General features: G+C 64.0%; 49 protein-coding genes and 2 pseudogenes (1 of these 51 only partly in view). 25 read left to right on the top strand and 26 right to left on the bottom strand.

Features of this window, described 5'->3' with window-relative positions:
* From ACF1AJ_RS11120 to ACF1AJ_RS11150, 7 genes are all read right to left on the bottom strand, one after another.
* Positions 1-3730: the 5' portion of a discoidin domain-containing protein gene (locus ACF1AJ_RS11120; protein ID WP_391507367.1), read on the bottom strand. Its footprint begins 248 nt before the window's first position; the window shows 3730 of its 3978 coding nt (coding positions 1-3730); its start codon is at positions 3728-3730; its stop codon lies beyond the left edge, outside the window.
* A gap of 419 nt (positions 3731-4149) precedes the next feature.
* The gene (locus ACF1AJ_RS11125; RefSeq protein WP_391507368.1) at positions 4150-6027 is read right to left on the bottom strand and encodes a glycoside hydrolase family 36 protein; all 1878 of its coding nucleotides are present in this window, start codon (positions 6025-6027) and stop codon (positions 4150-4152) included.
* 257 nt (positions 6028-6284) lie between these two features.
* Positions 6285-7328, bottom strand: coding sequence for a LacI family DNA-binding transcriptional regulator (locus ACF1AJ_RS11130; RefSeq protein WP_391507369.1), 1044 nt, complete (start codon positions 7326-7328; stop codon positions 6285-6287).
* A 74-nt stretch (positions 7329-7402) separates the two neighbouring features.
* The gene (locus ACF1AJ_RS11135) at positions 7403-8956 is read right to left on the bottom strand and encodes a family 43 glycosylhydrolase (RefSeq protein ID WP_391507370.1); all 1554 of its coding nucleotides are present in this window, start codon (positions 8954-8956) and stop codon (positions 7403-7405) included.
* Between the two features lie 83 nt (positions 8957-9039).
* Positions 9040-10602, bottom strand: a complete 1563-nt coding sequence (locus ACF1AJ_RS11140; RefSeq protein WP_391507371.1) for an ABC transporter substrate-binding protein — start codon at positions 10600-10602, stop codon at positions 9040-9042.
* Between the two features lie 53 nt (positions 10603-10655).
* On the bottom strand, positions 10656-11645 hold the full coding sequence (locus tag ACF1AJ_RS11145) for a carbohydrate ABC transporter permease (RefSeq protein ID WP_391507372.1): 990 nt from the start codon (positions 11643-11645) through the stop codon (positions 10656-10658).
* On the bottom strand, positions 11642-12592 hold the full coding sequence (locus tag ACF1AJ_RS11150) for an ABC transporter permease subunit (protein ID WP_391507373.1): 951 nt from the start codon (positions 12590-12592) through the stop codon (positions 11642-11644). The genes ACF1AJ_RS11145 and ACF1AJ_RS11150 overlap by 4 nt, the downstream gene beginning before the upstream one ends.
* Before the next feature lie 105 nt (positions 12593-12697).
* Between ACF1AJ_RS11150 and ACF1AJ_RS11155 the strand changes: the two genes are divergently transcribed.
* From ACF1AJ_RS11155 to ACF1AJ_RS11180, 6 genes are all read left to right on the top strand, one after another.
* Positions 12698-13789 (top strand): LacI family DNA-binding transcriptional regulator, encoded by a 1092-nt coding sequence (locus ACF1AJ_RS11155; protein ID WP_391507374.1) that lies wholly within the window; start codon positions 12698-12700, stop codon positions 13787-13789.
* Positions 13790-13876: 87 nt separating this feature from the next.
* Positions 13877-14932: a hydroxyacid dehydrogenase gene (locus tag ACF1AJ_RS11160; RefSeq protein WP_391507375.1), complete on the top strand. Its 1056-nt coding sequence runs from the start codon at positions 13877-13879 to the stop codon at positions 14930-14932.
* Entirely contained in the window at positions 14929-15735 is an 807-nt protein-coding gene (locus ACF1AJ_RS11165) for an alpha/beta hydrolase (protein ID WP_391507376.1), read from the top strand. Before ACF1AJ_RS11160 ends, ACF1AJ_RS11165 begins: the two co-directional genes overlap by 4 nt.
* A gap of 106 nt (positions 15736-15841) precedes the next feature.
* Positions 15842-16078 carry a twin-arginine translocase TatA/TatE family subunit gene (gene tatA, locus ACF1AJ_RS11170; RefSeq protein ID WP_391507377.1) on the top strand — a complete coding sequence of 79 codons (237 nt, stop codon included), beginning with the start codon at positions 15842-15844 and terminating at the stop codon, positions 16076-16078.
* Positions 16079-16120: 42 nt separating this feature from the next.
* Positions 16121-16882: a twin-arginine translocase subunit TatC gene (gene tatC / locus ACF1AJ_RS11175; protein ID WP_391507378.1), complete on the top strand. Its 762-nt coding sequence runs from the start codon at positions 16121-16123 to the stop codon at positions 16880-16882.
* Positions 16883-16887: 5 nt separating this feature from the next.
* On the top strand, positions 16888-17253 hold the full coding sequence (locus ACF1AJ_RS11180; protein ID WP_391507379.1) for a twin-arginine translocase TatA/TatE family subunit: 366 nt from the start codon (positions 16888-16890) through the stop codon (positions 17251-17253).
* A 904-nt stretch (positions 17254-18157) separates the two neighbouring features.
* On the opposite strand, the gene ACF1AJ_RS11185 is transcribed toward ACF1AJ_RS11180, so the two are convergent.
* Positions 18158-18448: a hypothetical protein gene (locus tag ACF1AJ_RS11185; RefSeq protein ID WP_391507380.1), complete on the bottom strand. Its 291-nt coding sequence runs from the start codon at positions 18446-18448 to the stop codon at positions 18158-18160.
* A gap of 61 nt (positions 18449-18509) precedes the next feature.
* Complete coding sequence (locus tag ACF1AJ_RS11190) at positions 18510-19568, bottom strand: fatty acid desaturase family protein (RefSeq protein WP_391507469.1); 1059 nt, start codon at positions 19566-19568, stop codon at positions 18510-18512.
* 213 nt (positions 19569-19781) lie between these two features.
* Here ACF1AJ_RS11190 and ACF1AJ_RS11195 point away from each other — a divergent pair, with 213 nt between their 5' ends.
* From ACF1AJ_RS11195 to ACF1AJ_RS11220, 6 genes are all read left to right on the top strand, one after another.
* A complete protein-coding gene (locus tag ACF1AJ_RS11195) occupies positions 19782-20726 on the top strand; it encodes a diacylglycerol/lipid kinase family protein (protein ID WP_391507470.1) in 945 nt (314 codons plus the stop codon).
* A 55-nt stretch (positions 20727-20781) separates the two neighbouring features.
* Positions 20782-20949, top strand: a complete 168-nt coding sequence (locus ACF1AJ_RS11200; RefSeq protein WP_391507381.1) for a hypothetical protein — start codon at positions 20782-20784, stop codon at positions 20947-20949.
* 145 nt (positions 20950-21094) lie between these two features.
* Complete coding sequence (locus tag ACF1AJ_RS11205) at positions 21095-21805, top strand: GAF and ANTAR domain-containing protein (RefSeq protein WP_391507382.1); 711 nt, start codon at positions 21095-21097, stop codon at positions 21803-21805.
* Positions 21806-21814: 9 nt separating this feature from the next.
* Positions 21815-22555 carry a GAF and ANTAR domain-containing protein gene (locus ACF1AJ_RS11210; RefSeq protein WP_391507383.1) on the top strand — a complete coding sequence of 247 codons (741 nt, stop codon included), beginning with the start codon at positions 21815-21817 and terminating at the stop codon, positions 22553-22555.
* Between the two features lie 415 nt (positions 22556-22970).
* Positions 22971-23216, top strand: a complete 246-nt coding sequence (locus tag ACF1AJ_RS11215) for a hypothetical protein (protein WP_391507384.1) — start codon at positions 22971-22973, stop codon at positions 23214-23216.
* A 96-nt stretch (positions 23217-23312) separates the two neighbouring features.
* Positions 23313-24026 carry a DUF1345 domain-containing protein gene (locus ACF1AJ_RS11220; RefSeq protein WP_391507385.1) on the top strand — a complete coding sequence of 238 codons (714 nt, stop codon included), beginning with the start codon at positions 23313-23315 and terminating at the stop codon, positions 24024-24026.
* A 378-nt stretch (positions 24027-24404) separates the two neighbouring features.
* On the opposite strand, the gene ACF1AJ_RS11225 is transcribed toward ACF1AJ_RS11220, so the two are convergent.
* Complete coding sequence (locus ACF1AJ_RS11225; RefSeq protein WP_391507386.1) at positions 24405-24695, bottom strand: hypothetical protein; 291 nt, start codon at positions 24693-24695, stop codon at positions 24405-24407.
* Between the two features lie 530 nt (positions 24696-25225).
* Between ACF1AJ_RS11225 and ACF1AJ_RS11230 the strand changes: the two genes are divergently transcribed.
* Entirely contained in the window at positions 25226-25558 is a 333-nt protein-coding gene (locus ACF1AJ_RS11230; RefSeq protein ID WP_391507387.1) for an ATP-dependent DNA ligase, read from the top strand.
* Between the two features lie 199 nt (positions 25559-25757).
* On the opposite strand, the gene ACF1AJ_RS11235 is transcribed toward ACF1AJ_RS11230, so the two are convergent.
* Entirely contained in the window at positions 25758-25961 is a 204-nt protein-coding gene (locus tag ACF1AJ_RS11235) for a hypothetical protein (protein ID WP_391507388.1), read from the bottom strand.
* 609 nt (positions 25962-26570) lie between these two features.
* On the opposite strand from ACF1AJ_RS11235, the gene ACF1AJ_RS11240 reads away from it, so the two are divergent.
* Positions 26571-27617, top strand: a complete 1047-nt coding sequence (locus tag ACF1AJ_RS11240; protein WP_313541149.1) for an IS110 family transposase — start codon at positions 26571-26573, stop codon at positions 27615-27617.
* Positions 27618-28700: 1083 nt separating this feature from the next.
* A complete protein-coding gene (locus ACF1AJ_RS11245; protein WP_391507389.1) occupies positions 28701-30095 on the top strand; it encodes a ParB/RepB/Spo0J family partition protein in 1395 nt (464 codons plus the stop codon).
* Positions 30096-30153: 58 nt separating this feature from the next.
* Here ACF1AJ_RS11245 and ACF1AJ_RS11250 read toward each other — a convergent pair whose 3' ends face one another.
* Positions 30154-30456 carry a hypothetical protein gene (locus tag ACF1AJ_RS11250; protein WP_391507390.1) on the bottom strand — a complete coding sequence of 101 codons (303 nt, stop codon included), beginning with the start codon at positions 30454-30456 and terminating at the stop codon, positions 30154-30156.
* A gap of 515 nt (positions 30457-30971) precedes the next feature.
* Between ACF1AJ_RS11250 and ACF1AJ_RS11255 the strand changes: the two genes are divergently transcribed.
* From ACF1AJ_RS11255 to ACF1AJ_RS11265, 3 genes are all read left to right on the top strand, one after another.
* A complete protein-coding gene (locus ACF1AJ_RS11255; protein ID WP_391507391.1) occupies positions 30972-31826 on the top strand; it encodes an ArdC-like ssDNA-binding domain-containing protein in 855 nt (284 codons plus the stop codon).
* 690 nt (positions 31827-32516) lie between these two features.
* Positions 32517-32693, top strand: a complete 177-nt coding sequence (locus ACF1AJ_RS11260; protein ID WP_391507392.1) for a hypothetical protein — start codon at positions 32517-32519, stop codon at positions 32691-32693.
* Between the two features lie 263 nt (positions 32694-32956).
* On the top strand, positions 32957-33430 hold the full coding sequence (locus tag ACF1AJ_RS11265; RefSeq protein ID WP_391507393.1) for a hypothetical protein: 474 nt from the start codon (positions 32957-32959) through the stop codon (positions 33428-33430).
* Between the two features lie 463 nt (positions 33431-33893).
* Here ACF1AJ_RS11265 and ACF1AJ_RS11270 read toward each other — a convergent pair whose 3' ends face one another.
* The 5 genes from ACF1AJ_RS11270 to ACF1AJ_RS11290 form a co-directional block, all read right to left on the bottom strand.
* Positions 33894-34163, bottom strand: a complete 270-nt coding sequence (locus tag ACF1AJ_RS11270; RefSeq protein ID WP_391507394.1) for a hypothetical protein — start codon at positions 34161-34163, stop codon at positions 33894-33896.
* 68 nt (positions 34164-34231) lie between these two features.
* A complete protein-coding gene (locus ACF1AJ_RS11275) occupies positions 34232-34516 on the bottom strand; it encodes a hypothetical protein (RefSeq protein ID WP_391507395.1) in 285 nt (94 codons plus the stop codon).
* Positions 34517-35547: 1031 nt separating this feature from the next.
* Positions 35548-35787 carry a hypothetical protein gene (locus ACF1AJ_RS11280; RefSeq protein WP_391507396.1) on the bottom strand — a complete coding sequence of 80 codons (240 nt, stop codon included), beginning with the start codon at positions 35785-35787 and terminating at the stop codon, positions 35548-35550.
* Between the two features lie 285 nt (positions 35788-36072).
* On the bottom strand, positions 36073-36933 hold the full coding sequence (locus ACF1AJ_RS11285; protein ID WP_391507397.1) for a PIN domain-containing protein: 861 nt from the start codon (positions 36931-36933) through the stop codon (positions 36073-36075).
* A complete protein-coding gene (locus tag ACF1AJ_RS11290) occupies positions 36930-37526 on the bottom strand; it encodes a recombinase family protein (RefSeq protein WP_391507398.1) in 597 nt (198 codons plus the stop codon). Before ACF1AJ_RS11290 ends, ACF1AJ_RS11285 begins: the two co-directional genes overlap by 4 nt.
* 2106 nt (positions 37527-39632) lie before the next feature.
* On the opposite strand from ACF1AJ_RS11290, the gene ACF1AJ_RS11295 reads away from it, so the two are divergent.
* Entirely contained in the window at positions 39633-40391 is a 759-nt protein-coding gene (locus ACF1AJ_RS11295) for a glucose 1-dehydrogenase (protein ID WP_391507399.1), read from the top strand.
* 33 nt (positions 40392-40424) lie between these two features.
* Here ACF1AJ_RS11295 and ACF1AJ_RS11300 read toward each other — a convergent pair whose 3' ends face one another.
* A complete protein-coding gene (locus ACF1AJ_RS11300; protein ID WP_391507471.1) occupies positions 40425-41180 on the bottom strand; it encodes an SDR family NAD(P)-dependent oxidoreductase in 756 nt (251 codons plus the stop codon).
* Here ACF1AJ_RS11300 and ACF1AJ_RS11305 point away from each other — a divergent pair.
* From ACF1AJ_RS11305 to ACF1AJ_RS11315, 3 genes are read left to right on the top strand one after another with little or no spacing between them, the layout of a single operon-like run.
* Positions 41179-41304: a transposase gene (locus tag ACF1AJ_RS11305; RefSeq protein WP_167255858.1), complete on the top strand. Its 126-nt coding sequence runs from the start codon at positions 41179-41181 to the stop codon at positions 41302-41304. The genes ACF1AJ_RS11300 and ACF1AJ_RS11305 overlap by 2 nt on opposite strands.
* On the top strand, positions 41301-42416 hold the full coding sequence (locus ACF1AJ_RS11310) for an IS3 family transposase (RefSeq protein ID WP_391507472.1): 1116 nt from the start codon (positions 41301-41303) through the stop codon (positions 42414-42416). The genes ACF1AJ_RS11305 and ACF1AJ_RS11310 overlap by 4 nt, the downstream gene beginning before the upstream one ends.
* Positions 42311-42679: a uracil-DNA glycosylase family protein gene (locus tag ACF1AJ_RS11315; RefSeq protein ID WP_391507400.1), complete on the top strand. Its 369-nt coding sequence runs from the start codon at positions 42311-42313 to the stop codon at positions 42677-42679. Before ACF1AJ_RS11310 ends, ACF1AJ_RS11315 begins: the two co-directional genes overlap by 106 nt.
* Before the next feature lie 274 nt (positions 42680-42953).
* Here ACF1AJ_RS11315 and ACF1AJ_RS11320 read toward each other — a convergent pair whose 3' ends face one another.
* The 4 genes from ACF1AJ_RS11320 to ACF1AJ_RS11335 form a co-directional block, all read right to left on the bottom strand.
* Positions 42954-43268 (bottom strand): hypothetical protein, encoded by a 315-nt coding sequence (locus tag ACF1AJ_RS11320; protein WP_391507401.1) that lies wholly within the window; start codon positions 43266-43268, stop codon positions 42954-42956.
* 61 nt (positions 43269-43329) lie between these two features.
* Positions 43330-43863, bottom strand: a complete 534-nt coding sequence (locus ACF1AJ_RS11325; protein WP_391507402.1) for a DUF488 family protein — start codon at positions 43861-43863, stop codon at positions 43330-43332.
* A gap of 343 nt (positions 43864-44206) precedes the next feature.
* The gene (locus tag ACF1AJ_RS11330; protein ID WP_391507403.1) at positions 44207-44599 is read right to left on the bottom strand and encodes a hypothetical protein; all 393 of its coding nucleotides are present in this window, start codon (positions 44597-44599) and stop codon (positions 44207-44209) included.
* A 104-nt stretch (positions 44600-44703) separates the two neighbouring features.
* Entirely contained in the window at positions 44704-44859 is a 156-nt protein-coding gene (locus ACF1AJ_RS11335) for a hypothetical protein (RefSeq protein WP_153244300.1), read from the bottom strand.
* Positions 44860-45080: 221 nt separating this feature from the next.
* On the opposite strand from ACF1AJ_RS11335, the gene ACF1AJ_RS11340 reads away from it, so the two are divergent.
* Positions 45081-45368, top strand: coding sequence for an HAD hydrolase family protein (locus tag ACF1AJ_RS11340; RefSeq protein WP_391507404.1), 288 nt, complete (start codon positions 45081-45083; stop codon positions 45366-45368).
* Positions 45369-45510: 142 nt separating this feature from the next.
* Here the strand turns inward: ACF1AJ_RS11340 and ACF1AJ_RS11345 are convergent, their stop codons facing one another.
* Both ACF1AJ_RS11345 and ACF1AJ_RS11350 read right to left on the bottom strand, forming a co-directional pair.
* Positions 45511-48165, bottom strand: a complete 2655-nt coding sequence (locus ACF1AJ_RS11345) for an excinuclease ABC subunit A (RefSeq protein ID WP_391507405.1) — start codon at positions 48163-48165, stop codon at positions 45511-45513.
* Between the two features lie 96 nt (positions 48166-48261).
* Positions 48262-49086: a LuxR C-terminal-related transcriptional regulator gene (locus ACF1AJ_RS11350; protein ID WP_391507406.1), complete on the bottom strand. Its 825-nt coding sequence runs from the start codon at positions 49084-49086 to the stop codon at positions 48262-48264.
* A gap of 100 nt (positions 49087-49186) precedes the next feature.
* On the opposite strand from ACF1AJ_RS11350, the gene hxlB reads away from it, so the two are divergent.
* Together hxlB and hxlA are read left to right on the top strand one after the other, a co-directional pair.
* On the top strand, positions 49187-49765 hold the full coding sequence (gene hxlB / locus ACF1AJ_RS11355; RefSeq protein ID WP_391507407.1) for a 6-phospho-3-hexuloisomerase: 579 nt from the start codon (positions 49187-49189) through the stop codon (positions 49763-49765).
* A 28-nt stretch (positions 49766-49793) separates the two neighbouring features.
* Positions 49794-50417 (top strand): 3-hexulose-6-phosphate synthase, encoded by a 624-nt coding sequence (gene hxlA, locus ACF1AJ_RS11360; protein WP_314424845.1) that lies wholly within the window; start codon positions 49794-49796, stop codon positions 50415-50417.
* Positions 50418-50436: 19 nt separating this feature from the next.
* Here hxlA and ACF1AJ_RS11365 read toward each other — a convergent pair.
* Both ACF1AJ_RS11365 and ACF1AJ_RS11370 read right to left on the bottom strand, forming a co-directional pair.
* Positions 50437-51129 (bottom strand): annotated as a pseudogene (locus tag ACF1AJ_RS11365) (transposase); the annotation flags it as partial.
* A gap of 631 nt (positions 51130-51760) precedes the next feature.
* A pseudogene (locus tag ACF1AJ_RS11370) lies at positions 51761-51906 on the bottom strand (antibiotic biosynthesis monooxygenase); the annotation flags it as partial.

The following is a 51906-nucleotide window of genomic DNA, read 5'->3' on the forward strand; positions in this document are numbered from 1 at the left end:
GCATGACTGCGTGGCCGGCGCCGAAGTCAAAGATCACGTAGTACTGCCCGTTGACCGGTCCGATGTCGGAGAACGTCGTCGAGTTGTTGTCGAACATCTTGTTGACGTACGCCTGCTTCGCCGGCTCAGCTGCGCCGGTCGGCGAGATGACCGGGGCGGTGGCGGCGTTCTGGATGAGGTTCACGTCCGAGGATAGGAACACAGTCGAGCCGTCGGTGCTTCGCACGAGGGCTTGGCGCGCCTCCCGTGCCGTACCGGTGTACTGGATGCGGAACGGGAGTTTCCGCCCGGGCTGTGAGTCGTACGCGAGCGCTAACGACGCGTGCCAGCTTGTTCTCGAACCGGTGATCGTCGCTGTTTTGCCGTCGATCGTTCCGGACACGTTCGTGATCGCCTCGGACGTGGTGAAGTCCACGTTGACGGTGTCTCCCTTCACCGCGCGGCCGGCTACCGGGCCGGTCGAGCCGATGTGCGCGGCGACGACCGAACTCGCCAGCGGCGGAACCCGGGTGCCGAACAGGCGGAGCTCCGCGATATTGATCCAGTTGGTATTGACAATCCGGAGGTAACGGTACGCCGTTGGCGTCGTGCCGGGCCGGAGGCCCCAAGCCTGCCAGTCGAGGGTGCTCTTGGCATTGTTGGTCACGACAGCCCACGTCGACTGGTCGTTGGACCCTTCGATGTGGAGGTTCGGTGCGCGGCTGGTGCCGTTGTTGTCCTGGCGGACGAGCAGGTCCGCGTGGTCGAGCGCGAGGGAACCACCCTCACCGAAGTCGAGCGTGATGTAGTACTGCCCGTTGACCGGTCCGACGTCGGAGAAGGTGGTCGCGTTGTTGTCGAACATCTTGGCCACGAACGGCACCTTGGACGCTTCGACCTCACCGTCGGGACCCACGGTGGTGGTGGTCCCGGGAACATTGGTGACGAGACCGGCGGAGTTGGACAGAAACAGCTTCGAACCGTCGGTACTCACGACCAGCGGGTCAGCGGTTCGCCCGTCGGCAGTGGTGTAGCCGATGGAGAACGCCGCGTACTGACCGGACGGGATGGTGTCGGGCAGGACCGCACTGGCGGTCCACGAGGTACCGCCTCCGCTGACCGTCGCCTGCGCACCCTCGATCGTTCCGGACACGTTGGTGACGGGCTCGGTGGTGGTGAAGGCAACCGTCACGATGTCGCCATTGGTCGCGATCCCGGGCACCGGGTCGTTCGCAGTGATGGTGGCGGTCGCGATCCGGTCGACAGCTTCGACCCGGTCACCGTGGATGTGGAACTCCGCGACACTGAAGATGCCAGGGAAGTTCGGGTCCGTCGGCGCACCCGGTTGGTCGACCTGCACCTTGAAGAAGCGGAAGTTCTTCCCGGCCAGAGATGGGTCCACCGGGAGGGTCTCCATATCGTTCGTGTTCGTCGTCATCGTGGTGGTGAGCTTGGTCCACGTGACGTTGTCGTTCGAGCCGTACACGTTGCTGCCCTGTGACCGGTTACCGAATGTCTGTCGTGCCTGGATACCGAACGCGCTCGCCTCCACCCGATACCCGGAGCCGAAGTCGACGGTGAACGAGGTGACCGACAGGTCGCCGGAGAAGGTGTAGCTGTCGTTGTCGACCAGGTTCGCCAGCGTTTGGGATCCCAGAGACGACGTCGCGATCGCTCGATAGTCGAGCGTCCCGTCCGAGAGTCGCGGGTTCAGCAACTGCAGCTGCGTGACTGCGGTCTGAACCTTCGCCACTGCTGCGAGGAATGCCGCGTCGCTCCCGGAGGCGGCGACCGACTTCGCGTCGGCGACGGCAGCGTCGAACGGTGCCTTACTGACCGTCGTGTACGTGGTCGACGAATCGTATCCGTCTTGGGCCAGCGCGATGGCACCGTTCCGGTCGGCGGCGATCCGCGCACGAACGTTCAGTGCAGTGTCCGTGCTTCCATCGTCCGCTTGAACGACGACGGTGTTGTCACCGACCTGCTTTGCTGTCGGTGTCCAGAGGAATGCACCAGTGGCTTGGTTCACCACCGCCCCCTTCGGCGCCTCGGACAGTGAGTACCCGACGGTGTCGGTCGCGGATGAGTCCTTGGCGGAGTAGTCCACGGACAACTGCGCGCCCTGTACCCCTACGAGAGTGGTGCTGTACCCCTGCGGGAACACCGGCGGAGTCACCGTACTCGCCGCATTCGGGATGACGTAGTCGAGGTCGACGGTACCTTTGGCCCCGGTGAAGGAGTAGTAGACGATGTTGTTGTCGCCCATCGCCGCCAGTGGAACCACACTGGTGTTCAGATCGTATGTGATCGTCCTCCACTTTCCGTTGGTGTTGGGGACCGTGATGGTGGTGTAAGGAGCCGATTCCGCGGTCCGCCGGACGTCAAGCGTCGACAGCGAGTTTGTACGCACTTCGATCGCGACCGGGCTGTAGCCGGTACGGGCGCCATACTGCATGGTTCGCACGGCGATCACGGCCGGCTTTGCTTTCACCTGCGTGCTCAGGAAGGTTCGGTCGCCTTCGGTGACCGTCGTCGCCTTCCCGCTGATTACGGATGCCTTCTGCACGAAGGACACGTTCTTCTGCGGCGCTGGCTCGCTCTCACCCTTGGCGGCGTTGGGCAGAGAAAGCCAGTAGTCATCGCCGGTGAGCGTGCCTCCCCAGAAGCTCTGGAGCCCGTCGGTGCCGACCGCCGTACCGACTTCGTTGACGTTGAAGTTGTAGTAAAGGGGGCCGTCGCGCTGCTCGTACTGTTGGGCGATGTATGGCGCGACCTTGGCGACGTCGACATGCTCGACGTCTTGGTAGATGTGGTAGAGCTCGTTGAGCGAGTTGTTCCACCGGCCTCGGTACGACTGGGCGAGCGAACCGCCCTGCTGCGTGATGTCGATCCACGGAACGCTGTAGCCCATCATGAAGCCGACGAACGCGTTCGATCCGGCCAGGAGCCGATTCCCCATGAACGTGTAGGGGTCGACGGCGTTCTTCTTGGTGGAGACCGTTCCCGTACTCGGGTCGAGCAACGTCTTCTGCGTGTTCACGATCCGTGCGAGGGTGGTGAGGGTGAGCACGTCGTCGCCGGCGTGGGCCTGGTCTCTGCCCATCTCGATATGGTTGATGAACGTCTTGCCATAGGGGTTGCGTGGGTCGCTCTTGTCGATGAGGCGGTACATGGATGACAGAGCCCCGTTGACGTCCTGGTCCGGTGCGGTCGAGTTCACCGTGAACCATTCCACGCCTTCGTTGTAGCGAGCACGATTGTCGGCGAAGATGTAGCTCGCCATCGCCCCGAGCAACGGCAGCGTTCCCTGGTTCATGTACCAGGCGTTGCCATAGTTGAATGTCTGCACGGCGGGGACGGCGAAGTTCGCGCTGAAGTCGGCCGTGTCTTGGTCCGTCCAGGCGGTGTTGTAACCGTCGGCGGTGGGCAGCGCGGAGGTATAACGCAGGAGTTCAGCGGCGGCGATGAGCCGGTACACGAACGGGCCCGTCTTGATCTGCGCGTCGGCGAAGAACTTGTACTTGGTCGGATCCATGTGGCTCCAGATCCGGATGATCTTCATCGCGTTCTCGCGGTAGACGGGGTTTCCGGTGAGGTAGTAAAGCACCGACTGTGTGTAAGCGCCACTGGAGTCGGCGAAGAGCCTGTCGCTGACGCCGACGTTGTCGAAGGAGTTGGTGGCTGGCACGCCGTCGCCAGCGCCCTGGTTTGCAGAGCCGAGAGTGAGACTGGAGTACTTGGTGACCACCATTCCGTGGAAGTAGTCAGTCCAGGGCGCGGCGCCCGCTAGAAGCTGTGTTCGCGAGTTCTCCAGGCTTGCGGCGTCTACTCCGATTCCGGGGTGCACGAAGCCTGCGGAGCTCGTGGTGGTGTTTATGGTTACTGCGTCGCTGACCGCTGGATCTCCGGTGTCGGCGACTGCCGCTTGGGTGGGGACGAGTGCCCCAACCGCGAGAGCTGCCGTGGCCGTGAAGATTGCCAGCGTTCGCGCGTTACTGCTGCGCAGTGCGAACATGCGTTTCTCCTCCGTTGGATGCTGCGCGGCTTCGTCGCCGATCGCGCTCGCATGGATAACGTTATCCGCAACGAAGTGTCTCACGGGTCCAGAGGCGGGTCAAGAGCATGCCCTGATCGAGCCCTGTCACTTCGCGCGGACGAGGCCCCCAGACGTCATCGCAGTTCGATGACGCGCGCCGTGAAGCCAGGAACCGTGTTGACCACGAGATCCTCACCCTCTGCGCGCACGGCCCATTGCTCTTCTGTGCTGGCTAGCGACACAACGCTTGCCTTTCTTCCGCGAGCCACGCCGGGCAGGACGATCTCCCGGCTGTTTTCAGCGCGATCCCAAACGAAGACTCTTGTCACGGTGCCGTCGGTGAGTCCCAGGCACACCGACTCGTCATCCCAGGCCGGGAAGCCCAGCGGCCAGAACGGTTCACTGCGTGACAGCCAGGGCCTCCACGCCTTGTGAACGGCTACCGCTCTCGCAACGAGTGCCCTGGCGGTGATTTCCAGGTCGTGCAGGAAGCCTGAGAGGTACAACCTGCCGGAGAGCCCCGTGATAAGAGTGAACTGCACCTCTTCGGCGCTCATCTCGACCGCCGGGTAGGCCCAGTTTCCGCATTGTTCCGGGACGATCGTCGCTGGCGCCGATGCTGCCACAGGGGGATAGAGCCGGAAGTCCTGCTGGTCGGTTGTGGACTGCAGCTGCGTGACCGCTAGCAGGTTGTAGTCGGCGCGCATTGCGCCTGAGCTGCAGTTCTCGATGCTGACATAGGGGTGCCTCGCTCGGATTCCCGCTATCCAGTCCGTCAGGGCGCGCGTGTGCGCCAGCAGGCCTGCACCCGCCCCGGATGCATCCTGCTCGGTGCCGGCACCGGGGTTGATGTTGTAGTCCAGCTTGAAGTAGCTGATTCCGTAGCTCCCGACCAACTCGTCAACCGTCCGATCGAGGTGCTCTCGAGCCGCGGGGTGCCGAAAGTCGAGTTGGTATCTCTCGTGTTCGACGACGCGCTGGCCGAACCGGTGGAAGAACGCCTCTTCGGGGAGCCGCTCAGCGATCGGGCTGTTGACGCCGACAACCTCCGGCTCCAACCAGATTCCGCTTCGCATCCCATGCGCGTGAATCGCGTCGATCACTTCCCGCATTCCGTTCGTGAACCGCTGCGGTGATTCCCTCCACTCACCTACGGTCGCCCACCAGTCACCGATTGCCGGGTCTGCGTACCAGCCTGCGTCGATACAGAAGCATTCGACACCAGCTTCGGCCGCCGACTGGATCAGCGGCATCAGCGCTTCCGTGGAAGGCTGACCCATCAGCGTGTTCATGAAGTCGTTGTAGACGACGGGCAAGCCGTCAAGTCCATCGCTGCGTTCGCGCAGCCAGCGGCGGTAGCGGGTCAGTTCGGCGATCGCACCATCGCGCCCACCCGCACTCACCGCGACCGTGGCTGGAACACCGGTGAAGGTCTCTGTCGGCTGCAGAGTCACAGCGAAGTGATGCTCGAGGTCGGTGGCGCCCAGGGCCGTCAGGACTCCGCCGTCGCGGGCTTGCGACAATTCCCAGTGCCAGGGTCCACTCGTCTCCACCTGCCAGGCGAGCGCCGCGCCATCGGTACGCTGCAGTATGCCCGCAGGCAGGTGTTCTCCCGATGACCATGCGCCGTGGCTGGTGACGCCATAGTGTCCACGGCCGTCCTGACCGTGGAAGGCCAGATTCAGTCGGGGAAGATGCGCTCGAACCGGTGTCTGCTCCCACCGGTTCTCGGCCAACCATTCACTGCGCGCGCTACTGACCGAGACGTGGTCAAGTTCTTCCTCGTCTTGTGCGAAACCCAGCGTGAGTGAACTCAGCGCGGTGATTGTGACCGCGCTCTTGGAATCGTTGATGACGGTGGTTTGGAAAGAGTACGCGGCAGTGTTGTTCGGGCGCCGGATGATCGTCTGCGCAGTGAGCCCCGTGACAGGGTCGGCCTGTGCGACGACGAGTTCTTGGTGACCGTCATGCTCCAGGATGCGGTGCTCGACTACGCGGAGGCGGTCACCCACAGCTGAGCGAACGTACGCCTGGCTCGTCCGAGCCCGTTGTTCACTCGCAGTGAAGATTTGAACGACGGGTACTGTGGCTCGCCCTGCGAAGTTCGAGCCGTCCAGGTTTGCTACGGACAGCGGGAAATCGTCGCCCCAGGTCAGTTCGGCGAGGAACGGGTGGACGGCCTGCTCAAGGTCTACTTCGATGACGATGATGACTCCCCTTCGGTGTCATCGAAGGATAGCGCTATCCAGCGGAGGGCGACAACCGTGGGTCAGCGCGTCGGCCGTTGCCCGTGCACCACGGTCTGCGCCTTGAGTGTGACGGCGTCCACTTTGCTCTCGGGAGAGTCGAGGATCAGCGAGATCGCCGCTTCCCCGAACGCCTCGAGCGGCACTTCGACGGTGCTGAATCGCGGCAGGAGGTCGCTGATCATCGGGACGTGGTCGAAACCGGAGATCTCCAACTCCTCAGGCACGCTGATGGAAAGCTCACGCGCGCGCACCATCGCGCCGACGGCCATCGCATCGCTCATCGCTGCAACGACGTCGAGATGTCTCACTTCTTCTCCCAGGGCGTCGAACCCGGCGTACCCACCGTCCCGGGAGAACGCCCGATGGATGACCGGGACATTCCTAGTATTGATCCCGCGGTTGCCCAGCCCGGCTAGGAAGCCCGCAACGCGATCCCGGGATGTGACCTGGTCGTCGGGGCCCGCCAGGACGGCGAATCGCTGCGCGCCGGTATCGACGAGCGCTTCAGCGAGAGCCGTCGCGGCTGCAACATTGTCAATCGTTACCTGTGGAAAGCCGAGGGCGCTGTTGCCGATGACAACCACCCGAGCGCCTTGGTCGGCAAGGACCTCCAGGTGATTGGTGATGGCCTTCTCCCGAACACTGTCCACTGTTCGGCTGGTGGCGACGATGATGCCGCGGTGCCGCTCGCCGCGGAGCGCTTCCAGGATCGCGCGCTCCCGCCGGGCGTCGTCATATGTTGCACGCACAGCCACAGACACACCCCGTTTCTCCGCAGCGTGCATGACCCCGGCGATCATGGTTGCTGAACCCTGATCTTCGATGTCTCCGACGAGCAGGGCTACCGTCTTGCTGCGGCCACCCTTGATCGTCTGCGCTGCCGGGTTCGGCGCGTATCCGAGGCTTCGCGCTGCAGCTCGCACGCGATCCCGGAGCTCCGTTGTCCCGCTGGTCTCGCCCCGGACGCCGCCGTTGAGAACCCGGGAAGCCGTGGGAACGGAAACGCCGGCGAGCCGGGCCACTTCGGTGAGCGTTGGCGGCTTCGCGGCAGCGCGCTTCGGCAACTGAGGGTTCCTTTCCGCGCAGGTATCGTGTCCTCCCAGGGTAGAGGTCCGTACCTGTGCCGGCGAGCTTGCTGTTAGCCCTCGTGGATCATCAGCCCCGTGAAGTCAGCGGTGAAGCTCGCGTCGACCACGTCGACCGCGTAAATGGCTGCGAACGAGCCGGTGAACCGGAGCCGGTCTCCGTAGTCATCGGAGAGCGTACCCACGTCGAGCGTTGGCCCGAGGGGCTCACCGTCCACCACGAACTGGGCCGAACCATCGATGATGTGCGCGGCGAGTCGCAAGCTGGCACCCCGGGTAACGCGTCGCATCGCTACTACACGAGCGTCGCCACGGTCGCGGGCTACTACCGTGATTGCCGGTGAACCTTGGCCGCGCCACTGCTGCCCGTGCTGAACTTCGCCTTCCGGTTCGACCCAGGTGAGCTCTAGCAGGTAGTACGAGCTGCTGTTGTACCAGAGCGCAAGCCCAGCCCCTTCCGTGAACGTTCGTGGCAGCGCCTCCAATGTCGTTTCGATGACACTTCGACGATGGCGCAGCGGCAGGCCGAGCAGACTGACGGAGAACTGCGATTCGATTCCGTGTCGTCCCCGCAATCGGATCCACCCTGGTCGTGCGTCTTCGTCGGCCCAATCGGCGTTGACCGGCTCTCGGAGAGTACGCCACGGCCGGTGTTCCTCGTCCGAACGTGAGGTGATAGGGACGGGGGTTTCGAACGTATCTGCCGGATGCCAGCCCCCCTGCGGGAGTCGAGGCCAGCCGTCAGTCCATATGATCTCTTGGATGGCGGTCTCCCTGCCCCAGGGGAACTGCCTGCCTTGAAGGGTGTCAAGCCATCGGCTGGTCAGATGTGACAGATACCAACGCCCGTCCTCTGTTTGGATCAATTCGGCGTGGCCTGCTTTTTGAAGGCGGAGCGTCCGATCGTCCCGCGAGGTGAGTAGGGGCTGGTGGTCGAGTTCGTACGGCCCCGCAAGATCGCGGCTACGCGCGGTGAGCACGCCGTGCTCGACGCCGGTGCCGCCTTGAGCCAGCAGCAGGTAGAACCACCCATCGTGATAGGTCATCTTCGGACCTTCGATGAGGGTGGGGTGTTGCATCAGCAACGTGGGTTCACCCGCAGTGGAGGTGCCCTCCTCGTCCAAGGGGATGAGCACGATTCCGGAGAATCTGCTTCCATTGGGCCGCGAGTCCGATTGGACGTTCAACAGGTAGTGCTGGCCGTTGTGGTGGAACACCGACGGATCGAATCCGTGTCCGCTGACCCGGGACGGCGTCCCCCAGCCGACTTGGGGATGGATCGTTGTGGCGATGTAGGTTTCGACGTCGAGTTGCCGCCCGTGGAACGTACGGATGATGGAGTAAGTGACCCAGAATCTCGCACCGTCGTGGCTGAGCGCAGGCGCCCAGATTCCGGCCGAGTCGGGTACGCCGCGCAGATGACTTTCGGGGACCGCCGTGTTGACGGAACCGAGGATGTCCCAGTTCGCCAGGTCCTTCGACCGGTATATCGGGATGGTCGGAAACCATTCGAACGAGCTGACCGCAAGGTAGTACCAGTCGCCCACGCGGATGACGGTCGGATCCGGGGCGAATCCTCGAACGACAGGGTTGTGCGCGATCGACACGTCATTCCTTTCGTTGCGGGACAACAGGCAGGGGCTACACCGTCAGGCGCAGCCCCTGCCGCCCAGAAGAAGGTTGGGGGGGATTACTTCTTCTGAGCCTTCAGATACGCGTTCGCCTGCTTCTCCATCTCAGCCTGAAGCTGGCTGAGGCCGGCAGAGTCCGCGGCCTTCTTCAGCTTGTCGAGCTGGCTGTCGACGTCGGTGACTCCGTAGTAGAGGGGGTTGGCGTACTGGGTGATGACGTTGTTCATCTGCGCGGCGGCCTGCTTGACGGGGGTGACGTCGGGGATGAAAGACGCGTAGGCGGACTTGGTGAAGTTGCCGTAGTCCTGCGCCCAGGCGAACACCTTCTTCTCCGACTCCGTCATGAACGACGACTTCCGCTCGAGGCTTGAGCGCCACAGGAGCGCGTAGCCGGGGAACGAGTAGTCGCTGAGCTGCTTGATACCTCCGTCGGAGGTAGCCTCCCAGTCCTTGCCCTCGATGCCGTACTCGATCAGGTCGTGGTTCTTCTCGATCGACAGCCAGTCCTGGAGGGCGAGCGCGCGCTCGACGTTGCCTCCATTGGCGTTGACAACCACGAGGTTGTCAGCCTGGAAGGTCTGCAGCGGCTTCACGGACGTGATGTCGCCACCGTACGGCAGCACCTCCGCCAGCTCAGCAGTCGGGACAGCCTTCTTGAGCGCGACCAGAGCGTTGCTCGCGGTGCCGTCGGTGATGGCCCACTGGCCGGCGTACTTGCCTGCAGTGAACTGAGCCTGGATGGTCGCATTCTCAGCGTTCAAGCCGTCGGCGTTGATGATGCCGTCCTGATAGTACTGGCGGATCTTCTTGAACGCCCCGAGCACGCCTTCGTCCTCCCACAGCGGGACGAGCTTGACCTTCCCTTCCTCTGCGGCCTTCTCGTCGAAGACGAACCAGAGCCCGGATCCAGCGAACTGGGCGACGTACGCCTCGGTCGGGTTCTGCCATGAGTGCTGATTGAACAGCCCGCTCGGGGTGCCGAGGACGAGCTCGAAGGTCTGGTTCGAGGCGACACCGAACGGCGTGACGCCGACTTCCTTCTGCTTCACGTCGTAGAAGTACTTCTCCAGCGTGTCGTAGTCCTGGATGTCGCTGAATCCGAGCTTGTCCGCGAGGTCCTTGCGGATGCTGAAGTGCTGCAGCCGAGCGGCGCTATTGACCTGCGGGATACCCCACAGCTTGCCGCTCCACTTGTTCGACTCGATCAACTGACTGGACAGCTGCTTCTTGAGGTTCGGCCACTTGTCGATCTCGTTGGTGAGGTCGGCGAGCGAGTGACTCTGCTGGAGCTGTGCCATGTTGAGCCAGAGGGCCTGAAGAGCGGTGTCGAACTTGGCGCCGGCGGTGAACTTCAGCAGCGCCTGCTGGCCGTAGTTCTGCCAGTTGATGAACTGGGTGTTCAGAGTGAAGCCGTGGTCCTTCTGCAGCTGCTTGTTGGCCTGGGCGAGGACGGTGTTCCAGCTGCTCGGCGCCGTAGAGGGCAGGATCGCCAGCGATGTGCCTGACAGGGAGCCTGAAGAACTTCCGGCAGGCGTGCATCCGGCGAGGCCGAGGCCGATGCCGATGCCTGCGGCTCCGGTGAGTGCGAGGAAGCCTCGCCGGTTGAGGGTGCTCGTTGACATGTCCGAATACTCCTTTGTGGGACAGCTCTCTTGGGTGGGGGTTGGGTTGCTCGCTAACCCTTGCTTGCGCCGAGGGTGAGACCCTTGACGAAGAAGCGTTGGGCGAACGGATAGGCCAGCAGGATCGGCGCGATGGTGAGAACGGTCATCGCGAAGCGCAGCTGGTAGATGGGAGCGGCGGCTTGCGCGGCGGTGGCGCCGGGCAGGCTTGCAGCGTTGGTCACATTGGCGATGAGGTTCTGCAGCGTCAGCTGGAGCGGGTACAGGCTGGGGTCGGAGATGAACAGCAGCGCCATGAACCACTCGTTCCAGTAGGTGACGGCGTAGAACAGGCCCAGTACGGCGAGGATCGGCTTGGAGAGCGGCAGGACGATCTGGAAGAAGATTCGCAGTTCACCCGCCCCGTCTATGCGCGCCGAGTCGAGGATCTCCTCTGGCAGCTGCCGAAAGAAGCTGACCGCGACGAAGATGAGGAACGGCGCGAGCATGATCGGCAGGATGACGGCGAACCAGCTGTTGTTGAGGCTCAGGACCTGGGTAACCAGGAGGTACAGCGGAACGAGGCCGCCTGTGAACAGCATCGGGATGTACGCGAAGATGGTGAGCGGTCGGCTGATCCGCGGGAGCCGCCGTGCGATCACCCAAGCCAGGGAGGCAGTACAGGAGAGCGACAGCGCTGTTCCGACGACGGTGATGAACAGGGATGCCGCGTAGCTGGTGATCAGCGCGCCGCCGGAGAAGAGCATCTCGTAGGCCGTAACGGAGAACGGTGCCGGCCACAGGCTGTACCCGGTACGGGCGAGGACCGATTCGTCGGTGAACGAGCCGGCGATGATCATCCAGAGCGGGATCAGACAGAAGAGCCCGAACAGGGTGACGCAGATGTAGCTGACGACGGTGAACGGCTCGAACTTCTTGCTGATCGGGCCGGATCCTTCCGGCCTTGTACGGCGGCGCGTCTTCTTCGGCCCCTTGTCCTCGAGGACCGTTTCCGCGTCGACGTCGGTGATGGTCTGAGTGCGACCGGTGATTGTAGTGCTCACAGGATGCTGCTTTCTCGGTCGACGCGACGCTGCACGAGCACCGCTGCGGTGACGAATACGAAGCCGACGACGGACTGGAAGAGACCGATGGCCGCCGTCGTGCCGAAGTCACCGATTGTCCGCAGAGAGCGGAAGACGTACGTGTCAATAACGTCGGTGGTCGGGAAGAGGGTGCCGTTATCTCCGACGATCGCGTAAATGGTCGCGAAATCTCCGAAGAAGATCCGGCCGATTCCCAGCACGACGAGGATGCCCATCGTGGGCAACAGCAGCGGGGTCGTTACAGAGAGAGCCATGCGGGCTCGGCTGGCGCCGTCGATCGCTGCCGCTTCATAGACCTCTTCGGGGATGGAAGTGATAGCAGCGAGAAAGATCACCGACGTATAGCCGCCGAGCTGCCAGACCTTGACGATGGTGAGGATCCACGGCCATGCGCCCGGTTCCGTGTACCAGTTCGTCTGCGGCAGATCGACAACGCTCAGCAGGTTGTTGAGGAGGCCACCTCGTCCGCCGACACCGGAGAGAATTACCTGAAGCATGATCGCGATGATGATCGGGGAGACAAAGTAAGGGAAGAAGATCGTCGACTGCATGAAACGTCTGTAGAAATGGCCCCGGATCTCGTTGAGCATCAGCGCCAACAGCAGGCCGGCGAGTAGCGACGCTCCGAGGAACAGGACGTTCAGGAAGACGGTGTTGAGCACGATTCGCGGTGCGTCACCGCTCGCGAGGAAGTACTTGAAGTTGTCCAACCCGTTCCAGGCGCTGCCGAAGATACCCTGGCTGATGTTGAAGTCTTTGAAGGCAACGACGAGGCCCGCCATCGGCCCGTAGGCGAAGACGAGAAACCAAATGACGCCAGGCAGGGCCAGCAGCAGCAGAGGGATGGTCCCCCGGGATGTTGGTTTGCGCCGCTTGGGAACAGCGACGACCGCGCTTCGTTGCACAAGAACTCCTTGTTGGCGTCCCACGTGTTGTGGAACTAGTTTCATTAGGGGGCAACATAATCCACCCTCGAAGTGGAAGTCAAGCAAAGCTGTACCATCCGGAGCATGGGAAGCAGTGAGGGAGTTCCGGGCGGCCGGCGCGCCGGTACGCGGGGGCCCGCTCGGGTAGGTGCGGTGAATCTCCGGGATGTGGCGGCCCACGCAGGCGTGTCACCTGCTACGGCGTCTCGCGTGTTCGGCGGAAGCGCCAAGGTGCATGACGCGACGCGAGAAAAGGTTCTGGCGTCGGCACATCAACTGGGGTACGTGGTCAACGGTTTGGCTCGGGCTATGCAGGGACGCGGGCCCCGCACAGTCGCGTTCGTCGTCCGGTTCATGATCGGACCGACCTTCGCCTCCCTGGCCGCAGGTGCTGAACGGGTCGCCGGTGAGAATGGTCACCTGCTCTTCATGTCCACCACCCACGGCTCGCCGGAGCGTGAAGCCGAGCTCATCGCGACGTTGCGGGAACAACGCGTCGCAGCGGTGCTGCTCGTGGGATCCACGGAATCTGATCCGAGCTTTGACGCTCGGGTTGCGGCGTATGCGCGCGACCTTGCGGATGTGGATGCGCCGCTGATCCTCTGTGGTCGGCCCCCGGTCGCCGGTGAGAGTCTGGTGGCGGTGGATTATGACCAGCGCGCGGGTGTCGGGATGGCCGTCGACGAGTTGGTCCGTTTGGGTCATCGACGCATCGCGTATGTCGGTGAGCCGCGAGGGATGACTACGGCGGAACAGCGCATGGACGGATATCGCCAGGCGCTCGAACGTCATGGCATCGCTTTCGACCCCCAGCTCCTTCGGGAGGGGTTGAATTTCGAGGACGATGGGGAGCGGGCGGTGCAACGGCTTCTGGCAGACGATACTGGCGCTACCGCAATCGTGTGCATGACGGACAATATCGCTGTGGGGGCGTATCGGGCTGCCCGCAAGGCGGGGCTCCGAATCCCTGAGGACTTGTCTGTCGTCGGTTTTGACGACGCTCCTATCGTCGGCGACCTCACGCCGGGGCTCACCACTGTCCATCCCCCGTTTTACGAAGTCGGCGTCACCGCGGCGGAGATCGCGTTGGGTCTCGCCCCCGCAGAGAGCGTGCTGCTGCAGCCGCGGTTTGTCGAACGGGGGTCAACGGCTCCCCCACCGCCATCGTCGCGGTGATCTTGCGCTTTTCGATTTGTGTAACTAGTTTCAATTCATACGGCCGACGATCGGCCGTCGTAAGGTACACGATTCGATGAGGTTTCAATGACGAGCGCACCCGGCCTTTCGACCTACTCGGCATCAGCCGGGTCAACCGAGCGATTCGCCGGGACTCCCGTCGATTTCGTCCTGGCCATGAACCCGCCTGAGCTGGCGAACCACTTGTTCGGTCCGGACTTGGACGCGCTCCAGATCGACGGTGCCACGCAGATCAGCCCCCGCCCGGTGGCTGCTTTCGACGATGCCGCCGGCCGCAAGGCGTTGTCTCGAGCGCACGTGCTGATTACGGGCTGGGGTGCGCCGCCGCTGACCGATGAAGACCTCGACGCGGCTCCGCACCTGCGCTACGTCCTGCACGCAGGGGGTCAAGGCGCGACGCTTCTGCCGCCGTCGGCCAGGGACCGCGAGATCAAGGTTTCCAACGCCGGATGGGTCAACGCAATACCGGTCGCCGAGTTCACGCTTGCGATGATCATTCTCGCCAACAAGGGAACTTTCCAGGCGCGCCGACTCTACGCCGATCGCCGGGACTTCATCGACCGAGAGCTCGAGTTCCCGACAGCAGGCAACGTCGGCAAGACCATCGGGATCGTCGGGGCGTCCCGGATCGGCCGGATCGTCATCGAGCGCCTGGGGGACATCGAGGTCGACGTCGTCGTCTCCGACCCGTACCTGGCCGCCGACGAGGCAGCGCGCCTGGGTGTCAAGCTCGTCGATCTGGATGAGCTTATGGCGATCAGCGACGTCGTCACCCTGCATCCGCCCCTCAACCCGTCGACGACCGGGATGATCGGGGCTGAGCAGCTCGCCCTGATGAAGAACGGCGCGACCCTGATCAACACCTCCCGTGGTCTGATCGTGGATCAGGACGCTCTTCTCGCCGAATTGCGCACCGGGCGCCTGGAGGCGATCCTCGATGTGACCTATCCCGAGGTTCTTCCCCGGAACAACGAGCTGTACTCGATGCCGAATGTCTTCCTGACACCGCACATCGCCGGCTCGATGGGGTCGGAAATCCGGCGAATGGGGAACCATGTCGCGAGCGAGCTTGAGCGCATCGTTCAGGGTCAGCCGCTTGCTTTTCCTGAGGCCATCAGATGACTCTTCACGTGGTTGCAACGCTTCCCCTGGGCATACGTAGGGGAACGATCATCGCCATACCGGGCCTATCGGAATCGGCGGAGTCACTGCACGCGACAGCCGTCCACTGGTCCGACCGCGGCTACCGTGTGCTTGCCATCGATCCGAGAGGTCATGGACAGTCTCCGCGCTGGAGCGACGAGCAACTTCGACGCCACCCGGGCGACCGCATCGTTGAAGAGATAGTGGAAGCCGTCGAGGAGTGGTGCGATGAGTCGGACCAGCCGTTGGTCATCTTCGGCCATTCGGCGGGCGGGTCGGCAGCAGCGGCAGTAGCGGCGGCCACCCGGCAGCCCGCTGCTGGGGTAATTCTTGAGGACCCCTTTTGGAGGCTTCCTGTCACCCCCCATCAGGACCCATTGGTCGCAAAGGTCGCAGCTCAATGGCTCGCCAGGCAGAAGGGCCTGACAGATCAGCGGCGCCAGGACGAAGTTGCGGCACTCCATCCCCGGTGGCCGGTGGACGAGCTCGCAGGATGGTCGTCGTCCAAGGCGGAAATGGATCTTGCCCTGGTGGCCCACGGCGACGTGATACCGAGCCGGCCATGGCCCGTGTTGCTGGAAGACCTCTCGAAACGCGGAACACCGGTGTTGATCATCACGGGCACCGTCCGGGTCGGAAACACCACGAACCATCGCGCGATCGAGCGCTCCCTAGGCGCTGAAGTCGTGGTTCTCGACGGCGCCAGTCACTTCGTTCGACGCGACGATCGCGACCGCTTTCACGCCCAGATCGACGGGTTCCTGGCCCGCATCGGCGCCTGACAGAAAAAGGTGTGGCACTTCGCGCGCGTCAGACGTACGATCAATGAAACTAGTTCCATGTCTATGGCCTTGGAGCAACCCGCCGACACGGAGCCGTGCCGGATAGATGGAAACGAAGGAGTTACCAATGCTAGGCAATCTCACCGGTTGGCACGCGCTGATCATCCTCGCTGTCGTACTACTCATCTTCGGCGCTGCGAAGCTCCCCGCCCTGGCGCGAAGCGTGGGACAGTCGGTACGGATTCTGCAGAAGGAAGTGCACAAGGAAAAGCCCGACACCGGCGCTGCGCCCGTCACACCGGCCGCCACCGACAGCGCGTCCAGCCACGCCGGGAACGCCTGAGTCATCATGCGCCCCCATAGTGCGCGCGATCCTGAGCGACGTATGGGGCTGGGTGAGCACTTCTCCGAGTTGCGCCGCAGGCTCACGCGTGCCGCCCTCGCTGTCGTCGTGGCCGTCGTCGCCGGCTGGTTCGTCGCCGAACCGACGTTGGACGCGCTCAGAGGTCCGGTGACCACGGCCGCTCAGAGCCAGGACCGATCGGTTGTCATCAACTTCCCGTCGATTTCGGCGGCGTTCGACCTGCGAATCGAGATCGCGGTAATCGTCGGGATCGTCCTTTCCAGCCCGGTCTGGCTGTACCAGGTGTTCGCGTTTTTCATGCCAGCATTGGACCGGCGCGAGAAGCGGTTCACCTACGGCTTTGTCCTGAGCGCCCTCCCCCTCTTCCTCGCAGGCTGCGTGGCCGGCGTCTGGGTGATGCCTCACATCGTTGTGCTGATGACCGGGTTCGCTCCGGCCTCCACGTCGTCGTACCTGGACGCGGGTGCTTACTTCGACTTCGTCCTGAAGCTGACCTTGGTCACAGGCGTCGCCTTCGTGCTCCCGTTGTTCATCGTCCTGCTGAACTTCGCCGGAGTCGTGTCCGGGCACGCGATCGCCCACGCATGGCGGTGGGCGTTGATCGGTATCTGCCTGTTCACGGCGATCGCCACGCCGGCCGCAGACGTGCTGTCAATGCTCCTGCTCGCTGCACCGATGCTCGCCCTGTATGGAGCAGCCTGCGGGGTCACCCTCCTCAACGACCGTCGCCGCGACCGTCGCCTGGAAGCGACGATGAGCGAATCCATTTCTGTAGGGAGCTGAGCATTGTGCTTGGTCTGACGTTTGACAAGATTCTGGTGATCACCCTCATCGCAGCGATGGTGCTCGGCCCGCAGAGACTTCCTTCGGCAGCTGCCTCGCTGGGACGCGTCGTTCGTAACCTGCGGAAGCTCGCCGAGGACACGGCTGGCCGCCTCCGCGAAGAAGTCGGACCAGAGTTCGATGACATCGATTGGACGCGCTTGGATCCTCGCCAGTACGACCCGCGCCGCATCATCCGTGACGCCCTGACGATCGAGCCGCGTCAGACGCAGACAGACAGGGTTCGAGCCGACCGCGATGAGGACCGGCCGGAGGCGACTGCTTCCCCGGCGGAAACCGCTGGCACGACCACGAAGGCCGACGCGGCGTGAAGCGCGCTGATCCCGTCGGGCGAGGGAATACGCCGACTCCTGGCATCCGTTCCAACAGACTTCCACACACCTCGCCAACCTCATGGCGGCGGAAGGCCTGGAAGTCGAAATCAGTCGCGACGTCGATGCGCGGATGGCTTCCCTCCCGAGTGCGCTCGGGACGGCCTCTTCTCGGTAACACGCGGCCTCGACGTCATTCCGAGGCATGCCTGAGTGGAAACGCATCCTCGGCGGAGTGTGGGTTCGCCGATGCGTCGGCTAGCTCATGGGCTAGCGGTCCTTCGCGCGCGTCGCCCTGGGTTCTCGTTGCGCGACGATCCCTGCTGCTCATGGATTGAGTACCGGTTTCACTACTTCGACGCGGTCGCACCGTTTCGAACGCCGTCTGGCTCGCTGGTGCAGTTGCCGATTGTGGGCAAGATGTGGGCCAATCGCCTCATCAACGACGAAACGGCGGCTGATGATCAGCCGCCGTTTCCGTGTTTCAAGACCTGTAGCGAGGGCGGGACTCGAACCCGCGACACCACGATTATGAGCCGTGTGCTCGCATATGGGCTTTCCGGGCGTAAGAGGGTGGGGTGGAAACCGCGGAATTCCGCGCTTTTTGACTGAAGAGAGGGTGTTTGGATTGCCCTGTTTTTTTGGGAGTGTGTCCAAATTGTGTCCAAAAATTCAGATTACATCCGTTCCGTTATCTGTTGCGTGGACAGCCATAGGACGTCTTAGTTGTCGTCTAGATTTCGCTCCGCGGGTCGAATCTAGGCAGGGCACCGTCGATTAACCGGCCGCCGGGCGGTCCCAAGACAGGTCGTCCACAGCGGGCACACGCTTGCCCTTGACCGGTGCGTGAGGCGCTATCGCTGTCACCGCCGGTCGGACGGGGTCTGAACGTGAGAATCAACTCCTACGCTGTGGCCGTTCGCGGCACGAGCCTCTCCGTCAACTCCTTCAGACCGGCCACAGCGCCCTGATCAACGATTTCCGGTCCGAGGAGCTCGATAGGTTCGCTGACAACTTGGCTGGCCGGCCCGAACACGACGTCCAGGCGAGCAATCATGCCGCTCGGTGTGCGGGCAGGAAAGTTCGCCGTCGCCGAGCTACCCGCCCTGGCCAGCGCCACGGCGTACTCCAGAAGGGCCGCGGCGATATCGTCGCCTGTACAAAACGTGGCACCGGCACACACGATTTTGCGCATGACAGAAGTGTCGCCTGCGCAACGGCAGGCGACCAGGGATTGCACCCCCGCTGAATTCGGTCTAGGCCTTCGGCGGTGGTACCGGTAGAGCCGGGATCTGCCGTAAGTCGAGCAGTGGGCAGCTGAACGGATCTTGGTCTCCCAGCCCTACGCGGTTGATGTGTCGGGTGACGATGGCGTATGAGTGTAGGAGCCCGGTTTGTGTGTACGGCACGCCGTGGTCTTCGCAGAACGCACGGACGGTGGTGGCCGCGCGCCGTAAGTGTGGCCGCGGCATCGACGGGAACAAGTGATGTTCGATCTGATAATTCAGGCCGCCCATCATGAAGTCGAGCACGCGGTTGCCGCGAATGTTGCGGCTCATCAGCACCTGCCGGCGCAGGAAGTCGAGCTTCACATCGTGCGGCACCAGCGGCATGCCCTTGTGGTTGGGGGCGAACGACATCCCCATGTAGAAACCGAACAGTCCGAGCTGCACGGCCAGGAACACCGCAGCCTTATCCGGGGACAGCACGAGGAACACCAGGGCGAGGTAGCCGACGATGCGGATCACGAGAAACGCGATCTCCACCGGCCTGCGCTTCACGGGCTCCCGGGCGAGCACCCGCCGCACGCTCGACGCGTGTAACGAAACCCCTTCCAAGAGCAGAATCGGAAAGAAGAACCAGCCCTGGTGGCTGATCAGCCACCGTAGCGCCGCGGGGCGCTGCGCTACTTGCCGAGGGGTGAACGCAATGACCGGCAAGTCGATGTCCGGGTCGGCACCCTCCTGGTTCGGGTTGGCATGATGCCGAGTGTGCTTGTGCTGCCACCAGCCATAGCTCATCCCGACGAAGAGATCTCCGATGACCAGACTGACCCAGTCGTTCCACCGGCCTGAGCGGAAGATCTGCCGGTGCGCGGCGTCGTGCCCCAGAAAGGCGATCTGCGTGAACAGGAAAGCAAATGCGACCGCCGTGAGGATCTGCCACCAGCTGTCGCCGATCAACACGAAAGCGACCACCGCTGCAGCTGTGACCAACGGAACCAGGACGAGCTTGAACCAGTAGTACCCGTACCGGCGTCGCAGCAGACCCGAGTCCCGAATGACGGCGGCGAGCGCTGTGTACTCGCCACCCATTGGCGGCGGCGATTTCGGCTGGCTGGCAGAGACCTCAGACATGGCGACGCCCGATCCGTTGCTCATGGCGTCAAGGTCAGGGCCGCCGCGTAGCACCAGCGTACGCGCCGTTGAGTTCCGCGCTACCCGTGAATCCACGCCGACTTCGCAACAGGGTCGTATGGTCATCCCATGAGCAGCGAGGCGACAGCGACGGATGCCCGTCGACAGGTGATGGCGGTCGTCTACAATCCCGTCAATGTGCCAGCCGACGTGCTTCGCAGTGCGGTCGCCGCCGCAGAAGCCGAGCACGGTTGGGCATCGACGCTCTGGTACGAGACCGGACGAGAGGACTCGGGAACCGCGGCGGCCCAGGCCGCCATCGTCGCGTCACCGGACGTCATCCTCGCCGCAGGCGGAGATGGCACCGTCCGTGCAGTCGCCGAAGAGATCCAGCGGACACGTATTCCGCTGGCGCTGCTTCCCTCCGGCACCGGCAACCTTCTGGCCCGCAATCTGCACCTCACCCTGGACGACCTGCCTCGCGCCGTCGAGACTGCGTTCACCGGAACCGAGCGCTTGGTCGACATCGCCACTGCGTCCTACCGCACACCCGATGGTGCGCTCCAGCAGCGGGCATTCGTCGTGATGGCAGGCATCGGCCTCGACGCGCATATGGCCTCGAACACCAACAGCACGTTGAAGAAGCGAATCGGATGGGTCGCCTACGCGGACCCGATCGCCCGCTCCGTACTCAAAGGCAAACGCATCCACTTCCGGTACCGCATCGACGGCGCCCGCGCCCATACGCTCAACGCCCACACGGTGATCGTCGGCAACTGCGGCACCATCACCGCGAACGTCCTGCTCCTCCCCGACGCCGTCGTTGACGACGGGCTTCTCGACGTCGTCGTCTTCCAACCCCGAGGACCCGCCGGGTGGGCGGGAATCGGATCACGACTGGCCACGAACAGCCTCTTCGCCCGAAGCCGCCCCGGCCGCTGGCTCATGCGCAAGGCGCCCGATCTGAAAGCCCTCGACTACGTGCAGGCCGGCCGCTTCGACGCTCGCTTCGACGCTCCCCAAGAACTCGAACTCGACGGCGACCCCGTGGGCGTTGTCATAGCGATCACGCTCACGGTGCAGCATCGCGGTCTGGCCCTCCGCGTGCCCCGCTGAACGAAGATTCCCGCACCCGTCGCTCCCCCGCCCATACGCGGGTACCGTAACCACCATGCTGACAGTAATCGTGATCCTCTTGGTCGTCTGGGCGATCCTGGCTGTCGTCGGGTTCGCGATCAAAGGCCTGCTCTGGCTGGCGATCATCGGGCTCATCCTCTTCATCGGAACCCTGATCTTCGGCTTCGTGCGCCGCAACGCCCGCAAAAAGAAGTCCGCCTAAGCGCGCCGGCGACCGCGCGGCGCGTAAACTGCCAATCACAGCGTCCTGGACCCAGACCGCTCTACGGCAGAGATCCCTGCCGGTGCCGGTCAGGAGGACATCATCACAGCCACGCACGTTGCAACACCGTCGCCATGGGCTGCCCGTGTCTAAGGACGCCTTCGCCGCCGCGGCACTCGCCCTCACGGCAGCGGCAGAGAACGGGTCCAATATGTGCCTTTCGTTCCTGAACGCGCTACCCGTAACCCACGCCGCCATCTCAACACTCGGCGCGCCCTTCGGCAGTGAGACGATCTGCGCATCAGACAGCCAGGCAGCTCGTCTGGAGGAACTGCAGATCGATTTCGGTGCCGGACCCTGCTGGGACGCGCTGCGAACAAGAGCCCCCGTCGTGGACGCCGACTTGAGCGAGCCGACAGAGTCAGCATGGTCCCTGCTGCGCGAGGCGATCCGCGACACCGGGATCCTCTCTCTTTACTCCTTCCCGCTGGCGATCGGGGAACTGAATGTCGGCGCCCTCGACCTGTACGCCACCACACGCGCGGCCCTGAACCTGCCGCTGATCGCCCGCGCATCCGCACTGGCCGACCTCGCCGCAACCCCCGTGGCCCGGCAGGTGATCCGCCGATTACCGCACCTCGATACTGACGACACCAACCCCGCCACCTACTCCAGACGCGAGGTTCACCAGGCAACCGGCATGATCATCGCCCAGATGCGTGTGAACGCAGACGACGCGCAAGCCCTCCTCCGCGCGCACGCGTTCACCCTCGGCCGCCCCGTGCGCGAGGTGGCGGCGGATGTCGTGGCCCGGCGTATTAAGTTCACCCGAGACGACGTTGTTGACCGCGACTAGGGTGAGGACATGAGGGCCCAAAGCAAGGAGCGACAGCTCGCCGAAGCGTTCGTCACCCTCGCCGACACGATGGTCGACGAATACGACGTAGTGGACCTCCTCCAGACCGTCGTTGAACTCTGCTCCTCGCTCCTCGACGCCACCGACGCCGGCATCCTCCTACCCAACTCGGCGGGCGACCTCGAAGTCGCCGCATCCAGCAGCGAGCGCAGCCGCCTCATCGGACTGTTGCAGCTCGGAGAAGGTGAAGGACCCTGCGTCGACGCATTCCGAACAGGCGAACTTGTCACCGTCGACAACATCGCCGGCACCTACGCCCGCTGGCCCTCATTCGCGGTAGCCGCCTCCGAATCCGGGTACGCGTCAATGCACGCAATCCCCCTCCGGCTCCGCAAGGAAACCATCGGATCACTCAACCTGTTCAGGGACCGCACCGGCGGGTTCTCCGCCGATGACGCGGTCACCGCCCGGGCACTCGCGGACGGTGCGACGATCGGGATCCTGCACGAACGCTCCCTCCGCGAATCCGACATCGCACGCAGCCAGCTGCAACATGCTCTCGACAGCCGGGTCATCATCGAACAAGCCAAAGGCGTAATCGCACACACGCAAAACGTTGACATGGACACCGCCTTCCAGCTCATCCGTGCCCGCGCCCGCAACTCCCGCACCCGCCTCTCCGAGGTGGCTCGCGACATCGTCGAGCACCCGTTCGACACCGCAGCAGAACCGCCCCCATCGCGGCCCTGAGAGACCTCCCGAACTCACCCGCCGATCAGCAACGCAGATAAGAGAGCCCGAGCCCACGCAGCGACGCGTCGACCGGCGACGGCCCCACCGCCGGGCCACAGTGCTTTGCAACCCGGTCGAACGCCAGGAACGGCACACAGGTGGTCTCGGCCGTCAGAGCGGCCAGCCGGCCGATCAGCGTCCGCGGGTCGCCGGCGATCGCCCACCCATCCGCCGCATACCTGAACAGTAGTCCGGTCGGGGACGGTGTAACCATTCGTGCGGGGGAGCGCCTCGCGTGCGACAGTCCACCCGAGCGTCTTGAGCTGCGCGATAACCCAACGTATGAATCCGTGATCGTGAGTGCCGCCAGCGCGTCAGTTAGACCGCAATTCTGCCTAGCCGTAGGCGACTGCAGCTGCCTATCATCTGTCCCATGAACGACGAACCGGGGTTTGTTGCTGTCCTCCTAAGCGACCAGGATCCGCAAGCCGACCGGACCATCCCCTTACCCAAGCCTCACGCGTTCCCACCTATGCGGGTTCAGCTGCCCGGCGATCTCGGCGGCGCAGCCACGTACGACGTGTTTGAGCTGATCGACTCGAGCGAATGGCCCGAGCAAGCCGTCTACCGCTACACAGCAACAGTTCCGCGAACCACCCTGATCGGCGAGGAAGCATAGGCGCCTGCGCTCCCGCCGTACTGGCGCGATAAGGCGCGTGCCTGACCGGAGCGGCCGATGCTCCCCCAGTGGTACCGGATCTGCAATCATGGCGCTGTGAGCGGTCACAAGGAGACGGCAAGTGCGCCCGTTCCTGCCATGGCGTCGGACGTGAACCGCAATCAGGTCGCACTCGCCGCGGCGGTCATCCCAACCGTTCTCGGGTTCTTTATGTACAACGCGTTCGTGCCGCTGCGCTTCACTCTCGCGACCGTCGCCGTCACCTCCTTCGGTTTCTGGATCTCCTACTCGCTCATCTACCTGGTCCTCACGCATGTGACGTTCGCCCGCGCGCCCGCCGCCGACCTGCGGGCATGGCTGCGAGCGACGACGCCGAAACGCCGGGCACAGCGCATTGAAACCGCACTCAGCGGTGGCGGACCGAGCGCGAACGCTCACTGGTCAGTACTCGCCATGATCTCCGTCGCGTTGGTATGGCTGACCCCGGGGCTGCTCGACAGCGTCGTGGCAAACGTGCTCGCCTTCCTCGTCGTCGCGAGCGCCTGGACGGTGACGGTGTACGCCTACACCGTCCACTACGCACGGTTGGACGCCGCGTCCCCGAGCCTGCAGTTTCCGGGCGACGGCGCTCCCGTTTTCGCCGACTACTTTTACTTGTCGGCCCAGGTCGCGACCACCTTCTCCTCATCCGATGTGTCCATACTCACGACCCTTGGCCGCCGGGTAGTCACAGGACAGACGATTATCGCGTTCGTGTTCAGCACGTTCATAATTGCGATGCTGCTGGCCGTGATCTTCCTCAACAACTGACACGCGCTGCAGGCGACCAACGGTGGTCCGGCAAACAGCTGAACTCGACCCCCAGACAGTATGGGTTCGCTTGCGCATCCGCTCTATGGCAGAGTCTCGCGCATACGTCGGCCGGTTCGTCGGGGCCAACTGTTTGAGCTCATCGCCGCTGACCAGTGGCCCGGGTGCGTCCTCTACCGCTAGAAGGCTGCAACTCGAAGAACCGCACAGATCCACGAGTACCGACCCATCGGAAGGCGCAGTGCGCGCCTACATGACCTCGCGGCAAGCCAGGCGTTGAAGGTTCAGCCATCCCGCCCCGCTCGCGCACGCCCGCGAAGAGCCGTCCGATAAGCCCGGCGGCATAGCACCACACGCGGCGCAGATCTCGGAAGGCGCTCACACGATGGTCACCCGCGGGCCCAACCGACTCGTGAGCTCCTTCAATCGAGAGACAGCGACCCGATCAACAATTTCTGTCCCGCAAAGCTCAACAGGTTCGCTGACGATCTGACTGGTCGTTCCAAACACCACGTCTAGGCGCGCGAGAATGCCGGTTGTCGTGCGGGCCGGAAAACTTGCCGTTGCCGCGCTCCCCACCCGGGCCAGAGCGACAGCGTAATCCAGCAGCGCTGCCGCGATATCGTCGCCTGTATAGAAAGAGGCACCGGCATAAACGATTCTGCGCATGACAGGAGTGTCATCTGCAGATCGGTAACCGAAAAGGGATTGCACTCGCCAGGATTCGGGCTAGGCGGTTGGCGCTGACACATCCGGCGCTGTGGTCTGCCTCTGCTCGGTCAGGGGGCAACTGAATGAATCCCTGTCGCCATGCCCGCCGCTATTGATCTGGTCTCACACGCGCGTTGAACCGAAAAAGCCCCGTATGCGCGCACTGAACGTCCGCCGCTTCGCGACACGCCCGGATCGTCAAGGCCGCCCGCCGAAGATGAGGTGTGGCATTGAAGATAACAACTAACACTCAATCGGGCAGTTCAGCTCGCCCATGGCCAATACCAGCAGCCGGACGGCGAGCTCTCTGGCGTATCAATACTCGCCGACGCAGAGATCAAAGTTCACACCGTCCGGCACAACCCGGCCCAGCCACCAGCGCGAAGAATCGCCTCGGTGGTTGGCCAATTTCCTCGGCATCAGTAATCTGAATAGTCATCATCGAGCGGGCTTACGCTCGCACCGGCAGCGAGAAAAAGGGACGGCACTTGGGCTTCCTCATCTACGACAGCATCGCCATCGAATTTGACGACAAGGTGCTGGCTCACCTCCAAGTCGTCATCGCGTCCAAGCTTCGCCGAAGGGAATCCTTCCTCATGTCCTGGCGAGACAGCACCGACACGGGCCACGGGCGCAGCGCGATCTGGCTGGAACCCTCAATCCCGTTGTTCTTCAGATTCGACAACGCACGAGGTCCAGCCCTCGACCGGGAATGGGTCGAACGGCTTGTCCAAAATGCCTCCACTGCTGGAGGTCTCCACGTCACAGACCCGGACGGGAACGAACTGACGGCGCGAGCAAACCCACCGATCGTCAAGTAGACACCCTTCGCACGCAGTCTTTTTTCCGTCACGCGCCCATAACAGTCACACGAACTAGCCACACCGCATGCCCGCCATGCAGGATGCGACGCATCAAAACAGCAGCCACCCCAGCTGCACTCCGCGTGGAACACCGGAACAAGCGCACGCCGCGAACCGACACCCGCCACCGCCAACTCCGGCTCGTCTCCGGGTCGTCTCAGCCCTGCGATGACCGCTCTTCATCACCAGCGTCCCGACGACGGCGCACGAACTCAGATACCGCTCCCACCGGAATCCGAACGTCGCCGCGATAGAACACCGTGCGCAGTTCGCCGCTCGCGATTGCCTCATGAACTTCCAACTCCGAGACCTGCGACCGCGCCGCAACCGCCGCCGGCAGCAGAAAGCTCGAGTCATCCACGACCGAAAAATAGCACCACAGCGCTGACCGCGCACCTCACAACATTCGGAGCCCGACACTGGGCGCTGATCACGCTGCTTCCCCCTTCCAGCCCCGCCGCAGGTCACAACGACGCCACACGACTCGTCGTCCCGAAGCGAACACCCGAACGAGCCGCGAGCGGCGCCGTGTTTGCCAAATTGTGCGTCTGCCTGGCCGCTGATCGTAGTTCACTCCCGCGGGCTGCGTGCCGGGCTTTCGCGGCATATCCTCACTCGCTTCGCTCCCTCCGGTATTCCACGGACCCGGCACTCCGCACCGCTCCCGCTCACCCTCGATCCCCTTGCCAGACAGGCGAACAAGAACTCTAATGAGACGGCTGGTCCGGGACTGGCTGGCAGACTGACGTTCGGCTCGACGTCGCGTGACTCTGAACAAGAATGGCCCCACCGGTGCCTTTGAACTGATTCGTCCGCGCGTTGAGCCGAAGTCGGCCTGTCGGTTCCGATGGCTTTATAGAAGGCCGTCCGCGACCGTTCTGTATGGTCGCGTGACTCACTAGAGTTCCGCCTCGTGACACCTCTCCAGACCGATGCCCAGCACCATCAGTTGAGACAGAAGGAGGACAAGGTGACACCCGTGGCAGCCGACTACGAGCACGTCATTGGCGTGGATACCCACGCGAGAACCCACACATTCGCCGTCGTGGCAACTGACACCGGACGCGCGCTCGACTCCGCGACCTTCCCAACCACCGCGGCAGGAATCAGCCGCGCAATGGCATGGATGCGCCGACGAGCGCCCGGCCGGATCTTGGCCGCGATCGAGGGCACCGGCTCTTATGGCGCAAACCTCACTCGCGCGCTCATTGCGGCGGGGATCGATGTGTGCGATGTCCGCCCGCCAAAGCGCGCGACACGCGCCGGCCGAGGCAAGTCCGACGAGATCGACGCGTTTGCAGCTGCCCGAACGGCGCTAGCGACCGATATCGAACGGCTGGTCACCCCGCGCTCAGACGGGCTCCGCTCGGCAGTGCGGGTGTTGTTGACTGCACGCCAAGCGATGGACAGCCGCCGCACCGGCGAACGGAACGCCTTGATCGCCCTACTTCGCAGCTTTGACCTCGGCGTCGACGCTCGCAAAGGGATCAGTAACGCCTTGATCCGCGAGATCGCCAGCTGGCGGCGCCGCTTGAGCGATGATGTCGCGACCGACACAATTCGGCAGGAAGCGCGCCGCCTCGCCCTTTCGATCCAGGCGCTGACCATCCAGCTTGAGGAGAACCAAGCTGCCCTCTCCGGGCATGTCCATGAACTCGCCCCCGGGCTTCAAGAGATCCTTGGAGTCGGCGCCGTCACCGGCGCGATACTGATCGCGGCCTACTCCCACAAGGGGCGCATTCGCAATGAGGCCGCATTCGCCAGTCTGGCTGGCGCCGCACCCTTGCAAGCCTCCAGCGGGAACACCGTCCGACATCGCCTGAACCGGCACGGCGACCGCCAGCTCAACCGCGCGTTGGATGTCATCGCGCGTGTCCGCTTGAGCTGTGATCCAGCAACCCGCGACTATCACGCCAGACGTCTGGCGGAGGGAAAGAGCAAACGCGAGATCCGCCGCAGCCTGAAACGCTATATCGCCCGCCAGCTGTTCCGTCACCTCAACATGGTGATGGCCTAATCGAGAGGCAACGGATGGTGAGACGGAAAAGTAGCCACAGGGGCAAGGCAGTGCCTATTGTTGCCGCAGGGCCGGCCCAGGCCGGGGCACGCTCGGGTCGAGGCTCCCCTGGGACGGCTCATTGCTATATCCGCGGAAGATAACCGCGGGAAGCGTAGACGGGACACCCGTTCTCCCAACCGGCGAGTTGAAAGTCCTCCAACCAGTCATCGTCGACGTAGAGCGCCAGCGTCTGCGGCAGTGACGGCTCGGTCCGGCGCAGTTCGACCGACGTGTCGCCCTCTGGGCGGCGGAGTATCCCGTTATCCCACTCGCGAAACCAAGCCTCGCTCACAGCCCCAAAACTACCGCCGAACCCGTCGCACTGGAACGGCTCCTTCTCCCCGGCCGCGTGCGCTGGCGTCCGCGAGAGTCAACGCCGAGGCGGTACGCGCCCATTCGCCGTGAACGGGGCGCCGGTTACCAACCGCTGTCGGATGAGGTGTTGGATCAGCTGCTCCGTCGTCATATCGAGCGTGGCGGCCAATCGCAAAATCTCCACACGCTCCCCGGGCGTGAAGCGCAACTCCAACAGGAGTCCCTTCGCATCAGCACGAGCCAAGAATATGTCGGCGGAAGTTCCGTCCATGCGCACACCATGCTCCGCCGCAGCCACCAGAGACCAGCCCCATTTGCGTGAAGAAGCTCTCACCGAGACTCGGTCCTTCGCTGACGCACTAAGAACGGATGGCGACTCGGGGGCACGAAAGGAGCCGCGCAGAGGACGGCGCAATCCTTGATGCTTGGAACGCCTCCGGCGTGCCGTCTCCTTGGTTTTCTTTCCGATCCGGCAGCCGATCATAGCGAGCTCCTCCAGCTCCGTTCCCTGCCGTCGCTCTTTGCAGACTCCACTCGCTGCGCTCCCTGCGCTTAGCAACCACTCCCTCCGGGCACAGCGCTGCCTCCGCCCGCTCTCGATCTCTGTGCCGGAACGGCAAGAACAACGACCAGGTCAGCAGTCACAACGCCACGACCCAGTCCGCTCGCCCGGCAAACCAAGTTGACAAAGACCCATAGAAGGGTCAGTTGAAGGAGAAAAGGACCATGAGCGACACCACCACCGATGCGGGCACCATCGAACACCTCGACCCGCACAGCCTCACCATCGAAACCAACGTCCGACCCACCGCACCCATCACCCCCGCCTTCGTGCAATCCATCAAAGAGAACGGAGTCCTCACCCCGATCCTCGGCCACCGCAACAACGACGACACCGTCACCGTCCGGGCCGGGCAACGCCGAGTCTTCGCCGCCCGCGAAGCCGGACTCATGTCGATTCCCGTCTACATTGTTCATGCGGACGAGGAGACCACGGAGCGGATCGTGCAGCAGATGGTCGAGAACGACCAGCGCGAAGCCCTCACCGACCGCGACCGTGCCACCGCGTTCCAACAACTCGCGTTCGAAGGACTCTCCGTCACCGCGATCGCGCGGCGCACCGGCACCAAGCAGAAGGAGGTCAAGACCGCCCTCGCCGTCACCGAGAACCCGGTCGCGGCGTCCGCGATCCATGAGCACCAACTCACCCTGGACCAGGCGGCGGTACTGATCGAGTTCGACAGCGACGACGGCATCCGCGCCGACCTCATCCAGGTCGCCACCACCGACCCGTCCCAGTTCGCGCACGCAGCCCAACGGGCACGCGACGACAAAGCCCGCGCACAGGTGAAAGCCGACACCGAAGCCGACCTGGCCGGGCGCGGGTACACGATTCTCGCGAACGACCCCGGTTACTACGACAGCGAATACACCCGCATCAGCGAGCTGCTCACCGCCGACGACCAACGCGTCACCGTCGAACATATCGAGAACATCGATGGGCGCGCCGCCCGTGTTCGCGTCTACGCCGACGGGGACGCCAACATCACCTACTTCGTCAAGGACGCCAAGGCGGCCGGGTTCCACACCTACGGCGGCAGCCAGGCGAAGAGCGGGCCGATGACCGATGAGCAGAAGGCGGAACGCCGCACCCTGATCGCCAACAACAAGGCATGGGCGTCGGCCGAGGTCGTCCGCCGGCAATGGCTCACCACCCTGCTTTCCCGCAAGGCGCTGCCCGAGGACGCGGCCGTGGTGATCGCGCGAGGGCTCACCGTCCACCGGAATGCGATCAGTTCCGCCACCCAGGGCGGCAACGACCTCGCCCACGACCTGCTCGGGATCAAAGGCGCAGGGTACTTCGAGCCCGACAAGCTCGCCGCGCTCATCGAACAGACCCCCGCCAAGGCGCAGCACGTCGCCCTCGCCATCGTGCTCGGAGCCTGCGAATCCGTCACCAGCAAGCAGACCTGGCGCACACCCTCCCCCACCGAGGCCGACTACTTCACCCAACTCGCCGCCTGGGGGTACACCCTCAGCGACGTCGAGCGCATCGTCACGGGCGACAAGAAGTCCGACGCTGCGGACAACACCGAGCACGACCGGGAAGACGACGAGTAACCGACTCGGATGCAGGCCCCGTCCTCGCGACCGGGGCCCGCATCCCTGCCCGCCGACCTCAACCCATTCCCCGCAGCGACACGTCGAACGGCGGCGACGCGACGGCCAGCCGACCGTGCCGCGCAACCCGGTCGAACGCCACAAACGGCACACAGGCGGTCTCCGCCGTCAACGCGGCCAGCCGGCCGATCAGCGTCCGCGGGTCCGCGGCGATCGCCCACCCATCTGCCGCGTACCGGGCCACCGTTTCCACGCACTCCCTCTTCTCCGCCGCGTCCGGGAACACGGACCCGACCACGCCGATCAAACCGGCTTGCAGTTCCGGACCCACGTTGCTGGCGTCGATAACGAATACCCGCATCTCAATCACTCCCCTGTCGATCGTTTTTGTTTGCCTTCCGGCGGAGAGATCGAGAGCGAGTGGGAGGGAAGGGAGTGCCGGGACCGTGGAATACCGGAGGGAGCGCAGCGAGTGAGGATATGCCGCGAAAGCCCGGCACGGACGCACCGGGAACGAGCTACGATCGGCCGGCGGAAAGACAAACTAAGCGGGCCGGGACTGCGCCGCCGGAGGCGGCTCCGCTCGACGGCATGCAGCAATCTCGGCCCACGGCGCCCATAGGGTCACCTGGTCAAGACGTGGCCATGTCCGTTGTGGTCCTGGTGCGCAGGGGCAGTGCTTTCAAACGGCGGTGTGGGCTGTCCGACCGTTCATCGTAGGTCGCTGACGCACCTTGCCGTTCCAACCGCGCTCTGACGCGCCCTCCAGGCTTATTTCGTTAGAGCGCGGTTGGCACTTTCGGTGCTCCCGCTCCCACCGACTCCCTCTATCGAACAGCCCACACCAATCAGGTTGACCACGAGGGAGCACTAACTATGAAGGACACAACGAATGGGCGCACCCAGGAACAGCGGAAGGCGCAAGCTGAGGCATTGCACGCCTCGATCGTCGACCAGGTTCAGCAGCTCGCGGACAGTGGACAGTGGCGCCGCTTCCTCGACTTCGCCCGCTCCTTTCACACCTACAGCCTGAACAACCTGCTCCTAATCCTCGCCCAACACCCGGACGCGACACTGGTCGCGGGGTTCCGGCAATGGCAGGACAAAGGGCGCCACGTGCGCAAAGGCGAGCGTTCGATCAAGATCTTCGGCTACAGCACGAAGACGATCACCCGCCGAGAGGTCGGGAGCGACACCGACCCGGAAGAGCGCATCGCGCACTACTTCCCCGTGCTGTCGGTGTTCGACATCTCACAAACCGACCCGGTCGACGGCACGACAGTTCCAGAGAACCCGATCCACCGACTCACCGGGAACCACGACCACGGTGTCATCAGCCCCATAACTGCGCACCTCAACGCCACGGGATGGACCGTCAAACGCGCCTCACTCACCCACGCCAACGGTTACACCAACCCCGAGCAGCACACCGTTGCCCTCCACCTCGATCTCACTCCCGAGCAGGCAGCGAAGACCCTCATCCACGAGTCAGCCCACATCGAACTCGGTCACCTAGACGATCTCGACGAGTACCGCCACCACCGAGGCCGCATGGAAGTCGAAGCCGAATCCGTCGCCTACATCGTCGCTGGCCTCGCCGGGTTCGACACCAGCGCCTACAGCGTCGGCTACATCGCCGGATGGGCCAACCAAGACGTGGAGCTTATTCGCGATACCGCTTCCCGCGTACTCAAAGCTGCACGCGCAATCGCAGACCACATCCCCGCGTGAGGCTCCGCGTCCCGGGCCGCCGCGCGCTCAGGCGAAGCAGAATCTGCCGATAAGCAGGTCAGACCTCGATGGCCGCCTTGGGCGCGCCCGTTGCACGGCGACCGCCACTTAGAACGCCTCACAACGTAGGGAAGCCGCGATGGAATCTAAAACTTTCGGTCCGCTTGCGGGGACCTCACCTGTGCAGGGTCAAGACACCCTACCCGACCGCAACTCTCACACGCTCACGCCACGAATACTGCCCTATGCACAACGCTCAGATGAACGCAACTGTCCCCTTGCTGTCCCGACTTCACTAAGCCGTGGCGGATAGGGCCCCGTGCATTTGATCGTGTGGGTCTTACGTACATCGAAACAGTCAATTCGCGCCTCAACGGGCAGTCGCGTCGATTCGCGCACGGTGAGCGACCGGCTTGCGGGCATCCTGCTGGCCGCGGCGGACCTTCCGTTGGCCGCTGGCTTCAGACGTGTGCGTCGGGACTAGTTGGGTTCAGAGCGTGGGTGCCGGCCCTGTTCGAGCATGGGGACCCCGCGACTTAAGCAGGGGAGAGTCCGAGTCCACGCTCCAACCTCCAGGCTTTATGAACGCGCCTCTCGAACACATGGGGAACAGATGCCTAGACCCGACGCCCGTCGGGCCATGAAATGCAAGGGGTGCAGCGGGCCCTCTGCCCGGCGTTGCCTCGGGTAATGAAGATAGATGTGTGGGTGGTCGCCCTGCCGGGCTCTTTCGTGCCCGAGTTGATCGGCGTCTATCTAGATGAGAAGACCGCGCAGGACACCGTTGAATTCGGCGGCGGTATAGCGGTTTCTATACCCACAAAACTCTCTACCCGGTCCAGCGAAGGGGGTGAACCTGAGTTCTAGGGTGATCGCCACCCTCCAGTAGGGGATCGTGATTTGGATTGAACCCACCTGCCACCGGCGCCGGAGACAAGCCGGTCTGGGCTGTTTGACCCCGTGAGTAGGATGCCGTCGTGAAACCACCGAACGGGCCGCGTGATTAACCTGTCACCGATTCCTGCATCGGACCCGCATCATGGACTCCAGCGTCCAGGCATCCACTTCTTCGATCGTCCCTAGCCGGTATCCTCATCCCGTCGCTGTTCTATCGAGGGCCGGGGGCGTTAGTGGGCTACTTCATTCTGGTGATCGCGCAAACGGTCGTCCTGCCGATCATTTCCGCCACCATCGAACTTCTCGTTGTTGGCGGGGATCCAGTACTGGCGTTGGGGAAATGGTGGGTGTTCTGGGGGGTGGGGACCCGGCTGTTCGTGGCGGGCATCGTGCAAGTTTCGGGCAACGGACCAACGGCTGCGATCCTCGGCGCCCCGACACCGAGCGTGCAAGAAAAGCAACTGGCTCGCGAGCTGGGGACTGCGAACATCGGAATGGGCGCCGCCGGACTCTTAGCGCTTGTGCCGGGCTGGTCGCTCCCGGCCGGGGCAGCCGGTGGCATCTTCTTACTCATCGCCGGCGCGATGCACGTCGCGAAAAAGAATAAAGGCGCGCAGGAGAACCTGGCCACGTGGACAGACCTACTCGTCGGAGCAGTAATCATCCTGTTCGGCGCATACATACTCGTCCGAGCCGTCGCAGGCTAAGTCGGCCGCAACAACGCTATCAAGGCGATGTCTAACCCACGTTAAATAAACGCGGCCCTTTCCCGGCAAGAGCGGCTTGTTCCCGGCTCTCCTGGCAGCAGCGCATGATGGCACTCGTTTGATACAGAAGCGGTTGTCGACCGGTGTCGGCACCAAGATAGGTCCTGTCGCAGGGTGTGGCCACCGGCTCGCGGACGACAAGGTTCGAAGTATGCCCGCAAGCCGATCCCCGAGTAGCGCGCGTTGAGCGCAGCTGAGCGGGAGCGCTCACTACCGTCTGGGTCGTTTCGCGTACCTCCACACCAGCGCCGCAATGATGATCGCGACACCCGCACCGACGACGAGCAGCACCACGTCCGGCAGGGGACCGATGCTGCCCATCGTGTCATCGCACGTATGCCCACTCGGCGGGGGGCTGCCGCACGAAGCGAGGATCAGCTGGTACAGCGAGGCCAGCACGGCACTACCGTGCTCCCCGGCGCGTTGAGCTGCGATCGAGGGTCCACCCGGCCACGCCGGCAATCACCAGCAGACCGGCGACTGCCGCTCCAACGCCAGCGGCCCGCGCTGCCGTGAGCGGGTACATCCCGCTGAACGAAAACGTCTCACTGGACAGCGGTGCGTTTGCGGTCCAGCCGAACTCGACCGGGGAGAGCAGCGCGATTGCTGCTCCCATCAGGATCAGAACAACGGCTGCCACAAGAAGAACCAACAACACGATCCGCGTTCGCATGTGCTCACGCTACCCAGAGGTCGGCACCGAACGCAGAGGGATCCGCCTGCGGGCCTGGGTGGGGTGGCTTAAGAAGTGAGCAGTCGCCAGGGGTGCAGCTCGCTGCCGATGGGTGCAAGCTCGACGACGTTGTGGTGAGAGAAAGCGACTAAGCGCGCCACGATCTCGTCGCGGCGACCGTTCATCCAGTCGGGCGTTGCGGCATCCCAATCCTCAGGCGCGGGCACGTAGAGGTCCCCTGGCTCCACGCCCCAGCCGGCATCAAAGACGTAGCCGCGGTCGCCCTCCCAGTACTCGACCAGTTCCTTCCACTCCGCTTCAATCCGGAAGTTGCCGTCGTCGAAAATGCTCACGCGGAAAGACTATGGCCAGGAATCAAGCGGCCCCGGGCTCGGCTCCGCGAGTGGTCACGACTCCATTGCGCCCGCTGACCGATGCTCATACGGTCGATGGAACCAACGAATCAGCGGCAGCACAGGGAGCCACCTCGGACTGGAAAGACGCGTTGCCAAACCACCATTTCACCGTCTTCCGCCGGCCGTAGTTGCCTACCCAGGTTCGCCGCACTCGAAGTACTAGTAGAACGGGTGTCACACAGGAGGGGTGCTCCGGCCTCTCTGCCACGACTCTGAACTCTCGGGGCGAGCTAAAGCGGTCCTTGTCGGGTGATGCCGACGATGGGTTGTCCGTCTTCGTCGACCACGACCAGACCCGAAGAGCTTGCAGCATGTCTACTGAGCTCTGAGACCCACTCCCTATTCAGGGCCGGCGCCCGGGAACCATCAAACCGGAACAGCAGATGCTGGGCGTGATCGAGCCAGACCGCGGTTCGACCGTCACCGTTATCGTGAGACTCACGCCAACTCATCGCAAAGCTCTCCCGCCTGCGGAGCTTGGACATGATAACTATTTCCAAATGTGCGAGTACCCGATCCTCGAACTCGATGCGCAGGCGCCCGTAGAGCAGATATCCCACTGAACCTCCCGGACTGCACCATAGCTGATACCCAACAGGGCTAGCTCATCCTTGCGAGACGCGTACCCTCCTGGCAAATCCTGCTTGGAGGCCGGTCTTGGTACGCATCGTGATCCATATGAACGGGCGGTTGTACGCGCCCGTTCACGCCTGGTCGACGACTCGAGCCGAGATTGTCCGAGCCGCCCGATCCCGGTGGCGCGTTCGTACCTATGGTGAATGGGCGTGGCGTGACGGAGATTTTCATTTCCCAAGCCAGCAGGATCCGCGCGGAGCTTCTGGACGAGAAGCCTGCGTCACAACTCAGCGACGAGTTCCCGAACTTCGACGTCGACGACTTCTAATTGTCAGACGGCCCCCGGGCCACAGCGACTCTCCGGCGAACAGTCGAGCACCGACGGCCGACGATCAGCTCAGGTGAGCTGCAAGGCTCGGTTCGATGGCGACATGGTGATAGACGGCCTGCTCGGGCCATTCGCCACCGTCGACGAGTTCGTAGACGTCCCACGCAGCCGCGCCGGCAAACGTGGTGGCGACGCGTACCCGAACCGGAGGCGTCCCACTACCAGGAGGCGGCAGCTGGAGCGCACGGTCGCGGCCCCGATCTTCATGCAGCAACACAACGACGAATGTCGGAGAATCCGTCATGGGCTGAGAGTACGACCGACATGTTCGCCGCGACAAGCGCCGTGTTCAAGCCCCGACATCCAGGCCCGCGCGTCCACGCACCTCATCCGTTGAAACCTGCACCTGATGAATCCACGCCACCGTCAGCAACCCGGCCAACCACGCGCCGGTTCCTGCAGGCGGCCGCGGATCAGCATCGTCGCTGATCAGCAAACCTGCTGGCATGACAGCGTTTGCAGGACGTCCAGCGAGCGGGAGTTTTTGCATCTAATGCAACTCCCGACAGCTTCCGGCTGATAATCCGCCTTATGACAGTCTGGGTGTGTCCTGGGCATATACTGGGTCATCCTTGGCGAGCACGACATCCAACCCTGCGGCCTTTCCCCTGAGCGCCATGCCAGTGTCGAACGTAACCGTTTTCACCGGGAGGTATGGCCGAAGCGCGCGGCTTCGGTCCAGGATCTCGCCGTCGGGATCGCCCAGCTGCACATGCTCGATCGAATCGTTCAAGATCTCGAATCTGCCCTCGCGGGCAGGGACCCGATCCGCCTGCACGAAGGTGGTCGATTCCTCTCCTGTGCCAAACATCGCCCACAGTGTCCTGATCGCGGCCTGAGCTCGTGAGCGCATCAGCTTGCCTTGATCGGTGCTGTTCCTGCTCTGCTTGTGCCGGTCGAGTTCGTCGAGCACCACGCGAGGGATAACGAGATAGACGTAACGGTGCGGGCGGACGTCGGCCAGGGCGTGCCAGTCGATCGACTTCAGGTGCTCGGCGTGGGCCTCGAGAACGCCCGTGTCGAGAACCAGTGCGATCGGCTCCTGGCCTTTTCCATGCCAGCGCTGCAGTTCTTCTTTTACATCCTTAGCTGCGTTCTCAAGCGCGTACTTTTGCGCTTCCATCTCCCGGCTGACGGTTTCGGACAAGTTGTTTCCGAGGGCAGCGGGATTGGAGGTACGAAGCGCCCAGTATCCCCGGGTTTGAATGAGCGCATCCATGTCGTGCTGGCTGATTTGGCCCGCGAACATCCGAACGTGCCGATTCGCCCACTCCAAGTAGCTGTTGAAGCGGTCGATCCCTGAGGCGTTGAACACCGGCACAAGCTCATTCGCGGCGACCTGGAGATTGAACGCGATCCGGTCCGGGTTCTCACCCGTGATCTCGATCACCGGATCGACCGATCAGCGTTGTCATGCTCGTGTGCCGGCGCAAGCGCACGCCTGACGGTGGCCGAGCCAACCCGGAGCGTCTTGGCGATCGTCTCCCACGTTGCCGGTGGTGTCTGCGCCCGCATCTGTCGTGCAACCTCTATGCGTTCCGGCGTCATGACGGTTGGACGGCCACCGACGCGCCCCTGTGCGCGTGCGTACTCCAGCCCGAGCCGGGTGTTCTCCCGAATGGTATCGACGCGCAATTGTGCGAACACGGCGACGATGCCGAATAGGGCGCGTCCCACCGGGCTTGTGGTGTCGATCACGGGCTCGGTCAGGCTCTTGATATCGACGCCCCTGTCTTCGAGTTCGTGCAGCGTTTCGATCAGGATCCGCTCCGTACCACCGAGCCGATCCAACCGACGCACCAGGAGCACGTCATCCCGCCGGAGGTAGTCCATGCAGGCAACCCACTGCGGGCGGTCCTTGACCCGGCTGGAGTCGCCGTGATCAATGAACACTCGTTCGGCGCCTGCGGCTTTCAGCTCGGCCTCTTGTGCCTGCGGGTTCTGTTCCCGCTTAGAAACTCGTGCGTATCGGACGACGGTCATCGTCCCCTCATGCCTCGACTTTAACAGAGGCTGATCAAAAATACCCCCGCTCGACTTTTGAGCAGAAGACGGTTTTGGCAACGGTTTTGAGCAAGATGCGTCCCCTGTAATCCGTGGAGTCAATTCCCTACCGGCCAGGCTGCTCATAAACGATCGTTTTCGGCGGGCGCGCCACTATCGGTTGCGAGGCCTTCCGGCGGATGGGCAGTGTGAGAGATTCCATCCTGGAAGACCTCGACATCTATCCGCGAACCAGCCGCAGACCCTCGACTAAACCCTCAACTGCGAAGAGCCCTGAAAGCTCAGCCGAGGAACTGATCGGAATTAGGACGCTGTGACCGGCGTATTGGTCGCGGGGCACCTCACACCCGGCGTAGCATCCCGAGGAAGTGAACGGTGAGCAGTACTCGCTGTCGTGACGCTCGGCGTAGTCATTCATGTTGGCAGTTGGCTTGCCGCAGTTCGGACATGGCCAATGCGGGCCGGAACAGGTCCTGCTGTTGTGGTCGCCAAATCCGCATTTGCTGCATGCCATGAGCCCGATCCATTCCTCACGCCCGATCGACCTTGCCACCAGCACGCGTGCCTGACCCCTGACGTCCCTCATGGCACCCAATAAAGCCCGGTCACAGTGGGCCACGCAATTACGACGGCTAGAGCCAGAAATGGTCCTCCGCGAGACAGCAAACGCCCCCGCCGAACGACATGTCAAGGGGCTCGCCCTTGAGTTGACGTGTAGCGATCGAGCCGGGATAGTGCCCGGGTCCCGCTGCGCGGAACCCTCTCCCCCACTCTCAGGGCATGGGGTTTTTCGGATCAAAAGAGCCACAGTCGACACCCGACCAGCGCCGTCGATGCCTGGGATGCCGCACTCGCGGATCGCAGCAAGGAGATGCTGAGCCGGCTGCGGGCCGAGGTTGAGCAGATTCAAGCCGAGGCTGACGCCTCGGACGACGAGGCGGACGAGCACACGAAATAGAACATATGTTCTAAAATCGATAACCTGGCGGTCCGCACGGAGGATCGGCAGTGGGTACATCGAAGCGATACGCGTCGGCGGTCGATCGCAGGATGGATACGCGCATCCTCGAGCGGATCGCCGCGGAGGCCGGCCCCCTGCAGTCGCTCTCGAGCGCCGAGCTGCGCTTAGACGTAGAACCGGTGACTATCGACCCGCGGCCGAAGCCTGCGAAGGCGTGGGTGCGCTTCGGCGCGACGCCGGCGCAGAGGTCTGCCGGTGGACAGCGGATGCCTGCGCGATCAGGTTCCGCGTGGGCGAGACGGAGATGAAGGCATGGGTGTGGGCCTCGGCGGTCACGCCGGCCTCTCCTGGAAGGCGCTGAACGTCCCTGTGGACGGTTTCTGCGGCGCCGCCGGCATCCTGGTTGCCTGGCGTCATGGATGACGACGAATGGCCAGGCTTCTCCCCTACCTGTGAGCGCTGCCTGGTGCAGCTGCAACCGTCGTGGAACCCGCCGACTCCCCCGGTCTGGCGGTGCCCGAATTGCGGCCTGGTGCGCGTGTTCTAGCCGATCTGGCGCACGAAGAGGATGACTTCATCTGCCGGGATCCTCGACCGCAACTGCTCGATCGCAACGCCGGAGGACGGCGCCTCGAGCTCCACGCGCGTGGACTCGTCGACATCGCGGGGGCGGTGTGCGAGTTCCCGAGCATGTGTTCATTCTCCCGGCACAGCGATGCCCCGGGCCGGGAGAGGTCGGCTCGGGGCATCGTCAGTGTCGGGCCAGTTATCGTGTCGCGCGAACCTCGCAGTCCGATTCGTCCTCTGCAATGAACACACTTTCAACCGTCACGTCCCAGTGCCTGTATCGGCCCGATTACTCGAGCTCGCGCTCGATCGTGTTCATGAACGAGGTCGTCGCGCTGCCCACGTGGGGCAGGAACGGGCCGTAGTGAACCGCCCTCTCGTCGCCTACCGGGCACTAGGCTCGCGTTCATGGGTACGATCTCATTCGCCTTCTTCGGCATCGACCGCCCCACCTTGGATAGCGACGTCCGCCGGCTCACAGCCGACACCGCGTCGCAGCTCCCGCACTGAACGAGCGACGCCGACCGACGCCGCTCCCCGAGAGAAAGAAGCACACAATGTCAAACTCGCTCGATGGCAAGGTCGCACTCGTCACCGGTGGTGGCGGAGGGATCGGGCGCGAGACCGCGAAGGTCCTCGTCGACCACGGCGCACGGGTCGTCGTCGCCGACCTGTCCGAGGATGCCGGCAACGGGACGCTCGAGTACATCGACGGCGGAGACGCCGTGGCGTTCGTCCGGGCGGACGTGACCGACCTCGCGTCGATGCAGCACCTGGTCCAGGCCACGGTGGACCGCTACGGCCGACTCGACATCGCGCACAACAACGCCGGCATCGAGATCACCGGCCCCGACCTCGCCGACGTCACGGTGGAGCAGTTCGACAAGGTGATCGCCGTCAACCTCACCGGAGTGTTCATCAGCATGAAGGCCGAGATCCCGCAGATGCTTGCGCAGGGCGGCGGATCCATCATCAACACCGCCTCGGCCCTCGGGCAGGCCGCCATCGCCCACCAGTCCGCCTACGTCACGTCGAAGCACGGCGTCATCGGCCTCACCCGAGCCGCCGCGGTGGAGTACTCCGACAAAGGCATCCGCGTGAACGCAGTGCTGCCCGGGGTGATCCAGACGCCAATGATAGACGCGCTGGAGGAGACCTACCCCGGCTTCAAGGACGCGCTGCTGACGAAGCACCCGATCGGCCGACTCGGCACGCCGCACGACATCGCCGAGATGGTCGCGTGGCTCGGTTCCGACGCGGCCGCCTTCGCGACCGGCTCGCAGTTCGCCGTCGACGGCGGGTACCTCGCGATTTAGACGAGGTGGCCACGACGGACGGGAGGCACGGTGTCAGCTGGCACCGTGCCTCCCGTCCGTCACCGGTCGCGCCGCGACCCGCGTGTCAGCCGTTCTTCGCGGCCAGTCGGCCGTCTCGCTGTCGTTCCGCCACCCGGCGGTCGCGCCGCCGTCGACGCTGTAGTTCTGTCCGGTCACCCAAGAGGACTCGTCGGAGGCCAGGTAGAGCGCCATGTACGCGATGTCCTCGCCCGTGCCGGGGCGTTGAATGAGCGCGTTGCCGACCTGCCAGGCCTTGCCCTCCGCGTCTACCGCCTTGTCCGTCGCCGGGGTGCTGACGAAGCCAGGCGAGATCGAGTTCGCGCGGACGCCGTAGCGGGCGCCCTCCGCAGCGAGCGACTTCGTCATCGCGATGACGCCGCCCTTCGCGGTGGTGTGCGCGACCTGGGCGAGCGGCTCGATCCCGCGCAGCGCGGAGTACGAACGGATGTTGATGAGCGAGCCGCCGCCGTCGCAGAGCAGTGGCCACGCAGCCGTAGTCGTGTGGAAGACGAGGTCGAGCTCGACCGACATGACGTGCCGCCACAGGTCGAAGCTCATCTGGCTGAAGGGTGCGAAGCCGAAGCCCGCCGCGTTGTTGTACATCACGTCGAGACCACCGAGCTGCTCAGCGCCGTTGCGCACCCAGTCCCCGGCGTCGGTCGGGTCGCCAAGGTCGACGGTGAACCCGGTGACGTCATGGGCGCTTGACCCCTGATCTTGGACACGCTGATTCCAGCACGATGCTGGGGAAGCGAGAATCCAAGGGATGGCTAGGAAGAACTACACGGACGAGTTCCGGCAGCGGGCGGTGGACTTGTATGAGTCCACGCCGGGTTCGACGCTCAAGGGCATCGCCGGGGATCGGATCTCGGGATCTCTCGGGGTGCGCTGAAAGAGTGGGTCGACAAGTTCGGCTCCGGGGTAACGGTTGCCGCTGCGTCGCCGCCGGGGGCGACGGGGCGACCGGAGTCGCAGGCGGCGAAGGTCCTCCGGTTGGAGGCCGACCTCGCGGCCTTGCAGGCCGAGGCCCGCAAGCTCGAGACGGAGCGGACATCCTCCGTCAGGCGGCGAAGTATTTCGCCGGGGAGACGAACTGGTGAACCGCTTCCAGTTGTTGAGGATCACAAGGACGCCTACGGCGTGAAGCGGTTGTGTGAGGTCGTCGAGGTCGCCCGCTCGTCGTTCTACGCCTGGCTGGACTCCGCCGGGCGGCGAGCCGCGAAGGCGACAGACGACGCGGTGTTGGCGGCGCGGATCTGGGTGCTGCAAGACCCCGCTCAGGGTGGCGACCGCGCCTACGGGGCGCCCAGGATCACCGCCGACCTCAACGACGGTGTGCCCGTGGCGGAGCGGGTGAATCACAAGCGCGTCGCGCGGGTAATGCGTGAGCACCGTCTCGCGGGGATCCGGTTGCGACGACGGGTGAAGACCACGATCCCGGACCAGTCCGCCAGGCGCTTCCCCGACCTGATCGGACGGGACTTCTCCGTCGGCGGCCCCGGCCGCCGCTACGTGGGCGACATCACCTACCTGCCTATCGCCGACGGCACGAACCTCTACCTCGCGTCCTGCATCGATCTCGGCTCCCGGAAGCTCGCGGGCTGGCAAGTCGCCGACCACATGCGCACCGAACTCGTCGAAGACGCCCTCCGTGCCGCGCACCGCGACCGCGGGTCGCTGGTCGGCGCGATCTTCCACTCCGACCGCGGCAGCGTCTACACCTCGAAGGCCTACGCCGCGCTCTGCGAGCAGCTGGGCGTGACCCAGTCCACGGGCGCGGTCGGCACGAGTGCCGACAACTCACTCGCGGAAAGCTTCAACGCCACGCTCAAGCGCGAACTCCTCGCCGGCCGGTCAGCGTTCCCAGACCAGGCCACCGCCTACCGGGCCGTGTTCCGGTGGGCGAACCGCTACAACACTCGCCGGCGCCACTCCGCGATCGGCAACATCAGCCCGAACGCCTACGAAGCCGCGCGCTCCGCTACGCTCGCGGAAGCGGCATAACCGAACCGACACCGTGTCCACGATCAAGGGCCAAGGCCCGATTGACCCTTCTCATCGGTAGATATGCCCAGCAGGCATATGTACCGATCGCCACCACACAGACTCTGACCGATACCGTGCGGAACTACGAGCAGTTCCTTCCCGAACGGTTCCCGCTGGTGCATCCCTCGCCGCTGAACTTTCGCTGGCATGCCAGGAACCCGTGGTTTGCGACGGATGTCGTGGAGGACCTTCGTCTGCACGTTGAGAGGGCACTGCGGTAAGTTCCTGTAGCAAACGCCGCTGCAGCTTGACCGCCCTGTCCCCCTTTTGGTGGACATGGATGGTAACGTTTGGTTAGTAGCTGAGGCTACTTGCGGAGCGTCTGGGGCGCTAAGCCACAGCAACGAGGCGATGTCACGTATCTGTGACGAGCCCTCTCGGAACCTCGGTTCTGGGGAACTCATCGTTTCGAGAGGGCTGCCCCTCGGCTAGAGAGTCTTTAACGCGCAGTACGCAAGGCGGGCCCGCGTAGTATCGTTCCCACTCGAGTGGGGGTCATCCTGTGGGTGTTTCCAGGACTTCCTCGAGGAACGTGATGCCTCCGGAGCTGTTGGCTGACTCCATCAGCGCGTGGATCCATTGCAGGTTGAGTTGCGGGGGTTCGAGCTCATCGAAGGTGAATTGCAGTGGGATCGACGGGTGTAGCCAGATGGTGCTGCGCCCTTCAGGGTCCCCTTCCGGATGACGCCAGGACAGGGTGAAGGACTCGTTGCGGCGGAGCTTAGTGGCGACGATCACTTTGAGGTGTGCGAGGGCACGTTCCTCGATGTGGATCGGCGCTCCCGACCCGCCGTAGTGCAGTGTGCCCATGGTGGACGACATCCATTCTCGGAATGACAACTCGGTCACATCGGCGAGAGGCTCGCTATGCCTACGGTTGCCCTTCCAGGTTAGTGGGCGGGTACCAGACCCGCTGCCCGTCCACCGACGCGAACGACGTGAGTGTGTGGGGTTTGGTGGAGGTGGCGCTCATGATGTCCTTCACAGAAATGTGGCGAACGAGCAGCGCATCCGCGATGAGAGACCGGTGGCAGCGCCACGGGACCGCTTCCGCGCACATGATCGCCACAGTCTTCTCTTTTACTCGATCGATCAGACGGTCTATTCCACGCGCGAAGGGCTCGGTTTGCATGTAGTCGGCGTAGCTTCGGAAGCTTTTGTTGCGCCAGGCGCCGTTGATGCTCTCCACATTCATTGGGGTGTGGCGGAGACCGCCGAGTTCTTCCATCCGCGCATAGTGCAGGCCCGCGTCCGTCAGGCTTTCTTCAAGCGCCTGCGCGCCGAATTGCGGGTTATGTCGGGAGCCGGGAACCGTCCGCACATCGATGAGTTGTTGCACGCCGTTGTTTTCGAGCAGCGCTATGAACTCCTCGATCGGGTGTGTGGAGTGACCGATGGTGAACACTGTCGAGGGTTGCATCCTGCTCCTGAACGGTTGCGAGCGGTCGGTTGCGACCGAGGAACTCCTCGCACCCAAGGGGTCCCCCGGTCAGCCGATCAGCGGCTCGCTCCCTTGCGCGGCTTGAGGAAGGCGTCGGGTTCGCGCTTTTCGCGCTTGGCCGCTCGCTTTTCCTTGATCGACAGCTGAGCGACCTTTTTCGCTCCACGTGTGGTTGGTGACTTACCGGGCATCAGAACTCGCTTCCCCTATTTGGCTGGCGGATGAACCTCTGACCATAGCCGTCTTCCAAGGGAAGTCAACTTTGCAATCCGCGGCGCAGTCGCGGTGTAGGAAAAGGCCTTTCCTTTCAGATGAAGTCGTTTGCGGATGCTTGGGCAATGGTGTGTGCACGAATGTCGTGCATGGTGTGCACTGCTGCCGGATTCACTCCTGGAGGGCGCCCTGCGAGCTCTTGGATACGTTCGCAGATGAGGTGGGGGTCGACGTCTCGGTTCACCAGGAGTGCGGTGACGTCGGTGTCGATGCCGCGTGCTCGTTGGATGCGTCGATGGATGGACATGGCCCATCGGTGAACCTTCGAGGTCGTCCACGCGTCGGTGCAGTGGGGGTGATCGATGACGACGATGACGTGAGACAGCGAGGCGGGGACTGTCGACGTGTTGCGCTTGTGGCGGCGAAGGAGGGCTGCCAGTCCGGCTCTGGTGTGTGCGCTGGTGCCGTCGATCCCGATGACGCTCACGCTCCGTGGCAAGGACGCAGAACTTTTGGTTTCTGCGGTGGCGCTGAGGCATTGCAGGGGGTCGCCCGTCACCTCGACGACGTGCCGCGAACTGCGGTGCTGTGTCATTCGCATGGCATCTCCGCATCGAAGGACGATGCGCGCGAGGCGGTGGTGCGGGTTTCACGTTCGCGGAGACGATGGAGCGTTTCTTGCAGCGCGGCAATGCGCGCTGTCGCGGCTTCGCCGATGAGTACGGCGGGGCTGTGTTCGGTGGTCATGGGGCTTCCTTGGGTACGGCAAGAGAGCGCGTCCCAGAGGACGCGGCGCACGTGGCTACGAGGCGTTACGCGCGCTGCTGTGGAGCCCGTCGAACACGCAAGAACCGCGAACCATCACTGGGGGAAGAATCCGCAGCAACCCGGGAGCGGGCACTGCTTGGCAGCCCATTGCGGATGCGATCGCGAAACGTCACGGACTCACCGCGAACGGCGGCCCCCGAGTGCGTGTCGTCGGGAGCGACTACGACGGCACCGTGGCGGAGCGCTTCAACGAGTACGACAAGCGAGATCGCGCCCTCCAGTTCGCGGCGGAGCACGGCGTCTCGATCGATCACTGCTGTGCCATCGGTGATAGTCGGTCCGACCTTCCGCTGTTCGCCGCCGTGCCGACATCACTCGCTCTGAACGCCGGCGCCGCGGCCCGGGCGGCCGCGTCCGCTGCCGTTGACAGGAAGGACCTGCGCGACGTCATCCCCTGGCTCGAGGCGTGGAAAGTCGCCCTCCACTGACCTTGGGCGTTCATCGGCACAGACGACCGGTAGCCGATCCCTGAGGTGTGTACACACTTGATTCGCCTGTGGAAAGTTTGGCTGCTCAGTGCTCTTGTGACTGGGTACCGGGTCATCGGTTGTCAAGCGTCGGCTCTTCTGCTCAGGTAGCCGCAACGATCATTTTGATCGCCGCGGCAAGGTATTCCGCGGACGCGCCGACGCCGTTCTCGGCAACTTGTGCAGGAGTTCCAGCGGCGACGACTGCGCCGCCATCATCGCCGGCGCCGGGTCCGAGGTCGATGACGTAGTCGGCTGCTGCCACCACCCGCATGTCAAGTTCCACCGCGACGACGGTGTTTCCTGCGTCGACGAGGGTTTGCAGATGCGTCACGAGCCGGTCAGCGTCAGCGCAGTGCAGGCCCGAAGTTGGTTCGTCGAGAACATACAAGGTGTCTCCTCGTTGTGCGCGCTGTAGCTCGCTTGCGAGCTTCACGCGTTGTGCCTCACCTCCAGAGAGCTCGGTTGCCGGTTGTCCGAGTCGCAAGTATCCGAGGCCCACGTCTGACAGTGCAGCTAGTGAGCGGGTGATGTCGTCTTCACCGTCAAAGAACGGGTGGGCTTGCTCAACGCTCATCGCGAGCACGTCAGCGATGGTGCGCTCCCGCCAAGTGATCTCGAGGGTCGAGGCTTTGTACCGGGTCCCGTGACAGTCGGGGCATTCGGTGTACACGGATGGGAGGAAGAGTAGCTCGACCATCACGGACCCTTCGCCCTCACAGGTGGGGCAGCGGCCGCCGGAGACATTGAAGGAGAAACGGCCGGGCTTGTACCCACGCGAGCGAGCCTCGGGCGTCTCAGCGAAGCGTCGACGGACGTGGTCGAACAAGCCCGTATATGTTGCAACGTTCGATCGGGGGGTTCGGCCGATGGGTCGTTGATCGATGTTGACAACCCGCCGGACCCCCTCGAGAGAGCCGTCGAGGACACCGTCGAGCCGCTCTGGGGTATCGGCAAGGAGCAGCTCGTCGCCGGTCGGTTCGTCCTCCGCCGGAATGCTGTGACCGAGGCGGTCACCGACGAGAGCCGGGAGGGCCTGGCTGACCAAGCTCGACTTGCCGGAACCCGAGACTCCGGTGACCGCGGTGAAAACACCCATGGGAATGTCGATGGAGACGCCGTGCAGGTTGTTACGAGTCACGTCTTTCAAGTGGAGCCACCCGCGCGGGTCGCGAGGGGTGTGCGGGGGCAGTCCACTGCCACCGAAGAGGTAGCCGCGTGTCACTGAGTCCTTGACGTCGGCAAGCCCATCGGTAGGGCCGCTGTAGAGAACGCGGCCGCCATGCTCGCCCGCGCCGGGGCCGATGTCCACGAGCCAGTCCGCGTGCCGCATGACATCGACGGAGTGTTCGACGACGAACAGGCTGTTTCCGCTTCTCTTGAGCCCGTCGAGGATCTTCAAGAGCGCTGTCACGTCTTGTGGGTGAAGGCCTGCGGATGGTTCATCGAGGACATAGACGACGCCGAACAGGTCGGAGCTGAGCTGTGTGGCGAGCCTGATTCGTTGCAACTCGCCACCCGACAGGGTCGGGGTGGTTCGACTTAACGACAGATATCCGAGGCCAAGATCGGTCAGTGGGCGGAGTCGCTCGATTAGCCCGGAAGCGAGCCGGGACGCAGCGGCGCGCTTCTCCGGCGAACGGTTTGCGGTGCGGCGCACATCGGGTGCGGCGGCGTGCGCGGACCCTCCGGCGGCGATGCGCTGCTCCGTGGCTGCGCGACGGGAATTGGCATGAAGCACAGCACCATTCGGAACGGTCTCGGCCTGTTGCGCTCCCGCAACAACGTCGGAGAGCATGTCAGCAAGCTCTCGAAGCGGCAACTGCGAGAACTCCGCGATGTCCAGGCCCTCGAACGTGACGGAGAGCGCTTCAGGCTTCAGCCGCTTCCCGTGACAAACCGGGCATAGGGCAGCGTCGAGGTACTGCGCGACGCGACGCTTCATCGACGCGCTCTTCGAGTTCGCGAATGTGTCCAACACATACCGGCGGGCTCCGACGAAGGTGCCCGAATAGCTCGGCTCGACCCCGGCCTTGGTCGCGGCGCGAGCCTCAGCAAGCGTCAACCGGGAGTGGACCGGAACGAACGGGGTCTCATCCGTGTAAAGGATCCAGTCCCGGTCTTTTCGTGGCAGATCTTTCCATGGCACGTCAACGTCATAGCCGAGGGCCACCAACACGTCGCGGAGCTGGTGTCCGTGCCATGCCGTCGGCCAGGACGCGATCGCGCGCTCCCGGATCGTGAGCGACGGATCCGGCACCATCCGCTCCTCGGGCACCGCGTAGACACGACCAATGCCGTGACACTCCGGGCAGGCCCCCTGCACCGTGTTCGCAGAAAAATCCTCCGCGTAGAGCATCGGCTGCCCATCCGGATATTCCCCGGCGCGGGAGTACAGCATCCGCACGAGACTGGACACCGTGGTGATGCTTCCCACCGTAGACCGGGCACTGCGTGCTCCACGCTGCTGCTGCAACGCGACGGCCGGCGGCATCCCGGTGATGGAGTCAACATCGGGAACGCCCGCCTGGTCGATTAGACGGCGAGCGTACGGCGCCACCGACTCCAAATACCGTCGCTGCGACTCCGCGTACAGCGTCCCAAACGCCAACGATGACTTCCCGGAACCCGACACACCCGTGAACACCACTAACGAGTCCCTTGGAACGGAGAGGTCCACATTCCGCAGGTTGTGCTCCCGAGCACCCGAGACCCGAACCTGCGCGTCGGCGGCGGGCGAAGAATCAGACAAAGTCATGACCGGATCGTACTCACCTGTGAGCAGCTTCGCTTTGTGTCGTCGTTTTCGCTGCGATCGGTGTCGGGTTAGACCACGGGTGACCGCTCGTGAAAATCATCTCGACGTTGCAATAAGCTGCGCCCGATTGCGCGCGCCGACCTTCCGGAGAAGGTTCGACACATGGAACTTCACCGTGTTGACGGAGATGAGAAGCTCTTCCGCGATTTCGGCATTGCGCGCTCCCGATGCGAGAAGCCGTAACACATCTCGTTCGCGCATGGAGAGTTGTGAGAATTCCGGAAGTGGCCCGGGTTCCGCCGGCGGATCGAGGGGAAGCCGGATGTCGACTGAGGACCCCCAGCCGGGTGTTGAGGAGACCGCAATCGCGCCGTCGAGGGCTGTGACGCGTTCGACGATTGGGCGGATCGAGTCGTCGTGTGCGGAAAGTTCGCCGGCCCCGTCATCTCGGATGCTGATCAGGAGATTTAGGCCGTCGCAGTCCCACTGGATGCGCACCCGCCGAGCCTCGCTGCGATCCGCGAGTGCGAGCACCGAGCTGCGGACGATGGCGCGCGCCGCGTGCGCGACCTCTCCTGGGAGTGCCCGACCGGTCGCGGGCGGCTCAACGAATTGCACGTCGAGATCGCCGAACCGGACGAGGGGGAGCAGGTCGCTCTGCAGTCGGGCGAACGCACCGACGACGGGTTCGAGGATGCTGCTGCGTTCCTGATCGGTAACAGCGCGCAGCCCGATCAAGGCGCTCGTTGCCGCCTCGATCGCCATGTTGCGTGCTGCGCGGTCATCGAGGCGGGGCGATCGCAGAAGCGCGAGCATAGATTCGAGCGTGATCGCGTGCCGGTCAGCATGCTCGGCGACGATTCGGGCGTGGTCGGCGACATGCTGACGTGACGCGGGCGACGACAGTTCGGTGAAGTCCATGGTAACAACCTACCCGCTCAGGTAGGCCTATACCTACGGGTAGGTGGGCCTGCTCCTTTGCGGGGGAGCCAACGCGACCGACGGCCGTGATGATAGGGCGATGGATGTCCTCGAAATCGATGTGGGTAACTCGCTCAGCCGCATCGCCCGCGAACTCGAACTCGCCACCGACAGACTGATCGCTCGCGACCGGGCGGGATTGGCGGAGCTCGCGGATATCGTCGGCGCTGCTCCGCGAGTCTTCGTGCTGGGTGCAGGCCGATCGGGGCTCGCGCTGCGAATGACCGCGATGCGACTCATGCATCTTGGTCTGGCCGTCCACGTCGTCGGGGAGGTCACCGCTCCTGCGATCGAACCAGGTGACTTGCTCCTCGCTGCCAGCGGTTCCGGAACGACGGGCGGCATCGTGCGCGCGGCACAGACTGCCGTCGATGCTGGCGCCCGGGTGGCGGCTGTTACAACAGTCCCCGACTCTCCGCTCGCAACGCTGGCAGCCGTCACGGTAGTCGTGCCGGCTGCCGGCAAGCTTGATCGCTCTGGAGCGGCATCTGAGCAGTATGCGGGCAGTCTCTTCGAGCAATTGGTCGTTGTCCTCGGCGACGCGCTTTTCCACACACTCTGGCGCCGCTCCGGCTTGACCGCTGATGAGCTCTGGCCTCGCCACGCAAATCTCGAATGACTCAAACCACTGCACGAAAGGAATCCAAATGAAACTGCAGTTTGCCATGGACACCCTCTCCACCGAGGCCGCCCTCGAACTCGCTGCTGCCGCCGCGCCGCACGTCGACATCCTCGAGCTCGGTACCCCGCTTATCAAGAGTGCTGGCCTTTCGGCGATCACCGCGATCAAGAAGGCCCACCCCGACAAGGTCGTCTTCGCCGACCTCAAGACGATGGATGCCGGCGAGCTCGAGGCTGATATTGCCTTCACTGCGGGTGCCGATCTCGTGACGGTCCTCGGTAGCGCCGGTGACAGCACGATTGCCGGTGCCGTGAAGGCGGCGAAGAAGCACGGTAAGGGCGTTGTCGTCGATCTCATCGGCGTCAGCGACAAGGCGAAGCGTGCGAAAGAGGTCGTTGCACTTGGAGCAGAGTTCGTCGAGATGCACGCGGGCCTCGACGAGCAGGCCGAAGAGGGTTTCACCTTTGCCACCCTGCTCGAGGACGGCAAAGCTTCGGGCGTGCCGTTCTCAGTCGCAGGCGGCATCAATAGCTCGACGATCGCTTCGGTGCAGGAATCTGGTGCGGAGGTAGCTGTGGCGGGAGGCGCGATCTACGGCGCTCCCGATGTCGGTGCTGCCGCCGCGGAACTCCGTGCAGCCATCGTCTGACGACCTAGGTCGCGCCACCCTCGACCGCGTCACGGAAGGCGTCGTCGCGGTCGGCGAGCCAGGTCTTGAACGCCGCCTTCGACCGGCCCTCGACCATGTCCAGCAGCCTTGCCGGGCCGGCGCCATCGCGGACCGGGGTGAGGTCGATGATCACGGTGACGTACTTGTCGCCACGCCTGGTGTGGCGCCAGACGTGCTCATCGACGCCAATGACCTTCACGCCCTCAAACCGCGTGGGGTCGTTGATCAGCAGCCGCTTGCCTTCAGCCAGGACCGCGTTGTTGGCGGTGTCCCACGCGACCCCGAGTCCCTCGGCGACACGGGCGACGGTGAGGTGTGCGACCACGATCCCTTCCAGCGCGCACCGCAGCCCGGTGCGCGAGAGCTTCGCGCGTGGCTCCGCCGCGGCGCTGGTGTCTTGGCGCCACACGTGTCCGCAGTCGGGACAGCGGTAGCGGCGCACTACAACTTCCAGCACGGTCGGTCGCCAGCCCAGCGGCTCGTGGGCCAACCGCCGGATCACGGTGTCACGAGCAGCGCCTTCGCTGCCGCACCGTCGGCACCACTGATCTGGTTCCTCCACGCGGCACGCGAGGACCGCACGATCCGGTTCAAGTCGTTGTCCGGTCACGCTCAGACCGAGGCCGTCGAGTCGAGCGAAGGCGGTCAGGTCAGGGCGGCCGAAGCCGGCCGGCGGGGTAGCGTCGGTCACGTCGAGGTCTTTCGGATGGATGGCGTAGGAACCTCCGTCGTCGGGAGATCTCGACGTCTATCTGCGGACCGACGCGCCCGGCCGACCTACACCCTCATCTGAGAAGACCCCTGAAACGTCTTCGACGACGACGGGACCGGCGAGGAGGAGGGCGCGGTGAGCTAAAGGAATGGAGCTTGCTCGGCTTCGACGCCGCCGCAAGCTCCGGTGAAACGGTCGGTACTGGTCGGTCGTCGTCGGTCACCACCGGATGGCGGCGTCCCCCACGCTCGGCGTTTGCGCAGGTCACGGCTCGTTCGCCCAGTGGGCGCATCAAGCGATAGACGCAAAGCCGACGTGATTAGGTCGTCGGTTCGATTCCGACAGGCGGCTCCGGCGAACAGCCCCTGACCTGCGGAAACGCAGGTCAGGGGCGGTTCGGTTCTGGTGGTCGCGCGATGCGCTGGCCTCAGGGCTCTGCCCGACACCGACGTCGCTCTCCTCTGCGACGGACCCCTCGCCGGCTGAGCGCTCGCGGCCGGCATCCTGTCCGTGTGCCGATAGGCCTCGCACCGCTCGGCAACGCAGCATGGCGTTGCGTCGCGACCTGGCGACGGCTCGGCGGGGCGCGATCGTCTCGTGCGTTGGCGGACTACGGGAGCTTGGACGCGAGGACGTCGGCCGCCAGGATCTCGGGTGCTGCGCTGAGGAGGTGCTGGTTGGCCATCAGGGCTGCGACGATGGCGCCGTTGGCGTGGGCGTCGCGAGCGGCCTCGTCGGGGAATGCATCGAAGATCC

It is taken from the genome of Leifsonia sp. NPDC014704 (assembly GCF_043083605.1).
Lineage (GTDB): Bacteria > Actinomycetota > Actinomycetes > Actinomycetales > Microbacteriaceae > Leifsonia.

What these genes read in the sequence shown, in the direction of transcription:
- ACF1AJ_RS11140 (WP_391507371.1), bottom strand. Translation starts at nt 10,602, where the DNA reads ATGTCAACGAGCACCCTCAACCGGCGAGGCTTCCTCGCACTCACCGGA.
- ACF1AJ_RS11155 (WP_391507374.1), top strand. Translation starts at nt 12,698, where the DNA reads ATGGGAAGCAGTGAGGGAGTTCCGGGCGGCCGGCGCGCCGGTACGCGG.
- ACF1AJ_RS11160 (WP_391507375.1), top strand. Translation starts at nt 13,877, where the DNA reads ATGACGAGCGCACCCGGCCTTTCGACCTACTCGGCATCAGCCGGGTCA.
- ACF1AJ_RS11165 (WP_391507376.1), top strand. Translation starts at nt 14,929, where the DNA reads ATGACTCTTCACGTGGTTGCAACGCTTCCCCTGGGCATACGTAGGGGA.
- tatA (WP_391507377.1), top strand. Translation starts at nt 15,842, where the DNA reads ATGGAAACGAAGGAGTTACCAATGCTAGGCAATCTCACCGGTTGGCAC.
- tatC (WP_391507378.1), top strand. Translation starts at nt 16,121, where the DNA reads ATGGGGCTGGGTGAGCACTTCTCCGAGTTGCGCCGCAGGCTCACGCGT.
- ACF1AJ_RS11185 (WP_391507380.1), bottom strand. Translation starts at nt 18,448, where the DNA reads ATGCGCAAAATCGTGTGTGCCGGTGCCACGTTTTGTACAGGCGACGAT.
- ACF1AJ_RS11190 (WP_391507469.1), bottom strand. Translation starts at nt 19,568, where the DNA reads ATGGGTGGCGAGTACACAGCGCTCGCCGCCGTCATTCGGGACTCGGGT.
- ACF1AJ_RS11195 (WP_391507470.1), top strand. Translation starts at nt 19,782, where the DNA reads ATGGCGGTCGTCTACAATCCCGTCAATGTGCCAGCCGACGTGCTTCGC.
- ACF1AJ_RS11200 (WP_391507381.1), top strand. Translation starts at nt 20,782, where the DNA reads ATGCTGACAGTAATCGTGATCCTCTTGGTCGTCTGGGCGATCCTGGCT.
- ACF1AJ_RS11210 (WP_391507383.1), top strand. Translation starts at nt 21,815, where the DNA reads ATGAGGGCCCAAAGCAAGGAGCGACAGCTCGCCGAAGCGTTCGTCACC.
- ACF1AJ_RS11215 (WP_391507384.1), top strand. Translation starts at nt 22,971, where the DNA reads ATGAACGACGAACCGGGGTTTGTTGCTGTCCTCCTAAGCGACCAGGAT.
- ACF1AJ_RS11225 (WP_391507386.1), bottom strand. Translation starts at nt 24,695, where the DNA reads ATGCGCAGAATCGTTTATGCCGGTGCCTCTTTCTATACAGGCGACGAT.
- ACF1AJ_RS11245 (WP_391507389.1), top strand. Translation starts at nt 28,701, where the DNA reads ATGAGCGACACCACCACCGATGCGGGCACCATCGAACACCTCGACCCG.
- ACF1AJ_RS11250 (WP_391507390.1), bottom strand. Translation starts at nt 30,456, where the DNA reads ATGCGGGTATTCGTTATCGACGCCAGCAACGTGGGTCCGGAACTGCAA.
- ACF1AJ_RS11255 (WP_391507391.1), top strand. Translation starts at nt 30,972, where the DNA reads ATGAAGGACACAACGAATGGGCGCACCCAGGAACAGCGGAAGGCGCAA.
- ACF1AJ_RS11260 (WP_391507392.1), top strand. Translation starts at nt 32,517, where the DNA reads ATGAAGATAGATGTGTGGGTGGTCGCCCTGCCGGGCTCTTTCGTGCCC.
- ACF1AJ_RS11270 (WP_391507394.1), bottom strand. Translation starts at nt 34,163, where the DNA reads ATGCGAACGCGGATCGTGTTGTTGGTTCTTCTTGTGGCAGCCGTTGTT.
- ACF1AJ_RS11280 (WP_391507396.1), bottom strand. Translation starts at nt 35,787, where the DNA reads ATGACGGATTCTCCGACATTCGTCGTTGTGTTGCTGCATGAAGATCGG.
- ACF1AJ_RS11290 (WP_391507398.1), bottom strand. Translation starts at nt 37,526, where the DNA reads ATGACCGTCGTCCGATACGCACGAGTTTCTAAGCGGGAACAGAACCCG.
- ACF1AJ_RS11295 (WP_391507399.1), top strand. Translation starts at nt 39,633, where the DNA reads ATGTCAAACTCGCTCGATGGCAAGGTCGCACTCGTCACCGGTGGTGGC.
- ACF1AJ_RS11305 (WP_167255858.1), top strand. Translation starts at nt 41,179, where the DNA reads ATGGCTAGGAAGAACTACACGGACGAGTTCCGGCAGCGGGCGGTGGAC.
- ACF1AJ_RS11320 (WP_391507401.1), bottom strand. Translation starts at nt 43,268, where the DNA reads ATGGGCACACTGCACTACGGCGGGTCGGGAGCGCCGATCCACATCGAG.
- ACF1AJ_RS11335 (WP_153244300.1), bottom strand. Translation starts at nt 44,859, where the DNA reads ATGACCACCGAACACAGCCCCGCCGTACTCATCGGCGAAGCCGCGACA.
- ACF1AJ_RS11345 (WP_391507405.1), bottom strand. Translation starts at nt 48,165, where the DNA reads ATGACTTTGTCTGATTCTTCGCCCGCCGCCGACGCGCAGGTTCGGGTC.
- ACF1AJ_RS11350 (WP_391507406.1), bottom strand. Translation starts at nt 49,086, where the DNA reads ATGGACTTCACCGAACTGTCGTCGCCCGCGTCACGTCAGCATGTCGCC.
- hxlB (WP_391507407.1), top strand. Translation starts at nt 49,187, where the DNA reads ATGGATGTCCTCGAAATCGATGTGGGTAACTCGCTCAGCCGCATCGCC.
- hxlA (WP_314424845.1), top strand. Translation starts at nt 49,794, where the DNA reads ATGAAACTGCAGTTTGCCATGGACACCCTCTCCACCGAGGCCGCCCTC.